The 57,671-nt window shown below is 55.4% G+C and carries 49 protein-coding genes and 4 tRNA genes (1 of these 53 running past the window's edge); 46 read left to right on the plus strand and 7 right to left on the minus strand.

Translation table 11 applies throughout. From position 1 onward, the window contains the following. Nucleotides 1-214 precede the first annotated feature (214 nt). The 14 genes from HMPREF1985_RS10405 to HMPREF1985_RS10470 all read left to right on the plus strand — a co-directional run bounded on the left by HMPREF1985_RS10405 (nucleotide 215) and on the right by HMPREF1985_RS10470 (nucleotide 9,922). Nucleotides 215-841: a methyl-accepting chemotaxis protein gene (locus tag HMPREF1985_RS10405; RefSeq protein WP_021772579.1), complete on the plus strand. Its 627-nt coding sequence runs from the start codon at nucleotides 215-217 to the stop codon at nucleotides 839-841. A gap of 129 nt (nucleotides 842-970) precedes the next feature. Then, nucleotides 971-1,047: transfer RNA gene (locus tag HMPREF1985_RS10410), tRNA-Asp, on the plus strand. A 3-nt stretch (nucleotides 1,048-1,050) separates the two neighbouring features. Next, nucleotides 1,051-1,126: transfer RNA gene (locus HMPREF1985_RS10415), tRNA-Phe, on the plus strand. Nucleotides 1,127-1,206: 80 nt separating this feature from the next. After that, nucleotides 1,207-1,452 carry a TMEM165/GDT1 family protein gene (locus HMPREF1985_RS11230; protein ID WP_051349119.1) on the plus strand — a complete coding sequence of 82 codons (246 nt, stop codon included), beginning with the start codon at nucleotides 1,207-1,209 and terminating at the stop codon, nucleotides 1,450-1,452. Nucleotides 1,453-1,503: 51 nt separating this feature from the next. Beyond that, the gene (locus tag HMPREF1985_RS10425) at nucleotides 1,504-2,115 is read left to right on the plus strand and encodes a DedA family protein (RefSeq protein WP_021772581.1); all 612 of its coding nucleotides are present in this window, start codon (nucleotides 1,504-1,506) and stop codon (nucleotides 2,113-2,115) included. A gap of 50 nt (nucleotides 2,116-2,165) precedes the next feature. After that, the gene (locus HMPREF1985_RS10430) at nucleotides 2,166-3,083 is read left to right on the plus strand and encodes a DMT family transporter (protein WP_021772582.1); all 918 of its coding nucleotides are present in this window, start codon (nucleotides 2,166-2,168) and stop codon (nucleotides 3,081-3,083) included. Between the two features lie 213 nt (nucleotides 3,084-3,296). Then, the gene (locus tag HMPREF1985_RS10435) at nucleotides 3,297-4,034 is read left to right on the plus strand and encodes a hypothetical protein (RefSeq protein WP_040637670.1); all 738 of its coding nucleotides are present in this window, start codon (nucleotides 3,297-3,299) and stop codon (nucleotides 4,032-4,034) included. Between the two features lie 558 nt (nucleotides 4,035-4,592). Then, nucleotides 4,593-5,468: a Fic family protein gene (locus tag HMPREF1985_RS11505; RefSeq protein WP_231385203.1), complete on the plus strand. Its 876-nt coding sequence runs from the start codon at nucleotides 4,593-4,595 to the stop codon at nucleotides 5,466-5,468. A 186-nt stretch (nucleotides 5,469-5,654) separates the two neighbouring features. Then, nucleotides 5,655-5,731 (plus strand) — tRNA-Val (locus HMPREF1985_RS10445). 50 nt (nucleotides 5,732-5,781) lie between these two features. Next, nucleotides 5,782-5,858 (plus strand) — tRNA-Val (locus HMPREF1985_RS10450). Between the two features lie 238 nt (nucleotides 5,859-6,096). Beyond that, nucleotides 6,097-6,294 carry a 50S ribosomal protein L31 gene (rpmE, locus tag HMPREF1985_RS10455; protein ID WP_021772586.1) on the plus strand — a complete coding sequence of 66 codons (198 nt, stop codon included), beginning with the start codon at nucleotides 6,097-6,099 and terminating at the stop codon, nucleotides 6,292-6,294. A 150-nt stretch (nucleotides 6,295-6,444) separates the two neighbouring features. Further along, nucleotides 6,445-7,383, plus strand: a complete 939-nt coding sequence (locus HMPREF1985_RS10460; RefSeq protein ID WP_021772587.1) for a DUF1385 domain-containing protein — start codon at nucleotides 6,445-6,447, stop codon at nucleotides 7,381-7,383. Further along, nucleotides 7,373-8,440: a peptide chain release factor 1 gene (prfA, locus tag HMPREF1985_RS10465; RefSeq protein WP_021772588.1), complete on the plus strand. Its 1,068-nt coding sequence runs from the start codon at nucleotides 7,373-7,375 to the stop codon at nucleotides 8,438-8,440. The genes HMPREF1985_RS10460 and prfA overlap by 11 nt, the downstream gene beginning before the upstream one ends. Nucleotides 8,441-8,626: 186 nt before the next feature. Continuing rightward, nucleotides 8,627-9,922 (plus strand): O-acetylhomoserine aminocarboxypropyltransferase/cysteine synthase family protein, encoded by a 1,296-nt coding sequence (locus HMPREF1985_RS10470; protein ID WP_021772589.1) that lies wholly within the window; start codon nucleotides 8,627-8,629, stop codon nucleotides 9,920-9,922. A 96-nt stretch (nucleotides 9,923-10,018) separates the two neighbouring features. Here the strand turns inward: HMPREF1985_RS10470 and HMPREF1985_RS10475 are convergent, their stop codons facing one another. Then, nucleotides 10,019-11,371 carry an alanine/glycine:cation symporter family protein gene (locus HMPREF1985_RS10475; protein ID WP_021772590.1) on the minus strand — a complete coding sequence of 451 codons (1,353 nt, stop codon included), beginning with the start codon at nucleotides 11,369-11,371 and terminating at the stop codon, nucleotides 10,019-10,021. A gap of 308 nt (nucleotides 11,372-11,679) precedes the next feature. Here HMPREF1985_RS10475 and eno point away from each other — a divergent pair, with 308 nt between their 5' ends. From eno to HMPREF1985_RS10510, 7 genes are all read left to right on the plus strand, one after another. Continuing rightward, the gene (eno, locus tag HMPREF1985_RS10480; protein ID WP_021772591.1) at nucleotides 11,680-12,984 is read left to right on the plus strand and encodes a phosphopyruvate hydratase; all 1,305 of its coding nucleotides are present in this window, start codon (nucleotides 11,680-11,682) and stop codon (nucleotides 12,982-12,984) included. A gap of 365 nt (nucleotides 12,985-13,349) precedes the next feature. Continuing rightward, a complete protein-coding gene (rhaB, locus tag HMPREF1985_RS10485) occupies nucleotides 13,350-14,762 on the plus strand; it encodes a rhamnulokinase (protein WP_021772592.1) in 1,413 nt (470 codons plus the stop codon). Between the two features lie 60 nt (nucleotides 14,763-14,822). After that, complete coding sequence (gene rhaD / locus HMPREF1985_RS10490; RefSeq protein ID WP_021772593.1) at nucleotides 14,823-15,641, plus strand: rhamnulose-1-phosphate aldolase; 819 nt, start codon at nucleotides 14,823-14,825, stop codon at nucleotides 15,639-15,641. 45 nt (nucleotides 15,642-15,686) lie between these two features. Continuing rightward, a complete protein-coding gene (locus tag HMPREF1985_RS10495; protein WP_021772594.1) occupies nucleotides 15,687-17,015 on the plus strand; it encodes an MFS transporter in 1,329 nt (442 codons plus the stop codon). A 21-nt stretch (nucleotides 17,016-17,036) separates the two neighbouring features. Further along, nucleotides 17,037-17,354, plus strand: a complete 318-nt coding sequence (locus tag HMPREF1985_RS10500; protein WP_021772595.1) for an L-rhamnose mutarotase — start codon at nucleotides 17,037-17,039, stop codon at nucleotides 17,352-17,354. A gap of 38 nt (nucleotides 17,355-17,392) precedes the next feature. After that, nucleotides 17,393-18,817, plus strand: a complete 1,425-nt coding sequence (locus HMPREF1985_RS10505; protein ID WP_040637685.1) for an arabinose isomerase — start codon at nucleotides 17,393-17,395, stop codon at nucleotides 18,815-18,817. 97 nt (nucleotides 18,818-18,914) lie between these two features. Beyond that, on the plus strand, nucleotides 18,915-19,673 hold the full coding sequence (locus HMPREF1985_RS10510) for a DeoR/GlpR family DNA-binding transcription regulator (RefSeq protein ID WP_021772597.1): 759 nt from the start codon (nucleotides 18,915-18,917) through the stop codon (nucleotides 19,671-19,673). A gap of 111 nt (nucleotides 19,674-19,784) precedes the next feature. On the opposite strand, the gene HMPREF1985_RS10515 is transcribed toward HMPREF1985_RS10510, so the two are convergent. The 5 genes from HMPREF1985_RS10515 to HMPREF1985_RS10535 all read right to left on the minus strand — a co-directional run bounded on the left by HMPREF1985_RS10515 (nucleotide 19,785) and on the right by HMPREF1985_RS10535 (nucleotide 26,487). Then, on the minus strand, nucleotides 19,785-21,149 hold the full coding sequence (locus HMPREF1985_RS10515) for a GntP family permease (RefSeq protein ID WP_021772599.1): 1,365 nt from the start codon (nucleotides 21,147-21,149) through the stop codon (nucleotides 19,785-19,787). A gap of 52 nt (nucleotides 21,150-21,201) precedes the next feature. Continuing rightward, nucleotides 21,202-22,215: a 4-hydroxythreonine-4-phosphate dehydrogenase PdxA gene (gene pdxA, locus HMPREF1985_RS10520; RefSeq protein ID WP_021772600.1), complete on the minus strand. Its 1,014-nt coding sequence runs from the start codon at nucleotides 22,213-22,215 to the stop codon at nucleotides 21,202-21,204. Nucleotides 22,216-22,246: 31 nt separating this feature from the next. Further along, complete coding sequence (locus tag HMPREF1985_RS10525) at nucleotides 22,247-23,524, minus strand: four-carbon acid sugar kinase family protein (protein WP_021772601.1); 1,278 nt, start codon at nucleotides 23,522-23,524, stop codon at nucleotides 22,247-22,249. Between the two features lie 44 nt (nucleotides 23,525-23,568). Further along, nucleotides 23,569-24,333 (minus strand): DeoR/GlpR family DNA-binding transcription regulator, encoded by a 765-nt coding sequence (locus tag HMPREF1985_RS10530; protein WP_021772602.1) that lies wholly within the window; start codon nucleotides 24,331-24,333, stop codon nucleotides 23,569-23,571. Nucleotides 24,334-24,561: 228 nt separating this feature from the next. Beyond that, a complete protein-coding gene (locus HMPREF1985_RS10535) occupies nucleotides 24,562-26,487 on the minus strand; it encodes a MutS-related protein (protein ID WP_021772604.1) in 1,926 nt (641 codons plus the stop codon). A 318-nt stretch (nucleotides 26,488-26,805) separates the two neighbouring features. Here HMPREF1985_RS10535 and HMPREF1985_RS10540 point away from each other — a divergent pair, with 318 nt between their 5' ends. Continuing rightward, the gene (locus tag HMPREF1985_RS10540) at nucleotides 26,806-28,833 is read left to right on the plus strand and encodes an OPT family oligopeptide transporter (protein WP_021772606.1); all 2,028 of its coding nucleotides are present in this window, start codon (nucleotides 26,806-26,808) and stop codon (nucleotides 28,831-28,833) included. 129 nt (nucleotides 28,834-28,962) lie between these two features. On the opposite strand, the gene HMPREF1985_RS10545 is transcribed toward HMPREF1985_RS10540, so the two are convergent. Further along, nucleotides 28,963-30,789, minus strand: a complete 1,827-nt coding sequence (locus HMPREF1985_RS10545) for a phosphoethanolamine transferase (RefSeq protein WP_021772607.1) — start codon at nucleotides 30,787-30,789, stop codon at nucleotides 28,963-28,965. 172 nt (nucleotides 30,790-30,961) lie between these two features. On the opposite strand from HMPREF1985_RS10545, the gene HMPREF1985_RS10550 reads away from it, so the two are divergent. The 24 genes from HMPREF1985_RS10550 to HMPREF1985_RS10660 all read left to right on the plus strand — a co-directional run. Further along, entirely contained in the window at nucleotides 30,962-31,996 is a 1,035-nt protein-coding gene (locus tag HMPREF1985_RS10550; RefSeq protein ID WP_021772608.1) for a LacI family DNA-binding transcriptional regulator, read from the plus strand. Nucleotides 31,997-32,167: 171 nt separating this feature from the next. Further along, complete coding sequence (locus HMPREF1985_RS10555) at nucleotides 32,168-33,397, plus strand: putative porin (protein WP_040637671.1); 1,230 nt, start codon at nucleotides 32,168-32,170, stop codon at nucleotides 33,395-33,397. A 153-nt stretch (nucleotides 33,398-33,550) separates the two neighbouring features. Continuing rightward, nucleotides 33,551-35,554 (plus strand): LTA synthase family protein, encoded by a 2,004-nt coding sequence (locus HMPREF1985_RS10560; protein WP_021772610.1) that lies wholly within the window; start codon nucleotides 33,551-33,553, stop codon nucleotides 35,552-35,554. 71 nt (nucleotides 35,555-35,625) lie between these two features. Beyond that, complete coding sequence (locus HMPREF1985_RS10565; RefSeq protein WP_040637672.1) at nucleotides 35,626-36,393, plus strand: glycosyltransferase family 2 protein; 768 nt, start codon at nucleotides 35,626-35,628, stop codon at nucleotides 36,391-36,393. Nucleotides 36,394-36,406: 13 nt separating this feature from the next. Further along, nucleotides 36,407-37,561 carry a glycosyltransferase gene (locus tag HMPREF1985_RS10570; RefSeq protein ID WP_021772612.1) on the plus strand — a complete coding sequence of 385 codons (1,155 nt, stop codon included), beginning with the start codon at nucleotides 36,407-36,409 and terminating at the stop codon, nucleotides 37,559-37,561. Next, entirely contained in the window at nucleotides 37,555-38,478 is a 924-nt protein-coding gene (locus HMPREF1985_RS10575; protein WP_021772613.1) for a VirK/YbjX family protein, read from the plus strand. The genes HMPREF1985_RS10570 and HMPREF1985_RS10575 overlap by 7 nt, the downstream gene beginning before the upstream one ends. Before the next feature lie 97 nt (nucleotides 38,479-38,575). Continuing rightward, entirely contained in the window at nucleotides 38,576-38,854 is a 279-nt protein-coding gene (locus tag HMPREF1985_RS11690) for a nucleotidyltransferase family protein (RefSeq protein WP_021772614.1), read from the plus strand. Then, nucleotides 38,811-38,912 (plus strand): nucleotidyltransferase domain-containing protein, encoded by a 102-nt coding sequence (locus HMPREF1985_RS11695; protein WP_231385204.1) that lies wholly within the window; start codon nucleotides 38,811-38,813, stop codon nucleotides 38,910-38,912. The genes HMPREF1985_RS11690 and HMPREF1985_RS11695 overlap by 44 nt, the downstream gene beginning before the upstream one ends. A 188-nt stretch (nucleotides 38,913-39,100) precedes the next feature. Next, nucleotides 39,101-40,303, plus strand: coding sequence for an O-antigen ligase family protein (locus tag HMPREF1985_RS10585; protein ID WP_021772616.1), 1,203 nt, complete (start codon nucleotides 39,101-39,103; stop codon nucleotides 40,301-40,303). A 96-nt stretch (nucleotides 40,304-40,399) separates the two neighbouring features. Next, nucleotides 40,400-41,062: a 3'-5' exonuclease gene (locus tag HMPREF1985_RS10590; RefSeq protein WP_040637673.1), complete on the plus strand. Its 663-nt coding sequence runs from the start codon at nucleotides 40,400-40,402 to the stop codon at nucleotides 41,060-41,062. 79 nt (nucleotides 41,063-41,141) lie between these two features. Next, nucleotides 41,142-41,987 carry a prephenate dehydratase gene (pheA, locus tag HMPREF1985_RS10595; RefSeq protein WP_021772618.1) on the plus strand — a complete coding sequence of 282 codons (846 nt, stop codon included), beginning with the start codon at nucleotides 41,142-41,144 and terminating at the stop codon, nucleotides 41,985-41,987. 46 nt (nucleotides 41,988-42,033) lie between these two features. After that, nucleotides 42,034-42,624, plus strand: coding sequence for a DarT ssDNA thymidine ADP-ribosyltransferase family protein (locus tag HMPREF1985_RS10600; RefSeq protein WP_051349121.1), 591 nt, complete (start codon nucleotides 42,034-42,036; stop codon nucleotides 42,622-42,624). A gap of 14 nt (nucleotides 42,625-42,638) precedes the next feature. Beyond that, nucleotides 42,639-43,691 carry a macro domain-containing protein gene (locus tag HMPREF1985_RS10915; protein ID WP_021772620.1) on the plus strand — a complete coding sequence of 351 codons (1,053 nt, stop codon included), beginning with the start codon at nucleotides 42,639-42,641 and terminating at the stop codon, nucleotides 43,689-43,691. 30 nt (nucleotides 43,692-43,721) lie between these two features. Continuing rightward, a complete protein-coding gene (gene aroF / locus HMPREF1985_RS10610; RefSeq protein WP_040637674.1) occupies nucleotides 43,722-44,753 on the plus strand; it encodes a 3-deoxy-7-phosphoheptulonate synthase in 1,032 nt (343 codons plus the stop codon). 135 nt (nucleotides 44,754-44,888) lie between these two features. After that, entirely contained in the window at nucleotides 44,889-45,743 is an 855-nt protein-coding gene (locus HMPREF1985_RS10615) for a polysaccharide biosynthesis/export family protein (protein WP_051349122.1), read from the plus strand. Between the two features lie 31 nt (nucleotides 45,744-45,774). Beyond that, complete coding sequence (gene wbaP, locus HMPREF1985_RS10620) at nucleotides 45,775-47,214, plus strand: undecaprenyl-phosphate galactose phosphotransferase WbaP (RefSeq protein ID WP_021772623.1); 1,440 nt, start codon at nucleotides 45,775-45,777, stop codon at nucleotides 47,212-47,214. Nucleotides 47,215-47,257: 43 nt separating this feature from the next. Beyond that, a complete protein-coding gene (locus tag HMPREF1985_RS10625; RefSeq protein WP_040637675.1) occupies nucleotides 47,258-48,625 on the plus strand; it encodes a GumC family protein in 1,368 nt (455 codons plus the stop codon). Between the two features lie 177 nt (nucleotides 48,626-48,802). Beyond that, a complete protein-coding gene (locus HMPREF1985_RS11880; protein ID WP_369758586.1) occupies nucleotides 48,803-49,147 on the plus strand; it encodes a glycosyltransferase family 2 protein in 345 nt (114 codons plus the stop codon). Between the two features lie 236 nt (nucleotides 49,148-49,383). Continuing rightward, entirely contained in the window at nucleotides 49,384-50,760 is a 1,377-nt protein-coding gene (locus HMPREF1985_RS10635) for an O-antigen ligase family protein (RefSeq protein ID WP_021772626.1), read from the plus strand. 171 nt (nucleotides 50,761-50,931) lie between these two features. Next, complete coding sequence (locus HMPREF1985_RS10640) at nucleotides 50,932-52,164, plus strand: glycosyltransferase family 4 protein (RefSeq protein ID WP_040637676.1); 1,233 nt, start codon at nucleotides 50,932-50,934, stop codon at nucleotides 52,162-52,164. Between the two features lie 58 nt (nucleotides 52,165-52,222). Continuing rightward, nucleotides 52,223-53,329: a glycosyltransferase gene (locus HMPREF1985_RS10645; RefSeq protein ID WP_040637677.1), complete on the plus strand. Its 1,107-nt coding sequence runs from the start codon at nucleotides 52,223-52,225 to the stop codon at nucleotides 53,327-53,329. Nucleotides 53,330-53,374: 45 nt separating this feature from the next. Further along, nucleotides 53,375-54,592 carry a UDP-N-acetyl-D-mannosamine dehydrogenase gene (gene wecC, locus HMPREF1985_RS10650; RefSeq protein WP_021772629.1) on the plus strand — a complete coding sequence of 406 codons (1,218 nt, stop codon included), beginning with the start codon at nucleotides 53,375-53,377 and terminating at the stop codon, nucleotides 54,590-54,592. Next, a complete protein-coding gene (locus HMPREF1985_RS10655) occupies nucleotides 54,589-56,715 on the plus strand; it encodes a bi-domain-containing oxidoreductase (RefSeq protein ID WP_021772630.1) in 2,127 nt (708 codons plus the stop codon). Before wecC ends, HMPREF1985_RS10655 begins: the two co-directional genes overlap by 4 nt. A gap of 11 nt (nucleotides 56,716-56,726) precedes the next feature. Beyond that, nucleotides 56,727-57,671, plus strand: the 5' portion of a protein-coding gene (locus tag HMPREF1985_RS10660; RefSeq protein ID WP_155943559.1) for a phenylacetate--CoA ligase family protein. 405 nt of this gene lie beyond the right edge of the window; 945 of the gene's 1,350 nt are visible here — the first part of the coding sequence; it begins with the start codon at nucleotides 56,727-56,729; the stop codon falls past the right edge of the window.

The raw sequence follows: 57,671 nt of genomic DNA on the forward strand, positions 1-57,671 counted from the left end.
GACGGCCCGGGAGGATAGGGAGTCGCTGATTTAAAGCCTCGCATAAGCGAGGCTTTTTTGTTTGGTTCGCCGAAATTACGACTTTGTTAAATTTTTTCCAATGACTAGAAGGGTTTTTGTTGTTTACGTGGAAATAAGAAGATGTAAGCAGTGTTATGGGACTTGTGCGATCTTGCGGATAAACCCAGAGGCAAGCATCTAGGGAGGAATATAAATGGCAGCGGAAGACACGAAGCATACGGAAGAAGCAAAACGTCAGGAAGAGGCGAAACGTCAGGAAGAGGCGAAACGCCAGGAAGAGGCGAAACGCCAGGAAGAAGCGAAACACCGCGCGGACATCAATGCGAGACTTACTTCCTCGATTGACGAGATTGCATCCTCGACGCAGACGGTCTATGAGTCGGTTGAGCAGGTAGCAAAGAGTGCAAGCGCGCTCGCAGAGGCAGGCCGCGCATCGGTTGAACAGGCAAAGCTCCTGCAGGAAAAGAACGCCGACACGATCAAAGTCATCGAATTCATCACGAACATCGCTGGCCAGACGAATCTTCTTGGCCTCAACGCTGCGATCGAGGCAGCGCGCGCCGGTGAGCAGGGTCGCGGCTTCGCCGTTGTCGCAGAGGAAGTCCGCAAGCTCGCGGAGCAGAGCCGTGAAGCGACGGAGAAAATTCAGGCAACGCTGACGGATATGAATAAGGCAGTTGAGGACATCTCGAAGTCGATCGAGAACACGGGTTCGATCAGTGAGCAGCAGGCAGCGTCGACGCAGGAGATCACGGCGAACCTTTCGCGTGTGACGCATGCGGCAGAAGATCTCAAGAAGTACGTCGAAGGCCTCGCCTGATCGAAGATGGGACGGCAGCCGCGCGAGCGGCTGCTTCTTTCATGTGGGGGAACGTTTTCTTGACTTTGCCATCGCCTTCCCGTATAATATCCCCTGTGAGCGGTGCAGAGCAAGGAGCACCGCTTTCCCGGCCCGGTAGTTTAGTTGGTTAGAATGCCGCCCTGTCACGGCGGAGATCAGGGGTTCAAGTCCCCTTCGGGTCGCCATTTGCCTCGGTAGCTCAGTCGGTAGAGCAGGGGACTGAAAATCCCCGTGTCAGTGGTTCGATTCCGCTCTGAGGCACCATGCGAATTGCGCCCGTATCAAACGGGCTTTTTTTCGTTTTTTACTGTATGCGATCTTGCTGTGATTTGGGAGTGCTTCCGTTGACCGTCTTTTTTGCGACGTTTCTCGTGATCCTTCTCGCTGAGGTCGGCGATAAGACGCAGTTTCTCGTCATGGCATTTGCGGTGCGCTATCTGTGGAGGCAGGTCTTTGCGGGCATGACGCTCGGCATCATAACGGGCAGGCTGCTGCATCGCCGGCTTCCCGCAGACAGGCTTCGCCTCGTTTCGGCAGGCTGCTTTTTCCTCTTTGGCATCATCGGTCTCGTTCACGCATTTCTCGTATGAAGCAATTTGCCGTACTTGGCTTGGAGGCATTGCAGAAAGGAAGATTCTTGCATGGAGCATGTTTCGGCGCTTTTCCTCGATTTCATCGCCTCGTGGGGCTACCTTGCCGTCGCTGTGCTGATGGCGGCGGAAAACGCCTGCATCCCGATCCCGAGCGAGCTCATCCTGGGCTTCGCGGGTTACTTGATTTTTGCGGGGAAGATGTCGTTTTTCGGCGCGCTTGCGTTTGGCATGGCAGGCGGCATGGCAGGCTCGCTCTTTGCCTACGTCGTCGGCGCGCGCGGCGGGCGCTCGTTCGTCGATAGGTACGGACGCTATTTCTTCATCAAGAAGAGCCATGTCGACTTAGCGCAGGACTGGTTCGACAAGTACGGCTTCAAAGCGGTTTTCTTCAGCCGCATGCTGCCCGTCGTCCGCACATTCATCTCGCTTCCTGCCGGATTTGCGCGCGTCGACATGCGGAAGTTCCTGCTGCTGACATTTGCGGGGGCGCTGCCTTGGACGGCACTCATCCTTTTTGCGGGCATGCAGCTCGGCGAGGGGTGGAAGCTCCTGACGCAGATCGGACATGAGGCGAGCATCGTCTTCGTCATCGCTGCCATCATCGTGATCGCGGCGCTTTATATCCGCCATCGAAACGGCAAGAAAAGAAATCTTCGGTAAGCGCATTTTTCGTCGGAATGCCCTGCGTTTGGCAGTAGGGAGGGGAAGCTATGCGAAATCTTTTGATGGGTTCCTTCTTCCTCTCGCTTGCAGGCAGTATATGGGGCGCGATGTTCATCGCCGTGCGCCTTTCGATTTTCGTCATCCCGCCGGTGCCGCTCGTATGGATGCGCTACGGAACGGCGCTTGTCGCGCTGTTTGTCCTGATGCTCGTGACGCGGCCATCCTGGTACATTGCGCCAAAGGATCGGAAATGCCTTGTCGCCGTCGCGCTCATCGGGCAGGTCGCGAGCATCGTGACGCAGGAGACGGGCACGATGCTCACCTCGGCGCAGGCAGGATCCGTCATCACGGCGGCGACGCCCGCCTTTATGGTCGTGTTCGGGTGCGTGATCCTTCATGAGCGATTCACGGTGGGGCGCGCGCTCTCCGTGCTTGCGGCGACGGTTGGCGTGCTTTTCATCGTATTCGATCCGGATCATTTCGAGGTCCATGCGCTTGGCGGAATCTTTCTCACTGTCGCCGCTGTAACGTGGGCGCTCATGTCTGTGCTCGTGAAGTTCCTCGCGCATTATTCCGTCATCACGGTGACGTTCTACGCCGTCCTCGTCGCATTCCTCGCGCTCACGCCGTACGCTTTGCACTGGCTTCTATGCCGTGCGGATCCTGCTGCGATGACGGATCCAAGCATCTGGGGATCGGTGCTCTACCTCGGCTTTGTCTCGACGACGGCGGGCTTCTGCCTTTGGAATAAGGGACTCTCGTATATGGATGCTTCGATCGGCGGGCTCTTCCTGTTCTTTCAGCCTATCGTCGGCACAGTTCTAGGCGCGCTGTTCTTGGATGAACCCGTGACGGCGTATTTCGGCGCAGGCTTCGCGCTCATCGGCGCAGGCGTCGTGCTCGCCATGCGCGGCGGCAATACGACGGCGGCGGAGAAGCTCGCGCGCCAAAGGAAAGGGGAATGAAAGGCGGCAATCGAATCTATGATGCATTATAGATTCGATTGTGCCGAGCCAGTCGCTTCTTGAAATCCGCAGAGGAATACCTGTATTGTAAGCCTACACTTGAGTGGATACGACGTCGTTTTTTTGAGGGGAATGGGAAAAGAAAAAGGATTCTCGGCGCAAAACGCGAATAGGCTATATAGAAATATTTTAGGAAATGATGAGGTGAAAGCCATGTGGAAAATCGTAAGGCGCCTCGTTCTCGCGGCATTTCTCATGTCGGCATGGTCCGTTTCATCCGTGCAGGCAGCAGCGATGGATGAGAAAGATGCTTCTGCCGCCGAAATGGAAGCCGATGCCGCAAGTGTCGGAAAAGAGACGGAACGCACAAAGAAAGAAACGTCTGACGCAGGCGAAGCGATCGCGAAAGCCGCTCCTGCCGGGGGGGCACAGACGCCGAAAGCGGGAAAAGGAAATCCGGCGAAGAAAACAACGAAGCAGAAAGCGCCAAAAGTTCGCTATGAACAAATTCTTTCCGATGATAATTTCACTTATTACCTCGATACCGAGAGCATGCGCTATATCCCGATGCCCCACTCCGGCACGGAAAAAATACTCGACGTTTGGATCCGCCTCGTCGATGCGGACAAAGCAGGTGCGGCGGGAAAGACGTACAGCTACCCCCAGAAGTATTACCTCGAGCATTACTACATGCGCCCCGAAAAGCGTCAGGTGCAGTTCCTTTGCGAGCTCGAAGTCACGGGCCGCCCGGAAAACACCATCCAGCAGCGTTCCTATAGCGCGCAGAACTGGGAAGACCTCGTCCCCGGCTCCATCGAGGATGACCTCTACCATGCCGTCATGGGACATATCAAAAAGGATAGAAAGGGCATGAAGGCGCTCCAAGGGCTTTTTCCGGCCGGCATGAGCGTGCGCGATGCCCTCGAAGAGTACCTGCGCATCTCGCTGTAAGCCCGATCCACCCCGTTTCTTTCCTGTTCTAAAATTATCCACATATTTCACATACGAACCTGTGAAAACTGTGGATAATTTTGATCGAAAAAGGAACTAGGAAAAAAATGCCGTTTTTTCCTAGTTCCTTTTCCAAGTAGGAAAAAAACGCGCTTTTTTCCTACTTGAGGAGGGGACACGATGTCTGATATCAATCTGTTGAAACGATATCGAATGGATGAACCAAAGAGCAGGGAGAAGTATGAATCAATCTATCATTCCGAATTCGCACATATTATCGGAATTCCGTTACGTCAAATGAACGCATCGCATAGCTATCCTGCCTTTTACTATTACACGGAAACCATGGTGCAGATCCTTTCTGACATCATGATGGAACTGCGGGATCTCTCTATTCTTGCCGACAGGCTTCCAGGTGTTGCGATCCATTCCTTTCAACGCACTTGCCTGATAGAGGAAATACAATCGAGCAACGAAATCGAAGGCGTGCGCAGCACGCGAAAAGAGATCCAAAATGCAATGGACGAATCGCAAAACAATAGAATTCGTTTATGGAGTATGGTTCATAAATATCAAAAGCTTCAGCAGAAAGAGGAAATTCCGTTCCGTACCAGTCGGGATTTGCGTGTCTTTTACGATGAGTTTTTGGCAGACGAAATCCGGCGGTCAGACGAAACGAATCTTCCAGACGGAAAACTGTTTCGCAAAGAAACCGTAGAAATATGGAACGGCACAAGGATCATTCATCGTGGCATATTGCCAGAAGAAAAGATCATTTCCTATATGGATACGGCTTTGGCAATTTTGCAAAACGAGCATATTCCAGGATTGATCCGCGTTTCCATATTTCATTATCTCTTCGGCTATATCCATCCGTTTTACGATGGAAATGGCAGGACCTCGCGCTTCATCACATCGTATTATATCGCCAAATTTCTCAATCCTTTCGTCGCTATCCGTCTCTCCATCACCATCCGAAAGTCGCTTCGCGTCTATTATAAGCTGTTCGAGGATACGAATCATCAGGGAAACTATGGGGATCTGTCGCCTTTTATTACAGGATTTTTGTGGCTGATACAGAAGAGCATCCACCGCGTCCATGATATTTTGCAGGAGAAGGGAAAGAAACTCTTTTCATTGGAAAAGGCAGTGAAGGCGAGCCCGGATATTCCATCTCAAAAGGAACGCAAAATATACGATATTTTGCTGCAAGCTTATCTTTTTTCCGATGAAGGCGCGACCGTCGAAGAAATTGCGCATACGCTTGGACAGAGCACGCGCACCATTCGCACGCATTTAACCCGTTATCCGGCCGACCACATCGAAGTGGATCCGTCACATAAGGCACATCGCTACAAACTTTCCGAGCACTTTGTACAGAAGCTGGAGCAGCTTGCTTTACGGCAGCGAAATGCTTCGCATGGATCGCTTTGACCTTTTTTATACGGCTATACGGCGCGGATCCTTCTCTGCCGTAAGCGGGGCTGGGCGCATCTTCTATCACGTCCTAGAGGAATGCGAACAGGATTGCGAAAGTCTCCGCTGCGGGCAAAAAGTTTTGCGAAAGTGGTTGACAGAATGGCGGTGCATGCCATATAATACATTCTGTCGTTATGACATGGGGTTATAGCTCAGTTGGTTAGAGTGTCTCGTTGACATCGAGGAGGTCACAAGTTCGAATCTTGTTAACCCCACCATTGGATCATTGCGGTTTCGTCAAGGCGGCGGAACCGTTTCTTTTTCCTCTGCTCGCTTAGCTCAGTTGGCTAGAGCATCTCCGTCACATGGAGGGGGTCGGGGGTTCGAATCCCTCAGCGAGCACCATATCGGAAGGTTGCTCCCATGCATCTGCGTGGGAGTTTTTTGCGCGTGCCATGCGTGCCAAAAGAAATTTGCGTCAACGTCCTGCCTATGCTATAATGTCCCTTGTACTGGACGCGGGGCGTCTGGTTCCACGCCTAAAGGCTGGCTTTTCCCAAAAGGGGAGCCGGGTCTAAACCAATCCCGCGCAGAGTGGGCTTGTATCCATTCCCAGTTCCATGGGGGAAAGAGAGGTGTAAAGATGAAGCAGGGAATCCATCCGGATTACTTTGAGGCTACGGTTACGTGCGGCTGCGGCAACACGTTCAAGACGGGTTCGACGAAGCAGGATCTGCGCGTCGATGTCTGTTCGAAGTGCCATCCGTTCTTCACTGGCCGCCAGCGCGACGTGCAGGCGGGCGGGCGCATCGAGAAATTCAACAAGCGCTACAAGAAGTAATGCCGTTACGGAATTTGATGAAGCAGAGCAAAAGCTCTGCTTCATTTCGTATACAGAAAGCATCGATACAATAGAAAGGACAGAAAGAACAGAGAGAATAGAAAGAGCGGAAATCCGTTCTTGCCTGACGTAGGAATAAGAGGTGTTTCCATGAAAAAATGTCTGATGGTCGGCGGGCAGGCTGTCATCGAGGGCGTCATGATGCGCGGGCCGGGGCTTCGGGCGACGGCGGTGCGCGATCCACAGGGAACGATCCAGATCGAGACCGTGCCCGTGCGGTCCATAAGCGATCGGTTCCCCGTCCTCAAAAAGCCGCTTCTGCGCGGCTCGGTCGCACTCATCGAGTCGCTTGTTATGGGCATTCGCTCGCTTTCATACGCGGCGAAGATGGCAGGGGAGGAGGAAGAGCAGCTCACGGACCGCGAGATGGCAGGCACGGTCGCATTTGCCCTTGTGCTCGCGTGCGTGCTCTTCATCGCGATCCCGACGGGCGCGGCGAAACTCTTTCGCTTCATCACGGAAGACCCCGTCTTTCTGAACCTCATGGAGGGCTTTCTGCGCCTTGCCATTTTTCTTGCCTACATATGGGGCATTTCGCGCATGAAGGACATTCGGCGCGTGTTTCAGTACCATGGCGCGGAGCACAAGACGATCCACTGCTACGAGGCGGGGCTGCCGCTGACCGTGGGGAACGTCCAGCGGTTCAGCCGCCTGCATCCGCGCTGCGGTACGAATTTCCTGCTGATCGTCATGCTCGTCTCGATATTCGTATTCGCATTCCTCGGCTGGCCGAGCCTCGTTGCGCGCATTTTGAGCCGCGTCGCGCTGCTGCCCGTCGTGGCAGGCATTTCCTACGAGGTGATCCGCTTTGCGGGACGCAGCGAGAACCCCGTCGTGCAGACGGCGATAAAGCCCGGGCTTTGGCTGCAATACCTGACGACGCGCCCGCCGGAAGACGAGATGGTCGAGGTCGCCATCGAGTCGCTGAAGGCGGTGCTGCCCGCAGAGGAAATCGCAGAGGGAAGCGGCGAGTATCGGGGCGCTGCCCATGAAACGGAAGAAAGCGGGGCGGGCGTCTATGCTGGATAAGCTGCAGGCTGTCGAGGACAAGTTCCGCGAGCTTGAGTCGCTCGTCAGCGATCCTGCCGTCATCGCCGACATGGAGAAGTGGCAGCGCTACGCGAAAGAGCATGCACAGCTTTTGCCCATCGTCGAGAAGTTCCGCGCCTACAAGCGCACCGTGCAGGGCATCGCCGACGCGAAGGAAATGCTCGCGGACGGCGACGCGGAGATGAAGGTCCTCGCCGAAGAAGAGCTCCATGCACTCAAGGCGGAGAAGGAGAAGCTAGGCGCCGAGCTGCCGATCCTGCTCCTGCCGAAAGATCCGAACGACGAGAAGAACGTCATCGTCGAGATACGGGGCGGCGTCGGCGGCGACGAGGCAGCGCTCTTTGCGGGCGACCTCTTCCGCATGTACAGCCGCTACGCCGAGCGGCAGGGCTGGCGCGTTGAGCTCCTAAACGCGAATGCGACGGGCATCGGCGGATTCAAGGAAGTCACGTTCCTCGTTGCGGGCTATGGCGCTTACTCGAAGCTCAAGTACGAGAGCGGCACGCACCGCGTCCAGCGCGTCCCCGTCACGGAGTCGGGCGGGCGCATCCACACGAGCGCGGCGACGGTCGCCGTCCTGCCTGAGGCCGAGGAGGTCGACGTCGCCATCGCGCCGGGCGACCTGCGCATCGATACCTACTGCGCTTCGGGCGCGGGCGGCCAGTATGTCAACCGCACGGAGACGGCGATCCGCATCACGCATATTCCGACGGGGATTGTCGTGCAGTGCCAGGATGAGAAGTCGCAGCTTAAAAATAAAGCAAAGGCGATGAAAGTCCTGCGCGCGCGCATACAGGACAAGGCGCGGCAGGAGCAGGAAGCCGCCGTCGCCGCCGACCGCAGGAGCCAAGTCGGCTCGGGCGACCGCAGCGAGCGCATCCGCACCTACAATTTCCCGCAGGGGCGCGTGACCGATCACCGCATCGGGCTGACCCTGCATAAGATCGACGCGATTCTAAACGGCGAGCTCGATGCGCTCTTCGCAGCGCTCATTACGGCCGACCAGGCAGAGCGGCTAAAGCGCGTGCATTCGTGAAAACAGGGAAGATCCATCCCGCTGCAGTCCGAACCGTCATCGCGGCTCCCGGAAGCTGGACTTGAAAGGTGACGTGGAAAATCTATCGCGAAGAGACCTTGACAAATGGCACAGGAGTCATTATAATCGAAACATACTTATCCTATAGGATAACATGATAATGAGATTTCGAAAGGGGAATCTGCCATGAGCGAGAAGAGAACCTATCATTTTGAGACACTCCAGCTCCACGTAGGACAGGAGACCGCCGATTCTGCGACAGACGCGCGTGCCGTCCCGATCTACCAGACGACGTCGTTTGTCTTCCACAATGCGCAGCACGCAGCAGATCGTTTCGCGCTCAAGGACGCGGGCAATGTCTACGCACGCCTGACGAACCCGACGGAGGATGTCCTGTCGAAGCGCATTGCGGCGCTTGAGGGCGGTGTCGCAGCGGTCAGCGTCGCCTCCGGCGCGGCGGCGATCACGTACGCGTTCGAGGCGCTCGTGCATGCCGGCCAGCACATCGTCGCGGCGACGACGATCTACGGCGGCACGTACAATCTCTTCGCACACACATTCCCGAACTATGGCATCGAGACGACGTTCGTCGACCCGACGAAGGGCATCTCCGCATTCGAGGACGCGATTCGGGAGAATACGCGTGCGATCCTCATCGAGTCGATCGGCAACCCGAATGCGAACCTCATCGACATCCAGGCCGTTGCGGACATCGCGCACAAGCACAGTATCCCCCTTGTCGTTGATTCGACGTTTGCGACGCCGTACCAGATCCGCCCGTTCGAGTATGGCGCGGATATCGTCGTCCACTCGGCGACGAAGTTCATCGGCGGGCACGGCACGACACTCGGCGGCGTCATCGTGGATAGCGGCAAGTTCGACTGGGAGAAGTCGGGCAAGTTCCCGCAGCTCGTCGAGCCGAATCCGAGCTACCACGGCGTGAGCTTTGCCAAAGACATCGGCGCGGCGGCGTACGCGACGTACATCCGCACCCTCATCCTGCGCGACGAGGGCGCGACGCTCTCGCCGTTCAATGCGTTCCTTCTGCTGCAGGGCACGGAGACGCTCTCGCTTCGCGTCGAGCGGCACGTCGAGAACGCGCTCAAGGTCGTCGACTATCTCGCGAAACATCCGAAGGTCGCGAAGGTCAACCACCCCGCGCTCGCGAGCCATCCCGATCACGCGCTCTACGAGAAGTATTTCCCGAACGGCGGCATCTCGATCTTCACGTTTGAGATCAAGGGCGGCGCGGAGGCGGCGCAGAAGTTCATCGATCACCTCGAAGTCTTCAGCCTTCTCGCGAACGTCGCCGACGTGAAGTCCCTCGTCATCCATCCGGCGTCGACGACGCACTCGCAGATGAACGGGCAGGAGCTCGCCGCGTCCGGCATCACGCCCGCGACGATCCGCCTCTCGGTCGGCACGGAGCACATCGACGACATCCTCTACGACCTCGGACAGGCGTTCAAGGCAGTCGGCTAAAAGGAGAAAACAGGGTCTGTGACAAAATGCTTTTGCATTTTGTCACAGACCCTGTTTCATGCCCGCATGTGCTTGGATATTTGGCCGCCGTATCGGTTATTCCGTCTGGCGCTTCCTGCGGTTCAGGTAATGGTCCGTCTCTGCTGCGACGACGCCGGAGAGCGCGATGAGCGCGATGAGGTTCGGGATCGCCATGAGCCCGTTGACGATGTCGGCGAGCACCCAGATGGCTTCGAGCTTGAGGAATGCGCCCGACGCGATGAGCGCGATGAAGATAAGGCGGTAGGGGAGCACGCCCCGATTGCCGAAGAGGTAGATCGTGGCGCGCTCGCCGTAATAGTTCCAGCCGAGGATCGTCGTGAAGGCGAAGAGCACGAGCGAGACCGTGAGGAGCTGGCTTCCCGCAAAGCCGTAGACGCTCGCGAATGCTGCGCTCGTCATTGCCGCGCCTGCCGCACTCCCCTGCCATACACCTGTGAGGACGAGCGCGATGCCCGTCATCGTGCAGATGATGATCGTGTCGATGAACGTGCCCGTCATGGAGATAAGGCCCTGCTCGGCCGGCCACTTCGTCTTGGCTGCCGCCGCCGCGATCGGTGCGGAGCCGAGGCCGGACTCGTTTGAGAATACGCCGCGCGCGATGCCATTCTGCATCGCCATCATGATGGTCGAGCCAGCGAAGCCGCCTGCCGCCGCCGTGCCGGAAAACGCACTCTCGAAGATGAGCGCGAGGGCGGCGGGGATGTGGTCGAGGTTGGACACGATGAGACCGAGGCTGATTGCGATGTAGGTGAGCGCCATGAATGGGATGATGCCCGAGGCGACCTTTGCGATGCTCTGCAGGCCGCCGATCGTGATGGCGGCGATGAAGACAGTCAGGATGACGTCCGTTGCGACCTTCGGGAAGCCAAACGCGATCTCCATGCTGTCGACGATGGCGTTGACCTGCGGGAACGTGCCGATGCCGAAGTAGGCGACGAGGATGCAGAAGAACGCGAAGAGCGTCGCGAGCGGCTTCCACTTCTCGCCCATGCCGTGACGGATGTAGAACATCGGGCCGCCGGCGATGTCGCCCTTTTCGTCCGTCGTGCGGTACTTGACGGCGAGCAGGCCTTCCGCGTACTTCGTCGCCATGCCGAAGAATGCCGCGACCCACATCCAAAAGAGCGCGCCGGGACCGCCGACCTTGACTGCCGTCGCGACGCCGACGATGTTGCCCGTTCCGACCGTCGCGGCGAGCGCGACGCAGAGCGCCTTGAAGCTCGAAACGTCGCCTTCGCCCTTGTTCTGCGCCTTGAAAATGAGGCGAAGCGCCTGCGGCAGGTGGCAGACCTGCAGGAGCTTGAGGCGGATCGTCAGGAAGATGCCCGTGCCGACGAGCAGGGTGATGAGCGGCGGACCCCACATGACCGAGTCAATCGCGTTTAAGATGGGAAGCAAGGATTCCATGATGACCTCCTATGTCCTTTGTATAAATACAAATGTTTTAAAAACAAAATCAATCATACCATAAAAATGGATTCTTGTCTTGTTTTTTTCAAAATTTATGCAGCATGATGAGATTTTCCTTTTTACGAATGGAAAAGTCCGTGACCATAACCCTACAGCCTGGGTCAACGAAAGATACCGACGCAGGAGATGAGGCCGCTTAGAATAGAGCAAGCTTAAAATAGAGCAAGATGGTATTGAAAAAAGGTTTCGATGCTGATATACTGAACTTGCTATGAGAGTTGTTATCAAACAAGGAGGCGTTCCCCATGAAGGATTATTTGAAGATCATGCAGGTCATCGGGCGTGAGATCATCGACTCGCGCGGCAATCCGACGGTGGAGGCGGAGGTCACGCTCGCGGACGGTTCCGTCGGCCGCGCTGCTGTTCCGTCCGGTGCATCGACAGGCGAGTTCGAGGCGCTTGAGCTGCGCGATGGCGATCAGTCGAAGTACGGTGGCAAGGGCGTCTCGAAGGCCGTCGGAAATATCAATGAGGTCATCGCGCCCGCGCTCGTCGGCGAGGATGCGTCCGACAGCTATGCGGTCGATGCCGTCATGCTTGAGCTCGACGGCACGGACGACAAGTCCAAGCTCGGCGCGAATGCGATCCTCGCCGTTTCGCTCGCGGCGGCAAAGGCGGCAGCGATCTCCGAGGATATCCCGCTTTACCGCTTCTTCGGCGGCGTGAGCGGCAACCATCTGCCCGTCCCCATGATGAACATCCTAAACGGCGGCGCGCATGCGACGAACTCCGTCGACACGCAGGAGTTCATGGTCATGCCGGTCGGCGCGCCGACATTTCGCGAAGGACTGCGCTGGGCGACCGAGGTATTCCATGCGCTGCAGAGCCTCTTGAAGAAGGAAGGCAATACGACAGCGGTCGGCGATGAGGGCGGCTTTGCGCCGGATCTCAAGAGCGACGAGGACACGATCGAGCATATCCTCACGGCGATCCGCAACGCGGGCTATGAGCCGGGGCGCGACTTCGTCCTCGCGATGGATGCGGCGGCGTCCGAGTGGAAGGACAAGGAAAAGGGCAAGGGACACTATAAGCAGCCGAAATCGGGCAGGACGTTTACCTCCGACGAGCTCATCGCACATTGGGAGAGCCTCATCGGGAAGTACCCAATCTACTCCATCGAGGACGGGCTCGACGAAGAGGATTGGGAAGGCTGGCAGCGCATGACGAAGAAGCTCGGCGACAAAGTCCAGCTCGTCGGCGACGACCTCTTCGTCACGAACACGAAGCGCCTCAAGAAGGGCATCGACCTCGGCTGTGCGAACTCGATCCTCATCAAGCTCAATCAGATCGGTTCGCTCACGGAGACGCTCGAGGCGATCAAGATGGCGCACGAGGCGGGCTATACCGCGATCGTCTCCCACCGCTCCGGCGAGACCGAGGATACGACGATCGCGGATCTTGCCGTCGCGCTCGATACGAATCAGATCAAGACCGGCGCACCGTCCCGCTCCGAGCGCGTCGCAAAGTACAACCAGCTCCTGCGCATTGAGGAAGCGCTTGGGAAGAGCGCCGTATTCCCTGGCAAGCGTGCGTTTCAGTTTCAGAAGTAAGGGTTCTTGTCGCGCGCTCCATTGAGCGAATAAGAGAATAAGCTGCTGCTGCAGTATTACGCTGGTTTACGCGGTCTTGTTCCACAACTATTGTGGAGCAAGACCGCGTTTCCGCGTTTCCGTGGGGTTTTCCCTGTCACGGCGATCCACTCCCGATGCAGATCGGATATCTGCATCGGGAGTTTTTTTATGTAAGTTCCGGATCTATGTATCCATCCAGCCTATTAAATAATCGAAATTGTCTTCCAATCAATATAAAACAACATAAAATAATGTTGACTTATATTTGATTATGATGTATTATGTGGAATATAAAATAAAACAACAGAAAAAAAGGAGAACAAAAATAAAAAAGGGGTATTCGTATGGAGAATACATATTATTTGGCAATCGATATAGGCGCATCGAGTGGGCGGCATATTTTAGGCTGGATGGAAAATGGAAAAATCCGCATTGAAGAAATCTATCGGTTCCAAAATGGGCTTGTCAAGAAGAATGGACATCTTTGCTGGGATATGGATCATCTCTTTTATGAGGTCGTGGAAGGGCTGAAAAAATGTGATCGGTTGCATCGTATCCCAAAAAGCGTCGGCATTGATACGTGGGCAGTCGATTTTGTCCTGCTCGATAAAAATGGCAACCTGCTCGGCAGTACAGTCGCATATCGGGACGGACGCACGAAGGGCATGGATGAAGTCGTCTACAAGAAGATCCCGGAAGCTGAGCTATATGCGCGAAATGGCATACAGAAGCAGATTTTTAATTCGATCTATCAGCTTGTCGCAATCCAACAGAATGAGCCGGCTGTATTGTCCAGCGCAAACTATTTCTTGATGGTTCCGGAATATCTGAATTATCTGCTTACCGGCGTTATGAAAAATGAGTACACGAATGCCACGACAACGCAGCTCGTCCATGCGCAGACGCGGGATTGGGATTATGAACTCATGGATCGGCTCGCTATTCCAAAGGAAATATTCGGTGCAATTTCGATGCCGAAAAGTCCGGTCGGCGCACTCAAGGATTCCATTGCCGCGCGAGTCGGATTTCAGACGGAAATCGTCCTTCCCGCAACGCATGATACAGGATCGGCCGTCATGGCGGTTCCGAGCACATCGGACGACCATATTTATCTGAGTTCCGGGACGTGGTCGCTGATGGGGATTGAACGGTTGATACCGGATTGTTCTGAAGTGTCACGAAAGCATAACTTTACGAATGAAGGAGGATATCACTACCGTTACCGCTATCTTAAAAATATCATGGGCATGTGGATGATGCAGAATCTGCGCAAGGAGTTCAAGCATGCCTACACGTTCGAGGAACTCTACCAACTGGCACATATCGGTCGGTATTTCACTTCGACGGTCAACGTCAATGACGAGAGCTTCCTTGCGCCTGAGAGCATGCGGGAAGCCTTGCAGATGTACTGCAGGCGGACGGGGCAAGCAGTTCCGGAGACGGAGTGCGAGCTGCTCTACTGCGTTTACCACAGCCTTGCAAAATGTTATGCGGAGACGGTCGCGGAGATTGAGGAGGTGACGGGAAAACGCTTTGCGCAAATTCACGTCGTTGGTGGCGGCTGCCAAGACAGTTTTCTTAATGGCTTGCTGCAGAAGCATACCGGAAAGAACGTATACGCTGGGCCAGTCGAAGCGACGGCCATTGGCAACTTGATGGCGCAGATGCTGAAAGATGATGTATTTGAAGATCTCTCCGAAGCACGACAGATGGTTGCGAAATCATTTGACGTGAAGGCGATAACGCCTGTTTTCTAGATCATGAGAACATGGTGAATCAAGTTTGCCGCATGCAGGGGAAGGAATAGGAGGAAGCAGATGGATATCCAAGAAGCAATGTTTATGGAACGCTTCAAGCGCCTGACAAGCGATGCGTTTCAAAAGGGGTGGCATGAACGAAATGGCGGTAACCTGACGTATCGCGTGCCCCCCGAAGAAGTGGATTCTGTCCGGGAATCGCTGCATGAAGCGCAGGAATGGAAGCCGATCGGCAATACGGTCCCGGGGCTCGCGGGCGAGTATTTTCTCGTCACGGGAAGCGGCAAGTACATGCGCAATGTTTCGCTTGCGCCGGAGGAAAATGCCGCTCTCATACGGGTGGATGGGACAGGCGAGAATTATGGTATCGTTTGGGGACTCGCAAACGGCGGCCGCCCGACGAGCGAGCTGCCGACGCATCTTGCGGCACACGAGCTGAAAAAAAAGATGACCCATGGCAGGAACCGCATCATTTACCATGCGCATCCAACGAATCTCATCGCATTGACCTTCGTCCTGCCGCTTGAGGACAAGATTTTTACGCGTGAGCTTTGGGAGATGGCGACGGAAGATCCGGTCATTTTTCCTGAAGGCATCGGCGTCGTTCCGTGGATGGTTCCCGGCGGCAAGGAGATTGCTGATGCGTCGGTAAAGCTTATGGAGAAATACCGTGTGGTCGTTTGGGCGCACCATGGGCTTTTCGTCTGCGGCGATGATTTCGATGAGGCATTCGGGCTCATGGACACGGTGGAGAAAGCATCCGAAATTTGTGTCAAGGTACGTTCGATGGGCGGAAAGAAACAGACGATTCCATGCGAAGGATTCCTTCAGCTTGCCAAGGATTTCCATATCGATTTGAACACGGATCTCTTGTCGTAAGGATTTGTACTACTGGATTCATCATGACGGAAGGGTGGGATTTCTATGTTGGGCGTAAAACAAGACATGCACATGTCTGCATGGAAGAAGACGTTGATTGCGGGCCTCATTAGCTACATTGATGCCGGATCTATCGTCGCAGGCGCGTCGGGGCTCAGTATGTGGGCCGATTACCTCGGCATGAGCAGCGTGCAGATGGGACTCCTCGCAGCACTCTCATCGAACACGGGCGGTGCAGCGCTCGGCGCGTTGATCGGCGGCAAAATATGCGACAAGTACGGACGTAAGTTCGTGTATAACTGGGCGCTTCTTATTTATATGATCGGCGTCGCTATTATCTGCCTTGCGACAAACTATCCGATGTTCCTGCTCGGCTATGTCATTGTCGGACTCATGGTCGGTGCGGATGTCGTGGCATCTTGGACCTTTATTGCGGAAGAAGCGCCGTCGAAGGATCGCGCGAAGCATTGTGGTTCGGCACAGATTGCGTGGATGCTCGGCCCCGTTGTCGTGTTTGCTGCCTCGATTCCGATGAATGCAATGTTCGGACTCTTGGGCAATCGGCTCATTTTTGCCCATCTCATCGTAGTTGCGGCTTGGATTTGGTATCAGCGCCTTCGCATGCCGGAGTCGGTCGAATGGAAAGCGGCAAAGGATCGCGAGGAAGCGCTTGCTGCGCAGGGGATCGTGCAGAAGAAAGCGACGTATGCGGATATCCTTCGCGGAACCTCCCTCAAAACAGTCATTATGTGTTGCGGCGTATACACGATGTGGAATCTCGCGGCGAGCACGAATGGCTTTTTCATGCCGTATGTCTATGAGCATGTCGGCAATCTCAGCAATGCGATGGGACTCTTCCTCACGTGTCTGAATTTCGCTGTTTGCATCCTGACGACTGTCATCTTCATGTACACGGCAGACCGCTACAATCGCCGCAAGGTTTTCAGCATTTTCTCCGGGCTCGGCGTCGTTAGCTGGCTCGTTTGGGTACTTCCGCCCGATATGCTGCAGACGTGGATGTTGTTCTTCTTCACGATCGTATGGGGCTTTTCGATGCAGCAGCAGTTCTACCAGCTTTGGAGCTCTGAGCTGTTCCCCGTCCGCTACCGTGCGACGGCGCAGGGCTTCACGTTCTTTGTCACGCGATTTGCCGCCGCGATTTGGGGGTTTGCCGTTCCGATCATCATGGAGGTTTTAGGATTCCAGACCGCAGCCGTTCTCATGGTCGGGTTCTGCATCATCAGCTGGGCAGCGGGCACGTTCTTTGGTGCGGATGACCGTGGCAAGACACTGGATGAGATTACGGCTGAGCGCTATGGCGCGGAAGTGGATGAAAACGGCTGGTTCACGCATGATGCGGAACGTATGCGCTGAGCACATGAGGAGGCGAATGGCATGGAGCGATTTGCGTGGAAGGCAATGGTCAAGGAAGGCATGCTCGCCGAGTACAAGAAGCGGCATGATGCGATATGGCCGGAGCTGAAGCAGGTACTCAAAGAGGCAGGCATTGCCAATTATACGATTTGGAATACGGGAAACGAGCTGTTTGGTTATTTCGAGTGCGAGAAGGGCGTTGCTTATGCGGAGGCGTATCAAGCGAAGAGCGCCGTCGTTGATCGGTGGAATGCGTTTATGAAAGACGTCATGGTGATGGAACTGGATCCTGAGACGGGAGCACAGCCAAAAATGAAGCAGGTATTTTTCTTGGCGTGAAGGAAATCTTCACGCAGCAGCAAAAGGAGGACAAGCGTATGCTCGTCAATACAAAGGCAAAGGTCGGAGTCTTCTCGATTGCACTCGGTGCGTATCTGCCGCAGTTCCCGCAGCTCGTCCCGGAATTCAAAGGGCAGTATGAAGCGTTTCAGAAAGCGCTTCCGAATACGGTCGAGATCGTCGATGGCGGCTTCGTTACGACGAAGGAGGAATCGCAGGCAGCAGGAGAGAAGTTCCGCGCGGCAGATGTGGATCTGGTCATTCTCCAACTTTTGACGTATGCGACTTCATACAATATGCTGCCTGCTGTAAAGGATCTGGATGTGCCGGTGCTTTTGGTCAACGTGCAAAAAAAGCGCGTGCCGGATTATCAGAATACCGATATTCCGACGTGGCTCGGCACGTTGTACGCCTGTGGCGCAGTCGGAGAGATGGCAGCTGACCTCAATCGCTACGGCAAACGCCATGCCGTCATCACGGGCGTTGCGGAAGGCGGCGATCCCGAGGCCTTGCAAGAGATCGCGGATTGGTGCCGCGCTGCGCAGGTGCGCCGTCGTTTCCGCAGTACGAATATCGCGCAGGTCGGTCGCCCCTATCCCGGCATGATGGATCTCTATATCGATGAGTCGAATCTTTATCGCCGCCTCGGGCTTTACACGAAGCAGTTTGACTGGGAGAAGATGTGGGCGATTGCGGATGATATTGCGGACGAAGCCGGCATTCGCGCTAAGGCACAGGAGATTCTCGATACGTTTGATATCGAGGGCGGTGCGACGGTCGAAACGGTTTGGGATATGGCGAAGTATGTCATCGCATTCGAGCAATGGGTGAAGGAAGAGCAGATTGGACTCGTTGCGTCGCACTATGATGGATACGCGCAAGGCAAAGCGGGCAAGCTCGACAGCATGCTTATACCGGCCTTTTCCATGCTCATCAAGCAGGGGACGGCGTGTGCCGTCGAGGGTGATATGAAGGTCGCTATGGCGATGAGCATCATGAAGACAATCAGTGGGACAGGGCAGCTTTCTGAGATGTACTCTATTGACTTTGACAAGGATATCTGTATCATAGGACATAGTGGCTCTGGCGATGCGGATATTTCGCAGGCGAAGAAGCCCACGATGAAGATGGTCCCGGTATTTCATGGGAAGACGGGCGGTGGTTACTTGACCCAGTTCTATCCGCCAACGGATGTGCCGATCACGTACCTTGCCATCACGCAGGATGGCGATGGTCATTTTAAGTTCGTCGTTGCGGAAGGTGTGAACGAGTCGGGTGAGATTTTCACCTTTGGCGATACGAATATGCGCATGCGCTTTACTTGCGGGGCGCGGGCGTTTTGCAATCGTTGGAGTGAAGCCGGTCCGACGCATCATATGGCAGCGGGCGTTGGCAGACATATCGACACCATTTTGAAAGTGGCAAAGATTCTCGATGTTCCCGTGGAAATTGTAACCCGATAAGGCAAATTGAAAACCGCCGATGACAGCAAAAAATGCCGGTTCTCTTCATGCAGGAAAAGGATCGGTATTTTTGTTTGCGCAGAATAGGAGATGGACCATGCTGGGAGCAGAACGTCGGCAACGGATCATGGATATCTTAGGAGAGGACGGCAAGGTGTATGTCGCCAAGCTCGCGACGGAATTTCAGGTGACGGAGGAAACCGTTCGCCGCGATCTCGAAAAATTGGAACGTCAGAACCTGCTGCAACGGAGTTATGGGGGTGCAGTCCCGACCGAGGCAACGAGTGCGGACGTTTCGTTTGCACGGCGCAGATCGCAGAACCAGACGAGCAAACTGCAAATCGCCGAAGCCGCGCATTCCTTGATTCACGACGGCGATACCATCATGGTGGATTCAAGCACGACCTGTCAAATGCTGTTGAATCGGCTGGCAAAGAAGCAGGGGATTACGGTGATTACGAATTCGATCCGCCTCATGTACGATTTTCGCGCAAGTGCCTTTCGCATGGTCTGTACAGGCGGCAATTTTCGCGCAAGTTCATGCTCGCTTACAGGGCCTGTCGCGACACGCATGCTCGCGGGCTACCATGCGGACGATACGATCATCAGCTGCAAGGCGATCGATTTGGCGGGTGGCTTGATGGAGTCCAACGACAGTGAAAGTGAGGTAAAGGAGATCATGATGCAGCAGGCACGACGGGTCATTTTGCTCGTCGACCATAGCAAGTTCGACAAAACGGCGCTTGTTCGCTTCGGGGATATCGGATCCCTTTCCTATCTCATTACCGACCGAGAGCCACATGAGGAATGGAAGAAATTCTTGGCAGAGACAAAGGTGAAGCTGCTCGTTTGCTGATTGAGAGATCGCTGGGGCGTGAGCGCTGTACCTCCATAAAACAGGATATGCAAAATTCTCCATGCCACATCGATTGCAGCATGGAGAACTTCGATGAAAACCACAGGAACATCAACCGAACATTGCGTTGAGAATCAGGAGCACGATGATGCCTGTCGCCCAGGCGATCGTACTGGCAACGGAGTAGAGACGCAGCTGCTCTTTGCCCTCGGTGATCCCGATGGAGCGGTTGACGACCCAGAAGAAACTGTCGTTGAAATACGAGTAGAACAGTGACCCCACGCAGGCGGCAAGCGCTGCGAAGACGGGGTTCACCGAAAGATTCGCAATGATCGGCGCCGTGATCGATGCCGCTGTGATCATCGCCACGGTGCCGCTGCCTTGGATGAAGCGCACGATTGTCGCAATGAAGAACGGCAGCAAGATAGCGGGAATGCTCGTCTGCAGCATGGTCTCAGCCAAAACCGTGCCGACGCCGCTGTCGCGGATCAGCATGCCGAAAGCGCCGCCGCCGCCCGTGATGAGGATGATGATGCCCGCGGATTTGATGCCCGTCTCCATTTCCTCCAGCACGCGCTTTCGGTCGAGATTTCCCGTCAAGCCGTAGATTGTCAGGAGGAGTCCGATGCCGACGGCGATGACTGGTGTTCCGAAGAACTGAATGGCATCGGCAGCCTGCCCTTTCATGCCCATGGCAGATGCCACCGTACCGATCAGGATCAAAAGGATCGGAACAACGATCGGCGCGAACGAGATGAAGGCCGAAGGCAGATGCGCATCATCGTAAATGCTGCTTCCCTGATTCGATGCCGTATACGATCGGTCCCGTGTCCAGCCGCCATCCGCCGTCGGAATCTGCCAAATCCTTTCGCCCGCCCACTTCGCAAAGAGCAAAGGTCCGATGAGCATCGGCACGGAGAGCACAAGTCCCCAGAGGATCAAGGAGCCGACACTCACCTCAAAAATGCCTGCGACGCCAACAGGCCCCGGTGTAGGCGGCACCATCGTATGCGTGATCACGAGGCCGGTGGCGAGCGCGATGCCGATGGATACGATCGACTTGCGCGCTTCTGTAGAAATCGCCTTGGCGAGAGGCGTCAGGATGACGAAGCCCGAATCACAGAAAATCGGGATGGAAACGAGGAAACCCGTCAGCGCCATGGCGATTTCCTCCCGTCCCTTGCCAAAGAGTTTCAGGAAGCACAGGGCCATGCGCTTCGCCGCGCCCGATACTTCGAAGAGCTGGCCCATCATGACGCCGAAGCCGATGATGATGCCGATGCTTCCGAGCGTGCCGCCGAATCCTTTTGTGATGCTTGCGACAATCTGCTTGAACTCAATGCCGCCGATCACACCGACGAGGACGGTTGCCAAGATCAGTGCCAAGAACGTATGGATCTTGGTCTTCATGATCATGAAAATCAGACAGGCAATGCCGACGCCAAGACCTATGAGAATTTGCGTTTCTGCAGCCAATAGGATTCATCTCCTTGTTCAAAACATAGACCGTTCTGCGGAACTGCCCCGTTTACTCGTGCTTGAAATGGGGGGCATATTTTGCCGCAAGGCGGATCGCCTCCACCATGCTCACGGCGCTTACGACGCCCTTGCCCGCAATGTCGAAGGCCGTGCCATGGTCGACCGACGTACGAAGGAACGGCATGTCGAGTGTGACGGCGATCGTGCGCTCAAAATCGTACGTCTTCGTCGCGATATGCCCTTGATCGTGATAGAGGGAAAGAACCGCCTGATAGCGTCCCTGCAGTGCTTGGTGGAAGACGGAATCCGGCCCGATCGGCCCCACGACATCGTAGCCTTTCCGCTGCGCCTCTTCTACAGCGGGGGCAATCTCCCGGACTTCCTCCCAACCGAAGAGCCCATGCTCTCCCGAATGCGGATTGAGTCCGGCGACCGCCATCTTTCCCGCAACGCCGAGCTGCTTCAAAGCTTTCGTGCAGCGGCAGATGTACTCCAGCACGCGCTCTTTCGTAACAGCGTCGCAGGCATCGCGCAGCGACATGTGCCGCGTGAGGAAGAATACGCGCATCCCGTCGACCTCGAACATGGTCAGCGGATCACGCGAGTTCGACAGGCCGCCGAGAATCTCCGTATGTCCGATGTAGCGGATCCCCGCCGCGCGCAGCGATTCCTTGTTGATCGGTGTCGTGGCAATCGCATCGATCTTGTGCGCCATTGCCAGCTCCACGCACTTCTTGATGTAATCGAATGCCGCCTGTCCGCACATCGCCTGGACTTTGCCCATCTTCAGCTTCGTCATGTCGACATTGTTGAGATCCATGAGATTGATGACGCCTTCATCGTCGACGGCAGATGCAGGATCCTCCACCGTATGGATGCGCGCCTTTGCCTTGCAGACGCGGATCGCCTGCTCCATCATGCCCTTCGCGCCGACGACGATGACCCTGGCGACATCCGTCACCTTCTTGTCGAGCAGGGCCTTGACGGTGATCTCCGCGCCGACTCCGGCCGGATCCCCCATAGGCACGCCGATCAGCGGCTTTTCCATCCCATTCTTTTCCATATGCACAACTCCTTTTCTCGTTCCAGCATCATCAAAGGGCAATATCCTTGGCGATTTTTTCCAAGCAAAGCCCGATCGCATCATCGCTGCCGATCATCCCCCCTTTTGTCACAATGCGCAGCTTCGGCAAGCGACCGCCGAGGATGCGCCCGTAGACCGCAAGCGGCAAGACCTCGTCACGCACCGCAATGCCATCGGCATCCAGTCTCTCCAAAAGTGCAATCGTGATGTCGCCGCCTGAACAATAGACGCCTTCGAGCTTGCCGTTTTGCTCCAGGATCTCGCCCGCCGCCTCAGCCAACGTGGCAGAAAGGACGCAGGATACATGCTCCGGCGTAACGCCGAGTTCCCTCGCCGTCGCTTGGAGATCGAGCGGCTTCTCATCCGAAAGCGGCGTCGTCGTCAGCAGGAGGACATCCTCATCGTCCACGGCGGAACCGATCTTATCGATGACACGCCGGATCTCCGCAGCACGCCGCTCCCTCTCGAAAAACTCCCCCACATGCATGTCGACGAAGAATACGCGCCTCTTTTGCAGCAGATCGGCAATCTGCCGCTTCGTCGTCGCCGTCACGCTGCCGATGACGAGCAAGACCTTCTGTTCGCGCTTTTCCTTGACTTGCATCTCGTACACGAACTGCATGGTCAAGGGTCCGGGATCCACCGTCAGCACATGGCATCCACTCTGCAGTGTCGCCTTGGCGATCTTCTGCACATCTTCGTTGCGCACGGCATCAAAGATGAGGACGCGGGCCTCCTTCGCCGCATCCCGGACGGCTGCCGCGAGCGAACCCATGTCCTGCGCCAAATCCTTCAGCGAAACGTATCGCACCGCGTGGCGCGTTTGCTGCGCGATCAGAGCCACGACATCATCCGATGCAACAGGCATCTTCGGATCACGCCCCGCATCCGACTCGGTCAGAAGCATGCCGTTCACGAGCATCGTTCGGTTTGCGACGATGCGTCCAGAATCTGGATAAGCGGGTACGACGATTGCCGTAAATTCGTCACCCAAAGCGGCGAGTGCCCCGTCGATCTCTGCTCCGATATTGCCGCGCAGCGTCGAATCAATGCGCTTGTTGAAGAACACACCCCCTTCTTTCAACTGCAAAAAAGCATCTCTGACCCGTCGAAAAGCCTCCTCTGGGGGCAATCCGCGGCTCGCCGTCGAGTAGGCCAGCACATCGGATTGGTGCGCTGTCGCTCCGGCCAGACGAAAGAGACTGCACACACTAAGACCGATTTTCTTGAGGAGCACACCCGAAGCATTCGCCCCGGTCAGATCATCCGCAACAATAACGCCTCGCATCGTATCTTCTCCTTTCTGGCAGATCCAATCGCAGATCCAATCTATCAGATCGCGATGATTTCTCCGCGCGGCATCGCCTTCTTCGCCTCTGCCTTCGTAAACGGATAGTCCGTGATGACGCGATCCATTTCGCTCATATGCGCCGCCTTGTAGAGCTTTTTCTTGCGGAACTTTGATCGGTCGGCGACCAGGATCGAAACCTCGCTCATCGCAAGGAGTTTCCGTTTGAACACGCACTTGCTCTCCGTCGGCACGACGAGGAAAAAATCCTCCGTGATAGCAGCCGTCCCGATAAAGGCGAGATCGATGCCGTAACGCGCAAGCTGCTCCGTCGCCATGGAGCCCGCAACCGCCCCGGTTTCCGGCAGGACGACGCCGCCTAGGAGGATGGTGCGAATCTCCGGTTGGGAATACAGGTGCACGCCTATATGCAAATCGTTCGTCACGACCGTGATATTGGCGGGAGCCGCCTTCTTCAACCGATCCGCGATCTCGAACGTCGTCGTGCCCGCGTCGAAGAAGACCGTCATGCCCGCACGGATTTGCTGCAGCGCCGCGCCCGCGATGCGCCGCTTCACTTCGGTATCGCGCACCTTCTTCTTCGCATACGAAGTCTCCGCCACGATGTAGTTCGGCAGCATAGCCCCGCCGTGCGTGCGCACGAGCAGCCCATTTTCTTCCAGCTGCTTGAGATCCCGACTGACCGTCATCGCCGTGACATGGAGCGCCTGCACCAGGGCACTGGTCGTGACCGTTTCATTCTGCTGCAGGCAGTCAAGAATAAATTTTTTTCTGTCGACCGAAATCATATGCGCCTCGAAATGTTAATTTAGTTTATCTTCTGTTATCTTTTGTTGCTTTATTATAAAGCGGACGGTTTCTTCTGTCAATATAGAAAATAAAATCAGGATAGAAAATAAAGGGATTGCCTTCATGCCGCAAAAAAGAGGCTCCGGCCATAGTGACCGGAGCCTTTTCCCTGTCCGCATGTCGAGATGCCGCCCCATGCGCCGCCGGGGCGACGTTCGCCGTTCCGGCTATAAGATTCCTGCCATTTTGAGCAGGTACTTTGCGTTCGTCGTATGGCAGCGGCCTTCTTTCAGCTTGAAGTCGAAGCGGATCTTGTCCGCTTCGTAATGCTCCTCGAAGTGGTAGTTTTGGATGGGAAGGCCGCTCCCGGACGTGAGATCGCAGAGTTCGAAATCATGCGTGGTGACGAGGGTGATGTTCGTCTCCTGCGTGAGCCGGCGGATGGTCGCTTTTGCGCCGGTGATGCGGTCGGCGGAGTTCGTGCCCTTGAAGATCTCGTCGATGGCAAGGAGGAGCGGCGTGCCCTCCTGCGTCGCCTCGACCATCTGCTTGATGCGCAGGAGCTCGGCGTAGAAGGTCGAGATGCCGCGCGAGAGGTCGTCGTTTGCCTGGATGGAGGTCAGCACGGTCATGGGCGTGAGCGCGAAAGACGCTGCGCAGACGGGGGCGCCTGCGTAGGCGAGGACGGCAGAGGCGGCGAGCGTGCGCAGGTATGTCGTCTTGCCGCTCATGTTCGAGCCCGTGATGATCGCCGTGCCGGCGGAAAAGTCGGCGTCATTCGGCACGGCGGCGGATTCTGCGATGAGCGGCGTCGTGACGCCCTTTGCCATGAGGCGCGGCGCGCCGTCCAAAAGCACGGGGAAGGTGGAGGCTTCGCGCGTCTGTCCGATGGTCGCGAGCGAGAGCAGGACTTCTGTCTCTGCCCATGCGCCGAGCCACGCCGCAAGGCGCGTGCCGTGCTTTGTGCGCCAGCGCAGGAAGCGGGCGGCGCATTGAAAGTCCCAGAGGAAGAGCGTGTTGGCGATGAGGAAGAAGAAGAGGTTGGCGCGCTGCCCGGCGCAGGCGGCAATCGTGGCGAGACGGCGCAGGCTGTGGGCGGCACCGTCTTTTTTGAGTGCGGCCTGCATGGCCTGCATCGTGCTGCCTGCAAAGGACGCGCTTTCGATGGCGGCGAAGAGGGCTTCGTACCGGGCGAGTGCACGGCTCGCGCCTCTGAGCGGGGCAAAAAGCGCGCTGTTTTGATGGAGGAAGGCGAGTGCGAGCGTGAGCTGCAAGGAAAAGAGAAGGCCGGGAACGACGATGTCGATCGGCCCGATGGCGGCGAGGACGAGGGCGGAAAACGACAGGATCGGAAGGAGGATTCGCCCGAAGGAAAGCATGGCGCCGGCCGTCCTTGCGGGAGGGGTTTTGTTGCGGGCTGCGTCGTCGCTTCGGATGTGGCTGGTGTCCTGTGCGGCGGGTTTGCCGCAGGGGCTCTCCGCATCGCTTGCGAGCGCACGCACGATCGGTGCGGTATCGTGCCCGTCTGGGAGCAGGCGCGCGAGCGTGAGGAGGCCGAGCGCGAGGGCGGGGGCGTCGATGAATTCGCGTGCGCCGTTTTGGCGTGCGCGGATCGTCTCTTTGGCGGGCGGCACGGGCGAGAGGGCGGCGGCAAGGCGCTCCCGCCCCGCCTTCGTGCGCGCGCACGAGAGGAACTGATAGAGCGATGCTGCGCCGAAGAGGTGCAGGTCGGTGTCCTGCGGGCGTGCTTTTTTGCGGTACGCCGTGCCGTCGTCTAAAAAGCGCTTCCAGTCTAGCGGCTCCGTCTCGTCCGCCATGGCGGCGGCAGCCGCTTCTGTTGCGCCGGGCTCCTGCATCGTCCGTGCCGGCGCGAACCGCGCGAGGCAGTCGGCGATCACGGCGAGGCGGGCGGCTTCCCTTGCCTGCGCGCGCCGCGCGCGCTGATGGCGGCGGACGAGCAGGACGAAGAGGGCGAGCAGCAGGATGCCGAGGATCGTTCCTGCCGCATGTCCGTCCCGGCTCGCCGCGAACGCGAAGACGGCGGCGATGAATGCGAGCGAGCGCAGCAGCACGATACGTCCCGCGCATTTTTTCATCGCGGCGAGCCGGGCGAGGCTCGCCTCCCGTTCCCGTTTATAAAAATCGCATTTCATGATGTCGCTCCTTTGGTCGTTTCGTGCGGCTGCGTCGGTCTTCGCGTACGATTGCCGCGTTTGCCGTTTTTCTTTTTGGGATGGATATTTTTAGGACGGATAGCCGTTCTCTTTCATTGTATCGTGCGAATCGTCATTTGGCAACGCAAGGCCGCTTGCCGGGCGAAGCGTTCGCGTATGGCGGCCATGCCTGCGGCATTTGGCGCAGATCCCCGTTTTCCTGCGGGCAAGAGACCGTTCTTTTATCTGCGCCTCTCTTGTGCTATAATAGCCCTGTTGTAATGATCCTATCGATCCTAGAAAGACAGGTGTTATTTCATGAAAGAGGAAGAGAATGAGTTCATGCGGCACGAGCTTCGGCTGCCGGAACTCACGGCTCGCGGCATGCTGCTCGGCGCGGTCCTGACGATCATCTTCACCGCGTCGAACGTATACCTCGGGCTAAAGGTCGGGCTGACGTTCTCGTCCGCCATTCCTGCCGCCGTCATTTCGATGGCCGTGCTGAAGATGGCGAAGGATGCGAATATCCTGGAGAACAACATGGTGCAGACGCAGGCATCTGCGGCAGGCACATTGTCGGCCATCATTTTCATCATTCCCGGCATGCTCATGATCGGCTACTGGCAGGGCTTCGAGTTCTGGCAGACGCTTGTGGTCTCGGCGTGCGGCGGCTGCCTCGGCGTGCTTTTTACGATCCCGCTGCGCCGCGCGATGGTCGTGCACAGCGATCTCGCGTATCCGGAGGGCGTCGCGGCAGCAGAGATCCTAAAAGTCGGCAGCCATGAAAAGGCAAAGAGCGGGCATACAGGCATTCGCAAGATCCTCGCGGGCAGCGGTGTTGCGGGCTTCATCGCGTTTTTGACGAACGGCCTGCACGTGCTCGGCGACAGCCTTTCCGCTTGGTTTGCGGTCGGGCGCGGCATGACGCAGATCCCGCTCGGCTATTCGACGGCGCTGCTCGGCGCAGGCTACCTCATCGGCATCGCGAGCGGCATCGCGATGCTCATCGGGATTTTCATCGCGTGGCTTGGTTTCGTGCCGTACTTCACGATTACGGGCACGCCTCCGGACGGCATGACGATGCAGAAGTTCGCGGGCGCCGTCTATCAGCAGAAGGTCCGCCTCATCGGCGTGGGCGCGATGGGCGTCGCGGCAATCTGGACGCTCCTCATGCTCGCCCGGCCCGTCATCGACGGCGTGCGCGAGTCGATTGCCGCTGTGCGCCAGCCTGCGGTGTACAAGGACAAGCACCGCATGGACATCGATATGTCGATAAAGAGTGTCGGCACGGTCTTTGCCGTGACAGTCATCGGTCTTCTCGCCATCTTCTACGCGTTTGTCCGCCCGGAGCATCTGCCCGTCGGGCAGACGCTCACATTCGTCATCGTCGGCGTCGGCGTCGCGGTGCTCATGGGCTTTTTCGTCGCCGCTGCCTGTGCCTACATGGCAGGCCTCGTCGGCACGTCGTCGAGCCCGATTTCGGGCATCGGCATCCTCGGCATTATCGTCGCATCGCTCGTCATGTACGCGCTCTGCTCTTCGTTCGGCATTTTCGCGCTGGAGGGAGGCGAGCGGTTCGCGACGGCGACGGCGATTTTCACGACGTCGATTATCCTCGCGATCGCCTGCATTTCGAACGATAATATGCAGGATCTCAAGACGGGCTACCTCGTCGGCGCGACGCCGTGGCGCCAGCAGGTCGCGCTGCTCATCGGCTGCGTCGTCGGCGCGCTCGTCATCGCGCCGGTGCTGAACCTCCTCTACGAGGCGTACGGCTTCCCCGGCGCCATGCCGCGTCCCGACATGGATCCCGCACAGGCGCTCGCCGCACCGCAGGCAGCGCTCATGACGACGATCGCACAGGGCATTTTCCAAAGCCATCTCGCATGGGAGTACATCTATATCGGCATTGGCGTCGGCATCGTGCTCGTCGTCGCCGATCGGCTTTTAAAGCGCAATACGCGCAGGCTCTGCCTGCCGCCGCTCGCGGTCGGCATGGGCATCTACCTGCCGCCTTCCGTGCTGACGCCGCTCATCGTCGGCGCCGTGCTCGGCTATTTCATCCATCGCTATGTGAAAAACAAGGGCGGGGAAAAGGCGGTAAAGGCATCGGTGCGCCGCGGCACGCTCATCGCGTCGGGCTTCATCGTCGGCGAGTCGATCGTCGGCGTCATCCTCGCAGGCGTCATCGTCGTCTCGGTATCGGGCGGCGGCAGCGACAGCCCGCTCTCTGTCGTGTCGAAGGACTTTGCCGATACGGCGGAGATGCTCGGGCTTCTCGTGTTCCTCGCGGTCGTCGCGCTTTTCACGAAGACCGTCGTAGGAAGTGCAAAATCGGAGGAATAACGCACCGCATGGAAAAAGCCCGCTTCCCTTTCCAAGGAGGCGGGCTTTTTCCGTGCTTGTTGCAGGCCCGAGAAAACGGCAGGCGGAGGCCCAGGCTCCCGATAGGGGGCGATGCGCCGCAGCGCCAGGCTACTCTTCCGCACCGCCGTCCGGGTCGCTCGTGAGCGGACGCGAGCCGAGCATGGTGTAGAGCGTCTCGCGCGTGAAGCGGTAGGTGCTGCTCGCAAAATCCTGCCCCGGATCGTAGCGCTCGGACGGTGCGTTTAGGAGGCCGCACATCGTGTCGTAGAGCATGTCGTTCGTAAAGTAGCGGCTCGCATGCTGGCGCAGCGCGCGCGTATGGCCGGGCATCGCGTGCTGGTAGGCGTCCGACAGGTAGATCCACATCGGGATGCGCACCATATCGAAGCGGAAGACGTCCGGGTTGTGCGAGATCTCGATGTCCTCGCCGTGGTCGGAGAAGTAGACCATTGCGGTGAGGTTGAGATTCTTGCGTGCGTAGTCGTAGACCTGCGAGAGGATCGCATCCGTGTAGAGGATGCTGTTCGCGTACGACGCCATCGAGACCATGCTCGACGAGCCGTCCTCCGAGGAAAAGCGGTTGAACGACTCAGGGTAACGGTTGTTGTAGTAGATATGGCTGCCCATGATGTGCAGCACGATGAAGTTGTTCTTCGCGGGGTCTATCTGCGTGAGGTAGGGGAGGAGGGCCTCGTCGTACTTGTCCGTGAAATTGTAGGAGTCGTCCGTCCACTGCGCGTGGTCGGCCGTCTTTGCGACGAGCGTGATGGCGCTGTCGTACTGCCCGTATCGGCCTTGGTTGCTGAACCACCACGTCTCGTAGCCTGCCTTCTTCGCGACGTCGATGAGCGATGCCGAGTCGAAGAATTCCTTGCCGTTGTACTGGCTCTGCTCCGTGAGCGCGCGCTGGAGAACGGGGACGGTCTGCGTCCAGCAAGAATAGACATTCTCAAAGAAGAGGAAATGGTCGTCTGCGCGCATGGCGCTCTGCCAAGGCGTGTCGTCGTAGGAGTAGGCCGGCGTGTACACCTTCATATAGTTGCGCGACGAGGATTCGCCGATGATGAAGATGACGGTGCCGGGCGCTTTTGCTGCGAGCGCTTCGTGCTGGTCGATCGCGAGGCTCGCGAGGCGGTCGTCGTGCCCTAGGCTGTACACCTGCGTCTGCTTGACGTAGCTGTCGACGTCGCCCCAAAGGGCCGCGATCGACGTCTGCGGCAGGTAGATGACGAGCGTCGCAGACGCCGCACAGACGAGCGCGGCGAGTGCGCCCATGCGGGGCGCGGTCGTCTCATCCTCCATGCGGCGGGAAAACGCGAGGTGCGCGCGCGCGAAGAGGAACCAAAGCGCGGCGAGCGCGGCGAGGATGAGGAGCGCCCGCCCGGTGCCGACGTTCGACTCGACGAAGTCGATGCTCTCGCGCCAATTCGTGAGGTAGAGCGCCATGAGCGAGGCGGGCGTGAGGCAGTGCCACACGATGCAGTAGTAGGCGATCTGCGCGAGCGGGATCAAGAGGGCGGCGATGTTGAGCAGCCCCATGAATCCCGCGACGATGCGTGCGTGGCCGATGCGGAAAAGTGCGGCGGCAAGCGTGGGAAGCAGGACGATTTCTGCCGTGCCGACGAGGAAGTCGTAGCAAATTTTCGATCTGTACCAGTCCTGTGCGTACGTCCACGTGTAGAGCAGCGGGAACGTCACGCACCACGCGATCCCCGCGATGAGATTCGGCGCCATGGGGAGGGAGAAGAGCGGCACGCGCGTCGCGTACGGCAGCAGCGTGAGCGCCGCGACGACGGGCACGAGCGCCGTCATGAAGTAGCCTGCGCCCATGTCCTGCCCGATATTGATATAGAAGGCGATGAGACAGATGAAGTAAATGCCTGCCGCCGTCAGCCAGCGAATGATATTGTCCTGGCTCGTAGTGGAAATCGTCATGTGATCCCTCGGTTCTTTCCTAGTTGACAGAGTAGAGTTTACAGGAAAAAGGGGGGTTCGTCAACAAAGTCGCGTATTTCGTAAGGGTTCCCCTTGACTTCCCGCGCATTTCTCCCTACAATCAATACGGTATGCAGGTCGGCACACACTGGATCCTTAGGGAGGACAGACCTTGGAGCAGAATGTTACCATACTGGATGTAGCAAGACTTGCGGGCGTGTCGAAGAGCACGGTCTCGCGCTATCTGAACGGCGGTTACGTGAGCGTCGAAAAGGCGGAGCAGGTCCGTCGGGCAATCGATGAGACCGGTTTCCGGTCAAACTTCTTTGCACGGCGGCTCAAGACCAAGACGAGCCAGCTTATCGGCATCGTCCTGCCGCGCATGGACTCCGTCTCGGTAGGACGGCTGCTGGCGGGCGTGGGCAGCGTGCTCGACCCGGCGGGCTATCAGGGCATCCTGCTCGTGAGCCAGCTCGATCCGCAGAAGGAAATCGAGCATATCGAGAGCCTCTGCCAGCAGGGCGTCGACGGCATCCTCGTCGACAGCGTCGCGATCACCGACGCGCACGTCGCGCTCGCCCAGAACGCGCGGATCCCGATCCTCTTTACGGGGCAGAGCCGCGCGGAAGTCCATTGCCTCAAGATCGATGATGCGGCGGCAGGATACATGATGGGAACCTACCTGCGCCAGATGGGGCATCGGCGCGCCGTCTTCGTAGGCGTGACGGACGCCGACCACGCCGTCGGCGTCGAGCGCAGGCAGGGATTCGAGAACGGGTTTTGCACCGAGCGCAGGTCGCACGTCGATTTCGTCGAGACGGGGTTTGACTTTCTTTCCGCCTATCAGAGCGCGGGAAAAGCATGCGCCTTCCATCCGACTGTCCTCGTCTGCGCGACGGACGGCATCGCGCTCGGCGTCCTGCGCTACCTGCACGAGTGCGCGATCCGCGTGCCGGAGGAAATATCCGTCGTGGGATTCGGCGGCTATGACGTCGGCGCCGTCGTCTATCCCGCGCTCACGACGATCGCGTTTGACTACGAGCGGCTCGGCAAAGAGGCGGCAGAGGAGCTCCTTGCACGCATCGCGCATCGCGCGCCGGCGTTTGCATGGGATCCGTTTGATACAGGCCGATCCATGCGTTTTGTCGAGCGCGAGAGCGTCCGCGCGCTCGGGACGGGCGGCAGGCATCTGCGCCGCCTGCGTTAAGGGACATTCTGACGATTTAATTGCATTTTTATTGTATTTTTACTAAACATGTGTTACAGTATCCATAAGTCTGCGGGCTGCGCACAGGAAGCGATGAGGAAACATGGAAACTCACATTCCTTCGCAGAGGCAGATGAAGTTCATTGCTTTTTTGGCAAGGAGGAATGTCTTATGAAGAAGACTCTCGTATCGGCACTGACGACGGCTCTCGTCGTCGGCGCAGCATCCACGACGTTTGCAGCATCGAATCCGTTTGCAGACGTACCCGCTGACCACTGGGCTTACGATGCCGTTTCGCAGCTCGCTGCGGACGGCGTCATCGAAGGCTACGGCGACGGCACGTACCGGGGCGACAACGAGATCACGCGTTATGAGATGGCGCAGATGGTCGCAAAGGCCATGGCGAAGTCGGGCGTCAGCGACGCAGACAAGGCCCTGATCGAGAAGCTCTCCGCTGAATTCGCGGATGAGCTAAACAACCTCGGCGTCCGCGTCGCAAGCCTCGAGCGCAATGCGGACATGGTCAAGTGGAACGGGCAGGCTCGTTACACGATGGCACGCCACGTCGATAAGGACGCTACCGCAACGGACAGTCACACGGATGAGTTCCTCTTCCGTCTCGAGCCGTCGGCTGAGGTCAACAGCAACTGGCACGTCAATGCGCGTCTCGACGCAAAGATCAACGCGGCAAAGGACGAGGGCAATGACGGCAACGTTTCGCTCAAGCGTATTTGGGCGCAGGGCAACTACGACAATTTCGCCGTCAAGCTTGGCCGTTTCGGCTCGCTCGACAACGATTCCGTTTTCGATACGCAGATCGCGGGTGCGGAAGTCGCATTCGGCAACAAGGCGCAGGCCATCCTCGGCGCCGGCCGCCAAAGCTTCAGCGGAAACGGTGGCAGTGGCTCGCTGCAGGGCGAAGATGCTGCAAACCATTACTATGCAGGCGTTTCCTACAAGGACGGCAAGGCCATGGCGGGGATTTCCTATCACACGCTGAACCTGCGCAATTCCTCGGAGAAGAACTTCCGTGAAGGCATCGCAAAGGCCGGCTACCGCTTCGACAAGAGCACGGCGCTGAACGGCTTCTATGCGAAGTCCAGGAAGTACACGGACAGCAAGGCCGCAGAGGCTTATAGCGTGGAGTTCGACTACAAGGGCGCGGATCAGATGAACGCCGGCACGTGGGGCGCATGGCTCGCATATCGCCACCTCGGCCAGGATGCGACGCAGTTCAGCACGTATGATGCGATCAAGACGAACGAAAAGGGCTGGGAGATCGGCGGCAACTACACGTTTGCCAAGAACATCGTCGGCACGCTGCGCTATGGCAATGCGAAGCAGATCAATGGCGACGGCAAGGCGCATACGTACTTCGGCCGTGTCCAGTTCTTCTTCTGATCACGGATCACGAAGAGAACGAAGGACGCCAGTTTTCAAGGCTCTCGCTTCGGCGAGAGCCTTTTTGCGTGCCGTTTTCGGTGTTACGAGGCTTTGATTTGCCCGAAGAGGCAAGATGCGATAGAATGAAACAGGAAGGAAGGTGGGAACGTCGTGTTCTCGTTGTTTTGGAGCGGGATCCAGCAGGATGTGAAGCTCGCCCTTGTCGCGCCCGTTCTCTGCGCCGTTTTCCGGCTGGCGTTTATCCTCGTCTATCGCCCCAAGAAGACGCCGTTCGGCGAATGGAAGAAATGGTACCATTGTTTCCGCTACGGGTTTTGGTGGGGCATGGACTTCCATGCTTACGTTTACTTATTCTCGCTCGTATTGGTCACGCTGCCCGGTACCTTCATTCCTGCGTACTACGCCGTAGGAGACACGGTGCGTCTTGTCGGCATCTGCTGTTATGCCGCTGTGCTCTATACGGCGTTTATGGGAAGGATGGTTTTCTACCGCCATTTCCACGATGTCTACAATCACTTGCTCTTTTTGGGACGCCATGCAGATCAAGATAATTTGCGCGACATCTTTTTCAACCAAGATCATGGCACATGGATTTTATGGAGCTACATTCCATTTCTCGCTGCCTGCATTGGCGCCGCGTCCTGGCTCCTCGGCCTGCCAACGGTTTCCTTTCCTGTGCCGGAATCGGCCGCGCTTCGGTACGCGCTCCATGCGGCAGTAGGTATCGCGGCGATCGCACTCTTTTATTGGGCGCGCTATGGCGGGACGTTTCGTCATCGGAAGAAACCGGAATGGGATGAAGTGCCGGCCGTTGTCAAAGCGGATATTTTTATGGGCAAAGCGGTACGCGACGATCTCCTTGTCCTGGAGCATTTATTTCATCAAAAGCGCGATGCGTCGCTTTCGCATAGCGATGCAGAAGCGATTTCCATCATGGAGCCGATTCTTCCCCGCGCCTTCTCGAAATCGCCGTTGGATGCGTTTTGCCATGTGGCAGCAGGAGCGCGCATTCGACCGCCTCGCCATATTTTCCTGCTCTTTTTGGAGAGCCATTCGCAGAGCCTCTTGGATCCGCTGTACGGGTCGCTCCGCCTTATGGAGGCGAGCAAGAAGTGGCGCAGGGAAGCAAACGCCGTATCGTTTGCCAATTTCCTGCCGGGCGGGATGGTCTCGCAGCCGTCTATCGTCAGCTTGATGACCGGCGTGTTCGACTGCGACATGGAACTCAATGAAAATCCTTCCTTTTGGCAGGGCGCACCGCAGACGGCGCTTGCGCCTCAGCTCCAGAGGCTCGGCTATCGCACATCGTTTTGGTATGGCGGAAACCTGACGTGGAGCAGCCTCGATCATTTCGTTCCCGCCATGGGATTCGACCGCGCATTCGGAGGGCCGGATATCTGCGGGAAACATGCACCGCGCACATGGCTCGGCGTATACGATCATATTTTTTTGGAGGAAGTCGCGCGGCGCATTGAGGCGGATACGGGCGCAGCAGGCGAGTTCCACTTCGTTTATACGACTTCCAATCACGGACCGTATCGCATTCCGTTTGAGCAGTATGGTTTTGATGCCGAAACGGTCATGCCGGACGCGCCGGCAGCGCTCAAACGCGATGCGGCGACACGCCGAAGCCTTGCCAGTGCTTGGTATGCGGATCAATCTGCCGTGCGGTTCATCGAAAGGATGCGCGAAATGGATCCCGACAGTCTTTTCATTGTGACGGGGGACCATGCGACGGATATCCTGCCGCTCGCGTACGATATTGTGCCGCGCAGGGAAATGAATCTGCGGGAGCATCTTCTGACCTCGTTTGCAATGGCACATCCGTCGCTGGATCCCGCCATGCTGGCGGAACGGACGATTGGAAGTCATATGCATATCGCACCGACGCTATTTGAGATGATCGCGCCGAGCGGCTTTCCGTACCGTGCGATTGTCCCTTCGTTTTTCGAGCCGATCGATCACGTCGTCACGCCGTACGCTTGGATGACAAAGGATGCGATCGGCAGCTACGTGGATGAAACAGAGCAGCCGCTTGCCGTATCGGCAAGGCTTCTTTCTGTCAGGCAAGAGGTTCGTCGCTTTGACGCGGAGCAAAAGGCGCTTTGCGAGCTTTCGGGCTGGCTGGTACGCCATCCGGAATGCTTGGTGTGATGGTGTTCTTATCTTGCGCGCCATGCTATAATTTGGAGGATGCGATCGGAAGAAATCAAAGGAGTGTGCACATGCGTCTTGCCGTTATCATTTTGACGAAGAATGAGGAGCATAATATCGAGGGCGCGGTAAAGAGCGCTTCGTTTGCCGACGAGGTGGTCGTCCTCGATTCCGGCAGCACGGACCGCACGCGGGAGTTCGCCGAAAGGCTCGGCGCACGTTTTGTTGTCCATCTCATGGGCGAGGACGGTTTTGCAGGGCAGCGCAATGCGGCGCTCGATGAGACGGACGCGGACTGGGTCTTTTATTTGGATGCGGACGAGCGCATCACGGACGAGGCGGCGAAAGAAATGATGCGGTGCGTCAAGGCGAACGAATGGTTTGCCTATCGGATCAAGCGCATGAATATTTTATTTGGACAAGTGATGCGGCACGGTTCTCATGCGCCGGATTACGTTATGCGACTCTTTCCTCGTACGATGGTCCGCTGGAAAGGCGTCGTTCATGAATCGGCGATTACCGAATTGCCGGTCCGCGCGCTGAAAGGAGTGCTTTGCCACTATACCTATACGGATTGGGATCGCTACTTCGTAAAGTTCAACCAGTATACGACCTTGATGGCTAAGAAAATGGAGGAAGGCGGGAAACGCGCTTCTTTTTTGGATATTCTTTTGCATCCTTCCTTTGCTTTTTTTCAATCCTATATTTTGAAACTAGGATTTCTCGATGGAAAGCAGGGATTTATCTTTGCACTCAACCATTTCTTTTATACCATGATAAAATATGTGAAACTTTATTATGCGACGACCCGCGTGAGAGAGGATAGAAAAGGATGCTAGGAGGCGATGACTGATGCGTTTTGCAATTATGGAAAGCGTTGTCACTCCGGGAGGACACGAGATTGATTTTGATCGTATCTTGGTGGAAGAGCTTTCATCGCTTCGGCATACGGTGGAGTTCTACGTGCCGGAGCGACACAGGTTTAAGTGGGATTATGGCGTACCCGTCCATACGCTTCAGGGAAAAGGCATTTCGTATCAAGGCGCCAGAGGGATGAAAAAGTTCGTTTTGTCCGCTAAGCGAGAACTGCATCGACAGTATTGGTATCGCGACATGTATCATTACGCATGCGCGGGGAAGTTTGACGCGATCATTTTTCCGTCTGCGACGTATCGGTATTTGCGCGCCTTGAAGATAAGCCCATTAAAGCATAGTCCTGTCCCGGTTCTCTTTCTGATTCACGGGCTGACACCTGATGAAGCGAAGCGTTTGGATAAGGCGGCTGAGCCGTTTGCAAAGTTGCCGAATATCCGCATTGGCGTACAGACTTTCGCACGGAATAAACTGCATCTCGCGGCGGATCATTTGCGCATTTACAGCCCGCCGAACTATATTCCGCGTGACATTCATCCAAGTGATTTTTCGCCAAAAGGAGATACCATCATACTGGGCTTTTTTGGACAGTATCGACGTGAAAAGAATTTGAAATTCCTTCTCGATGCGTTCTTAGCAGGCTCCTATACGCGCCCCGTTTGCTTGTTCGTCCAAGGTGCGACGCAGACCAAGGCGGATCGTGAAGATTTTGATCGTTTGATCCGTGCATACGAGAAGGAGAAAACGATTCAATTCCTGCATGAGCCGCTTATCGGCATGGCATGGCAGAAAGCACTGGCAAGCGTTTCGGCAATCGTCATACCGTACGGAAATGAGCGCTACCGGTATCACACGTCTGCTATGATCAGCAACGCGATTGGATACAAAAAGCCGGTTTTAGCCGCAGACAATGTCAATCCCGAAGTATTGGCTGCACATGCGATTGGCGTTTCCTTTCCCAATGGGGACAGCAGGGCTTTGACGCAGGCGCTGGAGAAGTTCGTCAACACTTACGAAGAAGAAAAGAATAAGTATGCGAGCGCGTTGGATCAAGCCTATACGGAGTATGCTCCCAGCCGCTTGGCAGAGAATATCGTTGCACTCGCAAGTGACGAAGGAAGAGATATATGCTGAACTTTATCGCCGTTGCGAAACGGATTTATCGGCTTGATTACTGGCGCGAGGCGCATCGCGCCGTGGTCTTCGTGGTACGTGCCTATCTTCATTATCCTACGATGGCAGGGTTTTGGCGTTTTTTTCAAGAGGATGTTGATCGTCGCGCGATATTGGAGCGGAATGCGTTCCCCATCGAGCAGGCAACGCGTGCCTTTTTCTTCAAAGGAGCAACGCTTTCGGAGCGTATTCGGCTCATAGAAGAACATTTCCTGTATTTGCAGAGGCAACTGCGCGCGCCATTCGTACATGGATTATATGCGGATGCGCCTATTTTGCTTTGGCGGGCGCAGGATGGGGAAGGGGACTGGCATGTCGAACTGGCAAGCGAGGCGGGGCAGAGAAAGGAAGGCATGCTTTCTCTTATTATGAAATGCGGCGATGCCTACATCTATCAAGCCATGTTTTGGATTGCACGCGATAAAGAAGGGGCGTACAGCCTGTTCATCGGCGCGTTGCAAGGACCGAATATGGAACATGCGCGCGAAGTAGTCAAAGCGCTGACGAAGCGGGCCCATCGCTATCGAACCAAGAATTTGATGCTCTATATGGTACGGGCAACGGCACGTGCGCTTTCGTTGCAACATATATACGCCGTATCAAATGAAGGATATTATGCCAATAACCACATTCGCCGCGACCGCAAGCTCAAGACGGACTTCGGCGCGTTCTGGGAGGAGGCGGGCGGACACGTGACGGACGATCCGCGCTTTTATGAACTGCCGCTTACGGAAGCGCGGAAAACAGAGGCGGAGATCCCGACGCGAAAGCGCGCGAACTACCGCAGGCGGTATGCCATGCTTGACGCGATAGATGCATCGGTCGCATCCAGCATGGATGCGATAAAGAAGGCATCCGGGACGGATCGGAAGGACTGAAGCGGAATATGTGGATTTAAGAGGGCATACGGGAGGGATCTGCAAGAAGACGAGGAATTTTTCAAGGCACTGCAAAATCTAAGGAAGTGCTGCTGCAATGAAGCTCTTTGGATCGAGAGCACGCGGCGACCATCGGGCGGCTTCGGATATCGATCTTGCCGTTGCGGGCAAGGGCGGGATCCGAGAACGATTGGCTCTTGCATTCGACGAGAGCGCGCTTCCGTACACGTTTGACATTGTGGATTATGAAAACCTATCGAGTGCGCGTTTGCGTCATGCCGTGGACACAGACGGCGTGCTCTTATGGAAAAAAGAAGACGGAGCGGCATGGAATGAAAAAGGTCGTTCTGTTCGGCAGCCGTGTACGTGGCGATAGCAGGGAGCGAAGCGATATTGACCTTGCCGTAATCGGCGGCGATGTCGTCCCTGTTTGAAGCCTTGCAGTCGGATTGGGCTCTTTATGGGGAAGAACCAAAAGCGTGAGCAACGTGAAATCCTACAAGAATATCCTTGCCAATGCGCTCGTCCATTGGCGATGCCCTCTGACGACAAGCGCGATTGCCTTGCTGTAGGAGGCGTACGGTAGGGTACGGTAGGGGAAAGGTTAGGAAGGAAGGGAACTATGGGCTTCGTGGCGTCTATCGAACAGCGTATCTACTGCTGCCTCGTCGGCGCGGCATGCATGAGCAGTCTCTCCATAGCGGGGACGAATATCTTCTTGGCGTTGGGCGCGATCGGATTTCTGCATCGCGCATGGCGAAAGCATGACGATTTGCCGGGGCGCCTTTCGGGGATCAGCCGCTTCCTGTGGGTGCCGTACCTCCTGCTCGCTCTCGCGGCGCTGCTGTCGATTGCGGGGGCGCCGCATCCGCTTGCAGATCTTTTGGATTTCGGCAATTCGTATCTGCTTCGTCCGCTTCCGTTCCTGCTCGTCGTGCTCTTTGTGCGCGAGGGGAAAAAGGCGCGCGGTCTCGCACTTGCCATGGCGGCATCGGTCGGGCTCAATGCGCTCCTTGCGATCGGGCAGTGGCTCATGCACGATATGGCGTATGGCGCGCGATGGTCGGGCGGGATCTTTTACATGGCGCAGGGGACGATACTCGCTGCTGCCCTGCCGATTGCCTTGCTCCTTATCATGCGCGAGAAGAAATATCGCGCATGCTGCACGCTGCTCTTCCTGCTGCTTGCGGCAGCGTTCCTGCTCAATGGCACGCGCGGCGCGTGGGTCGCTTCGCTCGCGGTCATGTCCGTCATTGCATTTGTCGGACTCAAATGGAAATCGTTTCTCGCCGGCACTGTCGCGATGGTGCTCCTTGTTGGGGCTGGCTTTACGCTCATTCCGCCGATTCATGACCGCATGGAGACGATCCTTCACTATCAGAAGGAGCACTCCTACTCGGAACGGGCACTGCTTTGGAAAAGCTCTGCTGCCATGCTCATGGATCATCCGCTGACGGGTGTCGGGCAGGGCGAGTTCCGCGATGCCTATCAGACGAAGTACATCCGCCCGGAGGCGAAAGAACCGTGGCTCGGCCATGCACACGACAATGTCGTGCACGCCTTCGCCGAGACGGGCATCTTGGGCGGGATGGCGTTCCTCGCGTTTTGGGTTTCGACGGTTTATTGCGCCATTCGTTCGTGGCGCAGGCATCATGATACGGCGAGCCTCGCCATGGCTGCCCTCATCATGGCATTCATGCTGCATGGGCTTACGGAGTATACGTGGGGCGGCGCGACGCAGAGCAAGTTCCTCTTCCTTGCGCTTGGGATCTGCGTGGCGTTTCAGAACATAAGATCTGCAGGCGGGTCTGATTTTCATTCCTAGCCGATACTTCGGGTGCCGATTATGTTATAGATTATGCTATAATAGAAGGATAGAAGGGATTGGCGCGTGAGGAAGAAGAAAGTGCAGGAAAGTCGGATGAAGCATATCGTCGTGGATCTGGAGATGAACCCGGTAGATCGTACGCTGCGCGAAGTACGGAAAAAACTCAACGAGGAGATCATTGAGATCGGTGCCGTGCGCCTTGGCGCGGACTTCCGGCAGGAGGACACGTTCCAGTGCTACGTGCGCCCGCAGTACGGCTCGATCAAGGCGCATATCGCGCAGCTCACGGGCATCACGGAGGAAAAGGTCGCAGGGCAGCCGCACTATGCGGAGCGTTTTGCCCGCTTCGTGGACTGGATCGGCGAGGAGGAGACGCGCATCTACTCGTGGAGCCTCTCGGACATCAAGCAGCTTCGCAGTGAGTGCCGCTACAAGCTGCCCGGCTTCGATGTGAAATGGCTCGATACGCGCTGGGTCGACCTCCAGCAGCAGTTCGATGACCGCCTCGGCCTGCACCATAGCCTTGCGCTCAAGCACGCACTCGGCGCGATGAACCGTTCCTTTGAGGGGACGCAGCACACGGCGCTCGCGGACGCGATCAACACGAGCGCGATCCTTGCCCTCATGCAGGATGAGAAGAAGTTCAAAAAGACGATGCAGCCCGTACTCGACCTGCTGCAGCCGAAGGAAGTGCTCGCAAGCTCGATCGGCGACCTTTGCCCCGAGCTTTTGGAGCTCAGGAAGAACCTTTCTTGACCGGTAGGTTTCGATATGATACGATGAAAATGATTCTCTTCGCTGAAAGGCGCGGGGATCCGGCGAGGGAGGACGCAGCATGGGAAAAATGGGCGTTTTGGGACCGCTTGGCACGCACAGCGAGGCGGCGGCGCGCTACCTCGCAGGGCTCTTGCCGGATGCGCAGGAGCTCAGCGTTTATCCCGACATCTTTGCCGTCATGCAGGCCGTCGAGGACTGCGAAGTGGAGACGGCGCTCGTGCCCGTCGAGAACTCGCTCGAAGGAGCGGTCAGCATCACGCTCGATACGCTCGCGCGAAGCGATGCGCTCGAAGTCGTGCGCGAGCTCGTATGGCCCGTGCACAATCAGCTCATGGCGCGGTGCGGCGCGCGGGATGTGCGCCGCATTTGCTCGCATCCGCAGCCCATCTCGCAGTGCCGCGCATTCCTGCAGCAGCACTATCCGAAGGCAGAGCTCGTCAAGGTCGCGAGCACGGCGCGTGCGGCCGAGATGGTCGGGGGCGAGGACCCGGCGAGCGGCTGGGCGGCGATCTGCACGAAACGGGCGGGCGAGCTCTACGGCCTGCACGCGCTTCACACGGAGATCCAGGACAACATGGCGAACGCGACGCGCTTCTTCGAGATCGCGCGGCGCGGCGGCAAGCGTGCGGCGGATGCAGCGAAGATGCTCGTGATCTGCCAGATCGACGGCAAGAAGGCGGGCGCCCTCTACGACGTGCTCAGGGAGTTCGCGGAGCGCGGCATCAACATGACGCGCATCGAGTCGCGCCCCGCGCGCACCGAGCTTGGCGCCTATATCTTCTTCTTCGACCTCGAGCTTGGCACGGACGCCGCGGCGCTTGCGGATTCCCTCGAAGCCGTGCGCCAAAAGAGCATTTGGCTCAAAGACCTCGGCAGATTTCCCGTCTTGACGGCAAACCCGTAAGCTTATGGCAATCATCGTAAAAGGAGAATGGCGAGGAGACGTTGGCATGGGGCGCAAACCGATTGAAGAAGGCAAGCTGATTTATCATCTGACCCGGATCGAGAACCTGACGTCGATTATGGAAAATGGGATATTGCCTCGCAATATGCTCAGGGGAAATCACTTTTTTGACGTAGCGGATCCGAATATTATCAAAAAGCGTCATAACAGAGGACTGGGAGATTATGTTCCGTTTCACTTTCATCCCTATAGTGCGTTTGATTATGTGATCAAACGCGATCAGAAGATGGAGAACTTGGTATACCTGTGTGTCCTGAGAAGCTATGCGCGGGAGCGCGGCTTTGTCATATTGCCGGAGCATCCGCTTTCTGGGTGCATCGGGGAAGGCTGCTTGCTGCCGTACGACGAGGGAGTCGTGCGGATGGATTGGGAATCCATGAATCAGTCCGATGTGGCGGATGCCCACGCAAAGTCTGTTCGCATGGCGGAGTGCTTGAAAAAAGGGCCTGTCTTGTTTTCGGAACTCTATTGCATCTACGTCATGGATCCGGCTAGGCTGGAGCAGATCGAAACCATGGTACGGACGCATGCGAAGGTGCGCTGGCCGTACGTCTTTGATGGATCGCGCCTTGTTTGAGGAGGAGAACCGATATGATTCGCTATGTGGAGGGGAACCTTTTTGATTCACGCGCGGATTGCTTGGTCAATGCAGTAAACTGCGAAGGCGTCATGGGGAAAGGAATCGCCTATCAGTTCAAGAAGAAGTTCCCACGCAATACGAGGGATTATGCAGAAAAGTGCAGGACGGGCGCGTTGCGGATTGGAACGATCCATACCTATCAGGACGGGCAGACTTGGCTGGTTAATTTCCCGACGAAGGATCGTTGGAGGGAGCCGTCACAGCTTTCCTATATAGATATCGGATTGGATCGGCTGGTCGAGTTCCTGAATCGAACCGACATCAAGCGCGTGGCCTTGCCAGCATTGGGATGTGGAAATGGCGGATTGCCTTGGGCAGAGGTGCGAAATCTCATCGATGCGAAGCTGTCGCGTGTTGCGACGGGATGCGAGATTTTGGTGTATGCACCTGCTTCGGGCAAACGAAGCTTGGATCCAGCATTTGATTTCCGCGAGCTGGTCCTGCTCAAAATGAAGCAAGGCCTTAAAACGTTTGACGTGGGACATATGCAGCGCGGTTTATTTTTGTTAAACCGTGCTGCGCAAATGCGGCTGTTTCGGTTTGACACATGGCAGAATGGTCCATATTCATCGGATGCAATGCGTCATATGATGCGGATCCGGCGCTACCAAGACGCGTTTGGACAATCGGATCCGCAAATGGTATATGAAAGCGTTTACCGAAGTATTGTGACGCGAAGCTTAGAAAAGAAAATGCAGGATCTGATACCACTTGTGGAAGCAGTGACACGGTATATCAATGACCGCCGTATTACCGATAAGCGATTGGAGGGTATGACGGGACTATTGTATATCATGGAACAATATACGGAAGGATTGAAACTGGTCGATTGGATCAAGCTGTTTCGCGCCGCATATTCAAGCCAAACCGAACGCCATCGCTTTCGAAAACAGGATTTGATATGCTGCATTGACTTTTTGATGCGCATGGAAGCAGTGGAAAAGAATGTGTTTCAAATCTATGTGCCGTCGATGCGACGCAAATTGAATCTATGTCTCGACTAGATGGATGGAACGGTTGAAAAGGAGAACAAAATGGTCATTATCATGAATCCCGACGCAACGGCAGAGAACATCAAGGGCGTCATCCGCGCCGTCGAGGGCACCGGCCTCATGGCGAAGGTCATGGAAGGCTCGCAGCAAAAGATCGTCGGCGTCATCGGCGACAAGACGCGCCTCGCGTCCGTCGCCATCGATGCGCTGCCGGGCGTCGAGCAGAGCGTCGCGATCTCGAAGAGCTACAAGCTCGCGAGCCGGGAGTTCCACCCGCAGCCCAGCGTCATCGACGTTGCGGGCGTCAAGATTGGCGCGGGCACGCCCGTCATCATGGCAGGACCGTGCGCCGTCGAGTCGAAGGAGCAGCTCTTTGAGGCGGCGGACATCGTCAAGGCGGGCGGCGCGCAGTTTTTGCGCGGCGGCGCGTACAAGCCGCGCACGAGCCCGTACTCGTTCCAGGGCCTCGAAGAAGAAGGGCTGAAGTACCTCGCCGAGGCGCGCGAGCGCACGGGGCTTCGCGTCGTCACCGAAGTCACGACCGTCGAGGCGATCGATCGCGTCGCGCACTACGCGGACATGCTGCAGGTCGGCGCGCGCAACATGCAGAACTTCGGCCTTCTGAAGGAAGTCGGCAAGTGCGGCAAGCCCGTCCTCCTAAAGCGCGGCCTTGCCGCGACGCTCGACGAGTGGTTAAACGCCGCCGAGTACATCATGAACGCGGGTAACCCGAACGTTGTCTTCTGCGAGCGCGGCATCCGCACCTATGAGACGTACACGCGCAACACGCTCGACCTTTCCGCCGTCGCTGCCATAAAGCACCTCTCGCACCTGCCCATCATCGTCGATCCGAGCCACGGCACGGGCAAGTGGCGCATGGTGAAGCCCATGGCGCTCGCCGCCATCGCCGCAGGCGCGGACGGGCTCATGATGGAGGTCCACCCGAACCCCGCCAAGGCGCTCTCCGACGGGCCGCAGTCACTGACGCCGGAAAACTACCGCGAGGTCATGGAATGCGTCCATAAGATCGCCGCGTTCATGAAGGAGGAGCACATCGAGCCGATGCGCGTATAACGGATCAAGATGCAGCATGCACCGAGCAGGGGGAAGGATTCGTCCTCCATGCTCGGTGTTGTTCTTTTGACACCTTCATGCGATTGTGTTATATTTAACTCAAAATCGAAGGCAATGATAAAGGAGAGTCACGGTATGAAAGGACGCAGATTGGCTTTGCTCGCGACGGTGTTTTTGCTCGGCGCAGGGCAGGCATCGGCCTCGCAGGCCGTCGCCGTCGCACAGGATACAGCGCGCGATGCCAAACCCGCACCGCATCCTGCCGCAGTGCGCGATGCAGCACCTGCGAAGAATATGGAAAAGCCGATCCTCGTTGAGTCGGATGCCATCTTCCAAACGGCGCAGCTTGGCATGGGCAGCGTTCCGGATTCATACCGCCTCACAAAATACGATGTCATCCGTGTCGATGTCATTGGCTTCCCCGAAGGACTGGGCTATGGCTCTACGGCTTCTGTCAAGACGGGAATCTCGAGCGAACAGAGCCTCGGAAAGAACGATATGATCATCGGCCCGGACGGCAAGGCGAGCATCCCGTACGTCGGCAATGTCTCACTCGCTGGCATGACGCTCGACGAGGCGTCGCAGATGCTGCAGGATCGCCTGTCCGAGTATCTGAACGATCCGAAGGTCAACGTTTCCCTTCGTAGTTTCGGTGCGCGCAAGGTCTACGTGATGGGTGAGGTGGTGAAGCCTGGCATACAGGAGCTTCAGGTTGACAGCATGAACGCCTATGCCGCCATCACGAGCGCGGGCGGCTATACGAAGCGCGGGCGCAGCACGCGCGTGCAGGTCGTCCGCATCAAGGACGGCGTCATGTACTACAAGCAGCTCAATATGAAGACCTACATGACGCGCCACGATATACGGCAGAATGTCGCCTTAGAGGACGGCGACATCGTCTACGTCCCGCGCTCCAATGCGATCATCTGGAACGAGGATATCCTGCCATACCTCAACGGAATTGCGATGTACAAGGCGCTGACCAATTGACGAAAGCTCCGTTTTACGCGGAGAAAAGACGATGGGGGAGGAGATTGTCACGGAAGCAACCGCACGGGATGCGCTAAGAAGCAATCTCAGCTATTATGTGACTCCTTTTCTTTTGGCAGGAACGGATTTCTTTGTCTTTTTTGTCGCGATGCAGATTGTGTTTGCAATAGCGACAGCGTCTCTAGGAAGCGCGGTTTCCGTTCAGTTGCAGTGGTTCGTGCTTTTGCCCGCTTTGCAAGTGTGCTGCATGTTTATTTTGGATTTATATCGCACGCGTCGCGTGTTCCACGAGTGTGCGAAACGCATCGTGAAAGCCGCTACGTTTGCTACTGTCCTTTCCATTCTCGTCGACTACACGCTGCATCCTTCCGGCGGAATGCTCCCCCCTAGCGTCTTTTTGGGGTACTGGACGCTGAGTTTCGTGCTCGACTGGATTGCGCGGTATGCCCTGCGCAGTATCTTGCGCAAGGCTGGGATTTGGCAGAGTTCGGTCATCATCGTTGGTGCGGGAAAAACAGCGGAACGGTTTGTCAAGGCGTTCCATGTCAATTACCATATTTTGGGATTCATAGAAGACAATGCGACACGGCCGCTTTTGCAGCGGTACGCACATTTGGGCGGGTTCGAGGAGCTTGAGACAATCATTCAACGATATCGGACGCCTGAGGTCGTCCTCGCGATTCCGGGGCTATCGCGACGGGAGCAGGTGGAGCTGTTCTACCGAGCGCAGCCATTTGTACGGAAAGTCTCCCTGATACCGGATCTTTTCGATGTGCCGATTGGAACGGTACAGATTGAAAACAGCATAGATGATCGATTGCTCGTGCTAAAGACGACAAACAATCTGACCAGTCACCTCAATCGTTTTGTAAAACGCGCGTTCGATATCGTGATGGGGAGCGTCATCGCCATTCTAATTGCCCCGGTCCTGCTTCTTCTTGCGATTTGGATTCGCATGGATTCCGATGGCTCTGCATGTTACAATGCGGAGCGCATTGGGAAGGGAGGAAGGTCGTTCCGTTGCTACAAGTTTCGCTCCATGTATCCAGATGCAGACCGTATCCTGATGGACTTTTTGGCGCGGCACCCGGAAGCGGCTGAGGAGTGGCGCGTGTTCCAAAAGCTGCGCGGGGAGGATCCCCGTGTTACACGAGCAGGAAAAATCATTCGCAAGTATAGCTTGGACGAGCTGCCGCAAATCTTTAATGTCATCAAAGGGGATATGAGCCTTGTTGGACCTCGTCCGTATCTGCCCCGTGAGAAAGCTGCGATCGGGGAATACCTGCCGGTCATATGCATGACGCGGCCGGGCATCACGGGGCTTTGGCAGGTCAGCGGACGCAATGACATTGAGTTCGACGGACGGCTGAGGCTGGACGCATGGTATGTGCGGAATTGGAATTTGTGGCAGGACATCGTCTTGCTGTTTAAGACGGTTGGCGTTGTGTTTTGGAAAAAGGGTGCGTATTGACCAGGTGTATGGCAGGACGTGATCCCGGATTGGAGTGAATATCTTGGCGCAGGAGAAAGAAGAGAGCATTGACCTTGGACGGTTTTTACGGATCTTGTGGGATCGCAGAATCGTTGTGGGCGGTATCGTCCTCCTTTGCACCATCATAGCCACCATCGTGGCATTCGTCTTGCCAAAGCAGTATGCCTCGACGACGCTCGTCCAGATGCGCAGCACGGGTTCCGGTATGGGCACGCACGGCAACGCTGCGGCGCTTGCGTCGATGGCAGGGATCGACTTAGGCGGTAGCAGTGGCTCCGCGTCGCCGACCAACTACATCGAGCTCATGAAGTCGCGTCGCGTCTTAGAACCCATCATTGATGCAATGGACTGGCCCAGTGACAAGAAAAAACCGACGGCGGCTGACTTCGCGAAGTCCAACCTCGACATCAAGAACACGAAACAGACGAACCTCATCAGCGTCACGGCGAAGGGACGCACGCCAGAAGAAGCGCAGATGATCTCACAGGGCGTCGTCGATAACTTCCTCGCCATGCAGACGGACATGAACCAGCAGACGCAGAGCCTCTTGGTGCAGTTCCTCGACGACCGCATCAAAAAGGCGAAGGACGACAGCGAGAAAGCGGATGCGGCGCTTGCGAAGTACAGCCGCGAGAACAAGATCTACAGTCCGGAAGAGCAGATCAAGGCGGCCGTCCAGCTCCTTGGAACTTACGACGAGGAATTCTCCAAGCAGGAGGTGGACTATCAGTCCGCCGACGCGGAACTCGCCAGCTTGAAGGAAAAGATCGGCGAACAGGAGCAGGGCGCACTCGCCTACAATATCAACGACAACGACGTCGTCACGAAAATCCGTAATGAAATTGTGACGAAGGAAGTCGCTCTCGTCGAGCTTCGGCAGAAGTATACCGACAAGCACCCCGAGGTCATCGCCGCAAAGGAGAGCCTTGCGAAACTGCGCCAGAGCCTGCAGGACGAAGTGGGTGCCATCGTCGCCAGCAAGGCGGCGACCCTCAACCCCACACAGGCCGAGCTCATGACGAAGGCGGCGCAGGCAAGCGCGAAACGCGCGGTCGCTGCTGCGGCAAAGAGTGCGGTCGAAAAAGAGCGCAGCAAGCAGGATGCAAAGATGGAAAACGTGCCGGATTCGGTCATGACCTACCTGCAGCTCAAGAGCGATGCCAAGATCAAGGGAGAAGTGTATACGAACCTCGTCCAGCAGCGCGAGAACAAAAGCATACAGGAAGCGATGGAGTCGATGGACATACAAGTCGTGGATGAGGCGGATTTGCCGGATGCCGATAAGCCGACAGCACCGCACAAAAAGCTTATCATTGTACTAGGCTTCGTCTTCGGATGCTTTTTGACGTTTACTTATGGGATTCTGTGCTATCGCAGGTTTGAAAACTAATGAGATTGCATTTTCTCCTGTTTTATCTCGCATCGATGACTTGATTCGTCTAGATATCAATGGCCTCTGTATGGTATAATGCTCTGCGCGCAACGAAAGTTGGCAAGTTTAAAAATTTCGCGAAGAATTCTTCATGAGAGTGGGGATTGAATGGCATGGAACGTATATTGAAACATAATTCAACAGCGATATGGAAAGCGATATTTCCCAAGGGCAATCGAATCTGTGCTACAGCAGACGTTTACAGATTTTGAGTTGATTCTCATAGAGGATCATTCGACCGATGAAAGTTTTTCCGTATGTCAGTGCTATGCTGCAGCGAATAAGAGAATTCGACTTGAGCGAACAGAAAAGAATCACGGCGTTTCTATGGCACGCACGAAGGCTGTATCTTTGGTTCGTGGCATGTATTGCACATTCGTGGATTCGGATGATTGGATCGGGAAAGATCTGCTTGCGGAAGTATATCGGTTATTTTTTCATCAAGGCGGATTACCACACGTTGTGCCGTGCACTGTCTGATGCCAAATGGGAAGAGGCAAGATGCATGTTGCGTAACATTCGGATGACCGAAGACTGGCAAGTGTTCTTCGCGGGTAAGATGGGTCAGCCGACTGTCAAAAGAAAGATACTTCGGTTTTGTACCTTGCATGGGAGTGACACGATTTTGCTCATACTGGCATGGTGCATGAAAACGATTATAGAGTATTTTCGTGTACCTTTTTCCTATATAAAAGCTTGATAGAGGGAGAAGCCAAATGGAAATATTGAGAAAACTGCACCTGCTTTTATTGGGGCTGTCCATTCTTTTTAGTCCATTCATTTCCTCTCTTGGCGTTCACCGCTTCGGTCCCCTTGGGATGGAGGGAAGTTTTTATCCGGCGGCACTTGGACTGCTGGTCTGGCTTGTGGAAACACTTTTTTTTCAAAAAAAGATATATATTCCAAAGGCAATTTATATTTTTTACGCATTCCTCACCGTTATGTTCGTTTCCGGAGCAGTTCATTTTTTGGATATTACAGAATTACAATCCAAAGGCGTGAATGGAACAAGTCGATTTCTTATACAAATCGGTGCGATGGTATTTTACTACTTGGTTCTTCTCTATGTATATAATATCATTCGAGAGGAACAAAACAGCCCTGTGCTGTTTTTCCAGCGTTGGATTTGTCTTTCGTTTGCATTGGCTGGAACGTACTCGTTGTTTGAGTTGGGAAAGATAAGCGGCAATGCCTTTTCGGCAGATGTCATGACGGCGGTTGATAGTTTATTTCGTAGCACAACCGTTACAGGAGACATAGAAAGGTATTTCAGAATTCGCTCGCTCGCAGGGGAAGCTTCTTACTTCGGTATGTATATTGCGGTATTGCTCCCGTGGATATTAGGAAAATGTTTTCTTGGAAGGAGCAAATACCCGGGCTTTTTTTTCTTCGTATTCGGCTATGTTATCGTATTAGTGTTGTTTTCTCAATCGCGTACTGCTTATATGGTTATGGCGATTGAGACGGTTGCATTCTTTATTTTATTTTGGCGTAGGGTTTGGGCAGAGCGTTTGCGGTTCGGGGCATTTGTATTTCTTTTTTTTATCGTTGCGATGATTTCGTTTGACTATGTTTCCGATTCGTTGCCTGAGGTTGATGTCAGTGCCGTTTATGAAAGCCTTTTGTCGAATGACAATCTATCAAATGTAGCACGGTATGGATCGCAGAGGGCGGGGTGGAATATGTTCATGGATCACCCTCTTTTGGGAGTTGGATTTGGAATGTATGGATTCTACGCATCGCAGTACTATCCGGCAGAAGCTTGGAGGAGTCTTGAGATTGTGATGTGGGGGCAGGATGGAACGGGATGGCCGTGGCCACCCGTACACAGTCTGTATGCGAGAATTTTGGCTGAACTGGGGGTCGTGGGACTGATAGTTTATCTAGTCTTATTACTGTCTTTGTTTTCTGGCCTATGGCGTGTTTGTGTAGCAGAGGATGCAGAACAAAGGACGGAAGCTCGAATTTTGATGCTGGCACTGTTGGGGATTGTTTTGCAGGGATTTAATATAGACACCTTTCGGAATATTCCTATGTGGATTGTCTTTGCGTTGGTGCTGGGCGTGACAATGAAAGGACGAGAAAAGACGTGAAAATTTTAGTCTTGAACTGCAACAGCGAGGGCATGAGGTGGACGCGTTTGTTCCAGAGGATGCGATTGTAGATGTTTCGGACAAGCATCGTAGGGTTATAAAGGGGGTGCATCGCTTTTTGGTTTACTGGCTGATGTTGGGACTCTATTGGGCTAGCAAGGAGGGTGTGTGTTGAACGTCGTTCTTGTCAATGATACTGCTTTCGTGAATGGCGGGGCTGCTCAGATTGCGATTGCTACGGCACGGCTTCTCGCACGACATGGGCATACGGTCGTTTTTTTTGCTGCGGTCGGTCCAATCGCAAGGGAGCTCGAAGGAATGGCGAATCTCTCTGTTGTCTGCCTGAACCAATACGATATTTTGCGTGACCCGAATCGTCTGCGCGCTATGGTGCAGGGAATTTGGAATCGCCGTGCTGCTCATGCGTTCGCGCATGTCTTGGAGTCGTTTTCCTCGCAGGACACGATTGTCCATGTTCATGCGCTTTCCAAGAGCATTTCGTCGAGCATCGTGCCGGTCGCGAAGCGGCGAAATTTTCGGATTGTATTTCATCTTCACGACTATGGAATCGCTTGTCCGAACCTTGGATTTTATGACTACCCTAAAAAAGTGATTTGCCACAGGAAAGCGATGGGGATCGAGTGCTTGTTTCGCAACTGCGATAGCCGCTCGGTGCTGCATAAGGGCTGGCGGGTCGTGCGGCAGTTCGTGCAACGCTTGTTTGGTCGGTTGCCGAATGCCGTGGATACCATGATTTATATTTCGGAATTTAGCCGTCGCGTGTTGATGCCGTATTTTCCTAAAGGGCAGCGTATGGCGTATCTGCCGAATTGGATCGACGTGAGGAAAACGGAGCGAGTGAAAGCGGAGAAAAATACAGCGTTCCTCTTTGTAGGAAGGCTTGCGTCAGAGAAAGCGCCCATTCTTCTTGCGCGGGCGGCAGCCACACTTTCCGTTCCGGCGATTTTCATTGGTACGGGAGAGTGCGAGGCGCAGCTGCGTGCTGCTTGTCCCCATGCAGAGTTCCCCGGATGGTTGACGCATGAAGAGATGGAATCGTATTTTAGACGTGCGCGAGCGTTGGTCTTTCCATCACAGTGGTATGAAACGATGGGGCTTTCGGTTGCTGAAGCACTGGCAAGAGGGATTCCTTCCATCGTAGCGGATACGTGCGCCGCCAGCGATATGATTATAGACGGAGAGACGGGGGAACTTTTTACAGGTGGCAGTCTTGAAGCACTTTGCGGCAAAATGCAGACTTTGTCGGATGTTGGCATGGTCAAGCGTCTTAGCGAAGCAGCATATCAGCACTTTTGGGCAGAGGACAGGAGCGAGGAGGCCTATGCAGGAAAGCTTCTTGCGATTTATCAGGATACGCTGCACGGCGTTGTACGGGATGCATAGGTAAGAATCGAGTAGATTTTGACCATAAGATTTGACCATAAGAAAGGAAGCGAATGATTTGCGGTGGCTGGTTTTGGCCGGATGGTATGCACCAGAGAAGAACCCACGTGCATTTCGTGCTACGGAACTCGTGCGGGAATTGAAACGAAACGGGGACTTGGTGGATGTGTTTGCGCCTGATGACGCAAAGGAAGCGAGCGACGCTCGCGGCGTGACGTACAAGGTAAGAGCGATTCATCCGAAGCAGGGTGGGAGTGCAGCACAAGAACGAGAAGCAGGTTACGCAAAAAAAACCATACGATTTTTGTTCTATTTTTTTTTCGGGGATGGACCGCGCAATGTTCTATACGGTTGGAATCTCTTTTGGGCCTTGTTCAAGCACCGAAAGCATATAGGGAGCTACGACACTGCGCTCGCTATCAGCTATCCATTTTTCGTCCTCTTGGCATTTCGGATATTTGGGCTGCTTCATCGGGTTCCCGTTGTACGAATGGCAGACTGCGGGGATCCGCTATATCATAATCCTGCTTTTCCGAAGGCATTCTATTTGAAGTATGTTGAAGAATGGGTTTTGAATTGGTATAATTATATCATCGTTCCAATGACGGAAGCGAAAGGGGCTTACCCAGGTCTTTTTCGAAAGGGAAAGCTAAGGGTCATACCACAGGGGGTTCGTTTGATACCCATTGACGAAAGCCTGTATAAGCCATGTGCGATACCTACGTTTTGCTATGCCGGCATATTCTATCAATCCATCCGAAACCCGGACTATTTTTTTGATTTTTTGGCAAAGCAAACAGAAGCATTTCGATTTATCGTTTATGCACTTCCCGATCCATTCACACGGAAGCTATTGGCACGGTATCAATCCGTTTTAGGTGATCGACTTGAAGTAAGAGCACCGTTGGAGCGCGAGGAGCTGATAGCGGTTTTGGCTCGCATGGATTTCGTTGTCAATTTCAATAACGATAATTCGACGCAGCGTCCTAGCAAGCTGATTGATTATGCGATGAGTAAGAGACCAATTCTTAGTTTCAATCGAAAAACGTTTTCAGAGAAGAATTTTATGGATTTTCTTCATGGTCATTATCAAGCGGGAGAACATATTGATCCTGCTATTTATGATATAAGGCATATTGCAAGACAGTTTAAGGAGATGCGGTAATGGAATAGACAGCAGCTTCTTATTGTACGTTGGAGGTTGTGTTTTATGAAAAACGTTAGTGTCATTGGTATGGGATATATCGGCTTGCCTACAGCGACGTTGATTGCCAACCATGGCTTTAAAGTCTTTGGCATGGACAAGGTGGAACGTGTTGTTGCAACAATCAATCGCGGAGAAATCCACATCGTTGAGCCAGGGCTTGCGGCGTATGTCAAGAAGGCGGTTACGTCTGGGAATCTCCATGCAGATACAAAGCCACACGAAGCGGATGTATTCATTCTTGCGGTACCGACACCGTTCAAGGGGGATAAAGAACCCGACTTGTCGTATGTTGAGGCAGCAACGCGAGAAGTTGCCCCCTACGTCAAAGAAGGCAATCTTATTGTTCTCGAATCGACAAGCCCCGTTGGAACGACGGAGAAGGTGCAGAATTGGCTGCTTGAGGAGCGCGCTGACCTCGTCGGAAAGAAACTTTATTTTGCACATTGCCCGGAACGTGTTTTGCCGGGCAAAATTGTTGAAGAACTGCCGCATAATGACCGAATCATTGGTGGCGTGGATAAAGAGTCGACGGATAAGACGATTGCGTTTTACGGCCATTTCGTGACAGGTGCGCTCCTCGCGACGGACGCACGAACGGCAGAGCTTTCCAAGCTGACGGAGAATTCATTCCGCGATGTCAATATTGCATTTGCCAACGAGCTTTCCGTGATCTGCGAAAAACTCGGAGTGGACGTGTGGGAGTTGATCCGCCTTGCGAATCGGCATCCGCGCGTCAATATTCTCCAGCCTGGGCCCGGTGTCGGCGGGCATTGCATCGCGGTTGATCCGTGGTTCATCGTGGACTCTGCGCCGAAGGAAGCGCGCCTGATTCGTGTTGCGCGCGAGGTCAATGACAGCAAGCCGCATATTGTGCTGGAGAAGGTTTATGCTGCGGCACGAAAAATGGATGCGCCGAAGATCGCCTGCCTTGGCCTTGCATTCAAGCCGGACATAGACGATTTGCGTGAAAGTCCTTCACTGAAGATCGCCGAAATTCTTGCAGACAGCAATCCAGGCGAACTGCTTGCCGTTGAGCCGAACATTCATGAGCTTCCGGCAGGCTTGGCAAATAAAATGGGCGTCAAGCTTGTCTCACTCGATGAAGCGATGCAGCAGGCGAATATTGTGCTTCTTCTTGTCGACCACAAAGAATTCAAACAGATGGATCGGAAGCTTTTGGAAGGCAAGACGGTCATTGATACGCGAGGAATTTTTGCATGAAGCAGGTACGAATCAAAAAAGGGCATGCTGTTACGGATGTGGTTCCGTCTCCACGGGTAGAGGCGGGGAAGATCTTGGTGCAGGTTGTCAATTCCTGCATTTCGATTGGCACGGAGCTAAGCGGCGTTCGACGTAGTGCAGTGCCGCTTTGGAAGCGTGCGGTCGAAGAGCCTGAAAATGTAAAAAAGGTGTTCCATATAGTAAAAGAAAAGGGGATTTCGTATACCAAAGAGATAGTTAAGGAGAAATTAGATACTGGGCTATTAGCAGGCTATTCGGCAGCAGGCATCGTTGTCGGAGTGGGAGCGGGAGTTCGGGATGTGAAGGTCGGCGAAAGAGTGGCATGCGCCGGCGCGCAGTGCGCCTATCACGCTGAGGTCATCAATGTGCCGCGAAACCTTCTAGTCAAGATCCCAGATCCTGTTTCCTTTGAGGAAGCAAGCACGGTTACGCTTGGTTCGATCGCTATGCAGGGTGTGCGTCGTGCGCACACGACACTTGGCGAATGCTTCGTCGTCATTGGACTTGGTGTTATTGGGCAGTTTGCTGTACAGATGCTCAAAGCGAGTGGCTGCAAGGTCATTGTGAGCGACCTGGACCCGCAGCGAATTGCCATCGCAAAAGCCCATGGGGCAGACTATGCTATTGCACCAGATGGCGGTTTGGACGTCGAACAGGTAGCGCATCTCACGGATGGAATCGGTGCAGATGGCGTGATTATCACGGCAGCAGCAAAGACGGATGCCATCGTGTCGACTGCATTTAAGATGAGCCGCCGCAAGGGGCGCGTCGTCTTGGTCGGCGACGTAGGGTTGAACTTGAATCGTGCCGATTTTTATGAGAAAGAAATTGATTTCTTTATCTCTACGTCGTATGGCCCGGGGCGTTACGATTCGGCGTATGAGGAAAAGGGACTCGAATATCCGGTCAGCTATGTTCGTTGGACGGAAAACCGCAATCTGCAGGAGGTACTAAACCTTATCGCAGCGAAAAAGCTGCGTGTCATGGATATGGTGTCGAAAGTCTATCCGATAGACGAGGCAGATAGGGCGTACGAAGAATTGAAGACGGCTTCTCCAAGACCCTTGATGGTGCTGCTCGCGTATCCGCAGAACGAGCGTCTGCCGGATGATACGTTCGTTCAAGTCGGCACGCATCCTGTCGCAGATGGAAAGGTTAAGGTTGCGATCATCGGTGCAGGCGGCTTTGCGAAGAGCATGCACTTGCCAAACCTCAAAAAATTGGATCGTCTCTATCAGATCCGTGCGATTATGAGCCGTACAGGGACGAATGCGGAGGCGGTCGCAAGACAGTTTGGCGCAGCGTATGCGACGACGAGTTATGAAAAGGTACTGTCAGATGCTCAGATCGATATGGTGCTGATTGCAACGCGCCATAATCTCCATGCGCAGATGGTGCTTGCGGCGCTTCGCGCGGGCAAGCATGTTCTCGTGGAAAAACCGCTTGCAATTTCCGAAGAAGAGCTTGAAGAAATGGAACAGTTCTGCCGTGAAAATCCGAATGCACCGCTCGTCCTTACCGGATTCAATCGAAGGCATTCGCGTTATATGCAGGAAATTGCCAAGCATACGGCGAAGCGGCAGAATCCGCTCGTGATCCATTACACGATGAATGCCGGTTATATCCCCCTTGACCATTGGGTTCATACCGAGGAAGGTGGAGGACGCAACATAGGGGAAGCTTGTCATATTTATGACGTATTCAACTTCTTGACGGGGGCAAAGGCTATCCGTGTCAATGCAGAATCCATACAGCCAGGAAATGGCTATTACAGCGCGAAAGATAACTTCGTTGCTACCGTGACGTATGAGGATGGATCCGTTGCCAATTTGATTTACGTTGCAAATGGCAGCAAAGATTATCCGAAAGAAACGATGCAGGTTTTTTTTGACGGCAAGACGATTACGATGAATGACTACAAATCGATGAAAGGATACGGCGTTTCGCTTGCCCAGATTGAGACCAAGGGAAGCGAAAAGGGGCAGCTCGAAGAAATCGAAGCCTTTGGGACGGCAATCCAGAAGGGCGATGAAGCGCCGATACCACTTTGGCAGCAGCTTCAGGCCATGCGTATTGCCTATGCGGTGGAAGCACAAATCTGAAAGGATCCGCCATGTTGCTAAAAGATACACTTCGTGAGGTTTATCATATATTGCCACAGAGTTGGCGTATGGGACGAGCGTTTCATGTCCTTTATCGTGAATATGAGAAACGAATGTTTCAGACTTACGAAAAGCGACGGGAATATCAGATGGATCAGCTCCAGCGTATGATTTCCTATGCTTATGCACATACGCGATATTATCGCAATTTGCTTGATGAACGTGGAATTTCGCCGAAGAGCATACAGGATTTTTCGGACATCAAAAAAATTCCTATTTTGACAAAGGATATCGTGCAGAATCATTTAGCGGAGATGGTTTCGGATGCGATTCCTAGGCAGCAGTTGCAATACGTTACGACAGGCGGTTCGACGGGAAAACCGTTGGGACTCTATATCACAGCGACAGTAGAGCGGAAACGCTTGGCCTTTACATGGCTGAATTGGAGCTTAATGGGATATCGTATGGGCGATGCTTGTGCCGTCCTCCGTGGAACCGTCGTAAAGGACGGTTTTTGGTCGTATGACCGAGGAGAAAACTATCTGATTCTTTCCACGTACGATCTGAGAGAGACGAATATTTCGGAGTATCTTGCGCGTATAAAAGATTTTTCTCCCAAGTTTTTGCGAGCATATCCTTCGGTATTAGATATTCTTGCACGATATATACAAAAACATGGTAAAATGCTTTCATGTCTTTCAAGCGTAAAAGGGATTGCTACTTCTTCAGAAGTCTTAACTCCAGAACAAAAAGTTTGGCTGGAGGATATATTTCAGATTCCTATTTTCGATCAGTATGGCAATTGTGAGCAGGTCGGTTTTTTGGGAATGTGTCCTCATGGCCATTATTATGAGGCAATGGAACATTCGTATTTGGAATATTTGACGGAGAATGGAAATGATGCTGTTGGCGGTGAAGTAGGAGAAATTATCGGGACAAGCTTTATCAACGATGCC

This window comes from Mitsuokella sp. oral taxon 131 str. W9106 (genome assembly GCF_000469545.1).
GTDB lineage: Bacteria > Bacillota > Negativicutes > Selenomonadales > Selenomonadaceae > AWVT01.

Bases quoted from the DNA above. Each gene is read 5' to 3' on its own strand.
- HMPREF1985_RS10565 (WP_040637672.1), top strand. From the start codon at position 35,626: ATGCGTCTTGCCGTTATCATTTTGACGAAGAATGAGGAGCATAATATC.
- pdxA (WP_021772600.1), bottom strand. From the start codon at position 22,215: ATGGAAAAGAATGGGATGGAAAAGCCGCTGATCGGCGTGCCTATGGGG.
- HMPREF1985_RS10500 (WP_021772595.1), top strand. From the start codon at position 17,037: ATGGAGCGATTTGCGTGGAAGGCAATGGTCAAGGAAGGCATGCTCGCC.
- HMPREF1985_RS10555 (WP_040637671.1), top strand. From the start codon at position 32,168: ATGAAGAAGACTCTCGTATCGGCACTGACGACGGCTCTCGTCGTCGGC.
- HMPREF1985_RS10540 (WP_021772606.1), top strand. From the start codon at position 26,806: ATGAAAGAGGAAGAGAATGAGTTCATGCGGCACGAGCTTCGGCTGCCG.
- wecC (WP_021772629.1), top strand. From the start codon at position 53,375: ATGAAAAACGTTAGTGTCATTGGTATGGGATATATCGGCTTGCCTACA.
- HMPREF1985_RS10590 (WP_040637673.1), top strand. From the start codon at position 40,400: ATGAAGCATATCGTCGTGGATCTGGAGATGAACCCGGTAGATCGTACG.
- prfA (WP_021772588.1), top strand. From the start codon at position 7,373: ATGCTGGATAAGCTGCAGGCTGTCGAGGACAAGTTCCGCGAGCTTGAG.
- eno (WP_021772591.1), top strand. From the start codon at position 11,680: ATGAAGGATTATTTGAAGATCATGCAGGTCATCGGGCGTGAGATCATC.
- HMPREF1985_RS11690 (WP_021772614.1), top strand. From the start codon at position 38,576: ATGAAGCTCTTTGGATCGAGAGCACGCGGCGACCATCGGGCGGCTTCG.
- HMPREF1985_RS10535 (WP_021772604.1), bottom strand. From the start codon at position 26,487: ATGAAATGCGATTTTTATAAACGGGAACGGGAGGCGAGCCTCGCCCGG.
- HMPREF1985_RS10915 (WP_021772620.1), top strand. From the start codon at position 42,639: ATGATTCGCTATGTGGAGGGGAACCTTTTTGATTCACGCGCGGATTGC.
- HMPREF1985_RS11695 (WP_231385204.1), top strand. From the start codon at position 38,811: ATGAAAAAGGTCGTTCTGTTCGGCAGCCGTGTACGTGGCGATAGCAGG.
- HMPREF1985_RS10600 (WP_051349121.1), top strand. From the start codon at position 42,034: ATGGGGCGCAAACCGATTGAAGAAGGCAAGCTGATTTATCATCTGACC.
- pheA (WP_021772618.1), top strand. From the start codon at position 41,142: ATGGGAAAAATGGGCGTTTTGGGACCGCTTGGCACGCACAGCGAGGCG.
- aroF (WP_040637674.1), top strand. From the start codon at position 43,722: ATGGTCATTATCATGAATCCCGACGCAACGGCAGAGAACATCAAGGGC.
- HMPREF1985_RS10460 (WP_021772587.1), top strand. From the start codon at position 6,445: ATGAAAAAATGTCTGATGGTCGGCGGGCAGGCTGTCATCGAGGGCGTC.
- HMPREF1985_RS10530 (WP_021772602.1), bottom strand. From the start codon at position 24,333: ATGATTTCGGTCGACAGAAAAAAATTTATTCTTGACTGCCTGCAGCAG.
- HMPREF1985_RS10435 (WP_040637670.1), top strand. From the start codon at position 3,297: ATGTGGAAAATCGTAAGGCGCCTCGTTCTCGCGGCATTTCTCATGTCG.
- HMPREF1985_RS10575 (WP_021772613.1), top strand. From the start codon at position 37,555: ATGCTGAACTTTATCGCCGTTGCGAAACGGATTTATCGGCTTGATTAC.
- HMPREF1985_RS10545 (WP_021772607.1), bottom strand. From the start codon at position 30,789: ATGACGATTTCCACTACGAGCCAGGACAATATCATTCGCTGGCTGACG.
- HMPREF1985_RS10585 (WP_021772616.1), top strand. From the start codon at position 39,101: ATGGGCTTCGTGGCGTCTATCGAACAGCGTATCTACTGCTGCCTCGTC.
- HMPREF1985_RS10470 (WP_021772589.1), top strand. From the start codon at position 8,627: ATGAGCGAGAAGAGAACCTATCATTTTGAGACACTCCAGCTCCACGTA.
- rhaD (WP_021772593.1), top strand. From the start codon at position 14,823: ATGGATATCCAAGAAGCAATGTTTATGGAACGCTTCAAGCGCCTGACA.
- rpmE (WP_021772586.1), top strand. From the start codon at position 6,097: ATGAAGCAGGGAATCCATCCGGATTACTTTGAGGCTACGGTTACGTGC.
- HMPREF1985_RS10430 (WP_021772582.1), top strand. From the start codon at position 2,166: ATGCGAAATCTTTTGATGGGTTCCTTCTTCCTCTCGCTTGCAGGCAGT.
- HMPREF1985_RS10505 (WP_040637685.1), top strand. From the start codon at position 17,393: ATGCTCGTCAATACAAAGGCAAAGGTCGGAGTCTTCTCGATTGCACTC.
- HMPREF1985_RS10635 (WP_021772626.1), top strand. From the start codon at position 49,384: ATGGAAATATTGAGAAAACTGCACCTGCTTTTATTGGGGCTGTCCATT.
- HMPREF1985_RS10510 (WP_021772597.1), top strand. From the start codon at position 18,915: ATGCTGGGAGCAGAACGTCGGCAACGGATCATGGATATCTTAGGAGAG.
- wbaP (WP_021772623.1), top strand. From the start codon at position 45,775: ATGGGGGAGGAGATTGTCACGGAAGCAACCGCACGGGATGCGCTAAGA.
- HMPREF1985_RS10475 (WP_021772590.1), bottom strand. From the start codon at position 11,371: ATGGAATCCTTGCTTCCCATCTTAAACGCGATTGACTCGGTCATGTGG.
- HMPREF1985_RS10425 (WP_021772581.1), top strand. From the start codon at position 1,504: ATGGAGCATGTTTCGGCGCTTTTCCTCGATTTCATCGCCTCGTGGGGC.
- HMPREF1985_RS10495 (WP_021772594.1), top strand. From the start codon at position 15,687: ATGTTGGGCGTAAAACAAGACATGCACATGTCTGCATGGAAGAAGACG.
- HMPREF1985_RS10615 (WP_051349122.1), top strand. From the start codon at position 44,889: ATGAAAGGACGCAGATTGGCTTTGCTCGCGACGGTGTTTTTGCTCGGC.
- HMPREF1985_RS10405 (WP_021772579.1), top strand. From the start codon at position 215: ATGGCAGCGGAAGACACGAAGCATACGGAAGAAGCAAAACGTCAGGAA.
- rhaB (WP_021772592.1), top strand. From the start codon at position 13,350: ATGGAGAATACATATTATTTGGCAATCGATATAGGCGCATCGAGTGGG.
- HMPREF1985_RS11505 (WP_231385203.1), top strand. From the start codon at position 4,593: ATGGTTCATAAATATCAAAAGCTTCAGCAGAAAGAGGAAATTCCGTTC.
- HMPREF1985_RS10655 (WP_021772630.1), top strand. From the start codon at position 54,589: ATGAAGCAGGTACGAATCAAAAAAGGGCATGCTGTTACGGATGTGGTT.
- HMPREF1985_RS10525 (WP_021772601.1), bottom strand. From the start codon at position 23,524: ATGCGAGGCGTTATTGTTGCGGATGATCTGACCGGGGCGAATGCTTCG.
- HMPREF1985_RS10570 (WP_021772612.1), top strand. From the start codon at position 36,407: ATGCGTTTTGCAATTATGGAAAGCGTTGTCACTCCGGGAGGACACGAG.